General features: G+C 70.2%; 50 protein-coding genes and 1 tRNA gene (2 of these 51 cut by a window edge). 13 read left to right on the top strand and 38 right to left on the bottom strand.

Annotated features, from left to right (window positions below):
• Positions 1-783 carry the 5' portion of a tripartite tricarboxylate transporter substrate binding protein gene (locus tag ABD927_RS01920; protein ID WP_345245745.1) on the bottom strand. The gene continues 192 nt to the left of window position 1, outside the view, so 783 of the gene's 975 nt are visible here — the first part of the coding sequence; it begins with the start codon at positions 781-783; its stop codon lies beyond the left edge, outside the window.
• 243 nt (positions 784-1026) lie between these two features.
• Between ABD927_RS01920 and ABD927_RS01915 the strand changes: the two genes are divergently transcribed.
• Positions 1027-1950, top strand: coding sequence for a LysR family transcriptional regulator (locus ABD927_RS01915; protein ID WP_345245743.1), 924 nt, complete (start codon positions 1027-1029; stop codon positions 1948-1950).
• A gap of 179 nt (positions 1951-2129) precedes the next feature.
• Here ABD927_RS01915 and ABD927_RS01910 read toward each other — a convergent pair.
• Positions 2130-2219 (bottom strand) — tRNA-Ser (locus tag ABD927_RS01910).
• A 136-nt stretch (positions 2220-2355) separates the two neighbouring features.
• Here ABD927_RS01910 and ABD927_RS01905 point away from each other — a divergent pair.
• Complete coding sequence (locus ABD927_RS01905) at positions 2356-3648, top strand: dihydrodipicolinate synthase family protein (RefSeq protein WP_345245741.1); 1293 nt, start codon at positions 2356-2358, stop codon at positions 3646-3648.
• 1 nt (position 3649) lies between these two features.
• Here the strand turns inward: ABD927_RS01905 and ABD927_RS01900 are convergent, their stop codons facing one another.
• From ABD927_RS01900 to ABD927_RS01890, 3 genes are all read right to left on the bottom strand, one after another.
• Positions 3650-4660: a Bug family tripartite tricarboxylate transporter substrate binding protein gene (locus ABD927_RS01900; protein ID WP_345245739.1), complete on the bottom strand. Its 1011-nt coding sequence runs from the start codon at positions 4658-4660 to the stop codon at positions 3650-3652.
• Positions 4661-4732: 72 nt separating this feature from the next.
• Positions 4733-6712 (bottom strand): acetate--CoA ligase, encoded by a 1980-nt coding sequence (acs, locus tag ABD927_RS01895; RefSeq protein WP_345245737.1) that lies wholly within the window; start codon positions 6710-6712, stop codon positions 4733-4735.
• 454 nt (positions 6713-7166) lie between these two features.
• Complete coding sequence (locus ABD927_RS01890) at positions 7167-7775, bottom strand: OmpW/AlkL family protein (protein ID WP_345245735.1); 609 nt, start codon at positions 7773-7775, stop codon at positions 7167-7169.
• Between the two features lie 196 nt (positions 7776-7971).
• On the opposite strand from ABD927_RS01890, the gene ABD927_RS01885 reads away from it, so the two are divergent.
• From ABD927_RS01885 to ABD927_RS01865, 5 genes are all read left to right on the top strand, one after another.
• Positions 7972-8601, top strand: a complete 630-nt coding sequence (locus ABD927_RS01885) for a YqhA family protein (protein ID WP_345245734.1) — start codon at positions 7972-7974, stop codon at positions 8599-8601.
• Positions 8602-8679: 78 nt separating this feature from the next.
• Entirely contained in the window at positions 8680-10206 is a 1527-nt protein-coding gene (locus ABD927_RS01880) for a fumarate hydratase (RefSeq protein WP_345245732.1), read from the top strand.
• Between the two features lie 235 nt (positions 10207-10441).
• Positions 10442-11629 carry a CaiB/BaiF CoA transferase family protein gene (locus tag ABD927_RS01875; RefSeq protein WP_345245730.1) on the top strand — a complete coding sequence of 396 codons (1188 nt, stop codon included), beginning with the start codon at positions 10442-10444 and terminating at the stop codon, positions 11627-11629.
• A 40-nt stretch (positions 11630-11669) separates the two neighbouring features.
• Positions 11670-13055, top strand: coding sequence for an MmgE/PrpD family protein (locus ABD927_RS01870; RefSeq protein ID WP_345245728.1), 1386 nt, complete (start codon positions 11670-11672; stop codon positions 13053-13055).
• A 59-nt stretch (positions 13056-13114) separates the two neighbouring features.
• Entirely contained in the window at positions 13115-14074 is a 960-nt protein-coding gene (locus tag ABD927_RS01865) for a tripartite tricarboxylate transporter substrate binding protein (protein ID WP_345245726.1), read from the top strand.
• 6 nt (positions 14075-14080) lie between these two features.
• Here ABD927_RS01865 and ABD927_RS01860 read toward each other — a convergent pair whose 3' ends face one another.
• Both ABD927_RS01860 and ABD927_RS01855 read right to left on the bottom strand, forming a co-directional pair.
• The gene (locus ABD927_RS01860) at positions 14081-15370 is read right to left on the bottom strand and encodes an MFS transporter (protein ID WP_345245927.1); all 1290 of its coding nucleotides are present in this window, start codon (positions 15368-15370) and stop codon (positions 14081-14083) included.
• Between the two features lie 20 nt (positions 15371-15390).
• The gene (locus ABD927_RS01855; RefSeq protein WP_345245724.1) at positions 15391-15795 is read right to left on the bottom strand and encodes a heme-binding protein; all 405 of its coding nucleotides are present in this window, start codon (positions 15793-15795) and stop codon (positions 15391-15393) included.
• A 230-nt stretch (positions 15796-16025) separates the two neighbouring features.
• Here ABD927_RS01855 and ABD927_RS01850 point away from each other — a divergent pair, with 230 nt between their 5' ends.
• The gene (locus tag ABD927_RS01850; protein ID WP_345245722.1) at positions 16026-16727 is read left to right on the top strand and encodes a C40 family peptidase; all 702 of its coding nucleotides are present in this window, start codon (positions 16026-16028) and stop codon (positions 16725-16727) included.
• On the opposite strand, the gene ABD927_RS01845 is transcribed toward ABD927_RS01850, so the two are convergent.
• The 7 genes from ABD927_RS01845 to lptF form a co-directional block, all read right to left on the bottom strand.
• On the bottom strand, positions 16681-17070 hold the full coding sequence (locus tag ABD927_RS01845; RefSeq protein WP_345245720.1) for a DUF2325 domain-containing protein: 390 nt from the start codon (positions 17068-17070) through the stop codon (positions 16681-16683). The two genes, ABD927_RS01850 and ABD927_RS01845, sit on opposite strands and share 47 nt — an antisense overlap.
• Before the next feature lie 151 nt (positions 17071-17221).
• Positions 17222-18166, bottom strand: a complete 945-nt coding sequence (locus ABD927_RS01840; protein ID WP_345245718.1) for a CysB family HTH-type transcriptional regulator — start codon at positions 18164-18166, stop codon at positions 17222-17224.
• 471 nt (positions 18167-18637) lie between these two features.
• Positions 18638-19549, bottom strand: coding sequence for an HpcH/HpaI aldolase/citrate lyase family protein (locus tag ABD927_RS01835; RefSeq protein WP_345245716.1), 912 nt, complete (start codon positions 19547-19549; stop codon positions 18638-18640).
• A gap of 16 nt (positions 19550-19565) precedes the next feature.
• Positions 19566-20780: a CaiB/BaiF CoA transferase family protein gene (locus ABD927_RS01830; protein ID WP_345245714.1), complete on the bottom strand. Its 1215-nt coding sequence runs from the start codon at positions 20778-20780 to the stop codon at positions 19566-19568.
• A gap of 9 nt (positions 20781-20789) precedes the next feature.
• Complete coding sequence (locus ABD927_RS01825) at positions 20790-21761, bottom strand: Bug family tripartite tricarboxylate transporter substrate binding protein (protein ID WP_345245712.1); 972 nt, start codon at positions 21759-21761, stop codon at positions 20790-20792.
• Positions 21762-21934: 173 nt separating this feature from the next.
• Positions 21935-22066, bottom strand: a complete 132-nt coding sequence (locus ABD927_RS01820; RefSeq protein ID WP_345245710.1) for a hypothetical protein — start codon at positions 22064-22066, stop codon at positions 21935-21937.
• Between the two features lie 29 nt (positions 22067-22095).
• On the bottom strand, positions 22096-23178 hold the full coding sequence (gene lptF, locus ABD927_RS01815) for an LPS export ABC transporter permease LptF (protein WP_345245708.1): 1083 nt from the start codon (positions 23176-23178) through the stop codon (positions 22096-22098).
• A 77-nt stretch (positions 23179-23255) separates the two neighbouring features.
• On the opposite strand from lptF, the gene ABD927_RS01810 reads away from it, so the two are divergent.
• The 4 genes from ABD927_RS01810 to ABD927_RS01795 all read left to right on the top strand — a co-directional run bounded on the left by ABD927_RS01810 (position 23256) and on the right by ABD927_RS01795 (position 28844).
• Positions 23256-24791 (top strand): leucyl aminopeptidase, encoded by a 1536-nt coding sequence (locus tag ABD927_RS01810; protein WP_345245706.1) that lies wholly within the window; start codon positions 23256-23258, stop codon positions 24789-24791.
• 11 nt (positions 24792-24802) lie between these two features.
• The gene (locus tag ABD927_RS01805) at positions 24803-25234 is read left to right on the top strand and encodes a DNA polymerase III subunit chi (protein ID WP_345245705.1); all 432 of its coding nucleotides are present in this window, start codon (positions 24803-24805) and stop codon (positions 25232-25234) included.
• A gap of 3 nt (positions 25235-25237) precedes the next feature.
• Positions 25238-25819, top strand: coding sequence for a hypothetical protein (locus ABD927_RS01800; protein ID WP_345245703.1), 582 nt, complete (start codon positions 25238-25240; stop codon positions 25817-25819).
• Positions 25820-25997: 178 nt separating this feature from the next.
• Positions 25998-28844 carry a valine--tRNA ligase gene (locus ABD927_RS01795; protein ID WP_345245701.1) on the top strand — a complete coding sequence of 949 codons (2847 nt, stop codon included), beginning with the start codon at positions 25998-26000 and terminating at the stop codon, positions 28842-28844.
• 46 nt (positions 28845-28890) lie between these two features.
• On the opposite strand, the gene ABD927_RS01790 is transcribed toward ABD927_RS01795, so the two are convergent.
• From ABD927_RS01790 to ABD927_RS01780, 3 genes are all read right to left on the bottom strand, one after another.
• Positions 28891-29790 carry a LysR family transcriptional regulator gene (locus ABD927_RS01790; protein ID WP_345245925.1) on the bottom strand — a complete coding sequence of 300 codons (900 nt, stop codon included), beginning with the start codon at positions 29788-29790 and terminating at the stop codon, positions 28891-28893.
• Positions 29791-29890: 100 nt separating this feature from the next.
• Positions 29891-30814, bottom strand: coding sequence for a branched-chain amino acid transaminase (locus ABD927_RS01785; protein WP_345245699.1), 924 nt, complete (start codon positions 30812-30814; stop codon positions 29891-29893).
• Positions 30815-30926: 112 nt separating this feature from the next.
• Complete coding sequence (locus ABD927_RS01780; RefSeq protein ID WP_345245697.1) at positions 30927-31847, bottom strand: LysR substrate-binding domain-containing protein; 921 nt, start codon at positions 31845-31847, stop codon at positions 30927-30929.
• A gap of 21 nt (positions 31848-31868) precedes the next feature.
• Here ABD927_RS01780 and ABD927_RS01775 point away from each other — a divergent pair, with 21 nt between their 5' ends.
• Positions 31869-32762: a LysR substrate-binding domain-containing protein gene (locus ABD927_RS01775; protein WP_345245695.1), complete on the top strand. Its 894-nt coding sequence runs from the start codon at positions 31869-31871 to the stop codon at positions 32760-32762.
• A 33-nt stretch (positions 32763-32795) separates the two neighbouring features.
• Here the strand turns inward: ABD927_RS01775 and ABD927_RS01770 are convergent, their stop codons facing one another.
• The 21 genes from ABD927_RS01770 to ABD927_RS01670 all read right to left on the bottom strand — a co-directional run.
• The gene (locus ABD927_RS01770; protein WP_345245693.1) at positions 32796-33035 is read right to left on the bottom strand and encodes a sulfurtransferase TusA family protein; all 240 of its coding nucleotides are present in this window, start codon (positions 33033-33035) and stop codon (positions 32796-32798) included.
• Entirely contained in the window at positions 33032-35647 is a 2616-nt protein-coding gene (gene alaS / locus ABD927_RS01765; RefSeq protein ID WP_345245691.1) for an alanine--tRNA ligase, read from the bottom strand. Before alaS ends, ABD927_RS01770 begins: the two co-directional genes overlap by 4 nt.
• Positions 35648-35758: 111 nt before the next feature.
• Positions 35759-36289, bottom strand: a complete 531-nt coding sequence (locus ABD927_RS01760) for a hypothetical protein (RefSeq protein WP_345245689.1) — start codon at positions 36287-36289, stop codon at positions 35759-35761.
• A 222-nt stretch (positions 36290-36511) separates the two neighbouring features.
• Positions 36512-38044, bottom strand: coding sequence for a hypothetical protein (locus ABD927_RS01755; protein ID WP_345245687.1), 1533 nt, complete (start codon positions 38042-38044; stop codon positions 36512-36514).
• An 8-nt stretch (positions 38045-38052) separates the two neighbouring features.
• Positions 38053-38634, bottom strand: a complete 582-nt coding sequence (locus ABD927_RS01750) for a type 4 pilus major pilin (RefSeq protein ID WP_345245685.1) — start codon at positions 38632-38634, stop codon at positions 38053-38055.
• An 11-nt stretch (positions 38635-38645) separates the two neighbouring features.
• Positions 38646-39755: a hypothetical protein gene (locus ABD927_RS01745; protein ID WP_345245683.1), complete on the bottom strand. Its 1110-nt coding sequence runs from the start codon at positions 39753-39755 to the stop codon at positions 38646-38648.
• The gene (locus ABD927_RS01740) at positions 39752-41614 is read right to left on the bottom strand and encodes a GspE/PulE family protein (RefSeq protein WP_345245682.1); all 1863 of its coding nucleotides are present in this window, start codon (positions 41612-41614) and stop codon (positions 39752-39754) included. Before ABD927_RS01740 ends, ABD927_RS01745 begins: the two co-directional genes overlap by 4 nt.
• Positions 41615-41623: 9 nt before the next feature.
• A complete protein-coding gene (locus tag ABD927_RS01735; protein ID WP_345245680.1) occupies positions 41624-42304 on the bottom strand; it encodes a hypothetical protein in 681 nt (226 codons plus the stop codon).
• Positions 42291-43607 carry a hypothetical protein gene (locus tag ABD927_RS01730; protein ID WP_345245678.1) on the bottom strand — a complete coding sequence of 439 codons (1317 nt, stop codon included), beginning with the start codon at positions 43605-43607 and terminating at the stop codon, positions 42291-42293. The genes ABD927_RS01735 and ABD927_RS01730 overlap by 14 nt, the downstream gene beginning before the upstream one ends.
• Positions 43608-43616: 9 nt before the next feature.
• Entirely contained in the window at positions 43617-45197 is a 1581-nt protein-coding gene (locus ABD927_RS01725) for a hypothetical protein (protein WP_345245676.1), read from the bottom strand.
• A 10-nt stretch (positions 45198-45207) separates the two neighbouring features.
• Entirely contained in the window at positions 45208-45987 is a 780-nt protein-coding gene (locus ABD927_RS01720; protein WP_345245674.1) for a TrbG/VirB9 family P-type conjugative transfer protein, read from the bottom strand.
• Between the two features lie 95 nt (positions 45988-46082).
• Positions 46083-46736 (bottom strand): 2-phospho-L-lactate guanylyltransferase, encoded by a 654-nt coding sequence (gene cofC, locus ABD927_RS01715; RefSeq protein WP_345245672.1) that lies wholly within the window; start codon positions 46734-46736, stop codon positions 46083-46085.
• Between the two features lies 1 nt (position 46737).
• The gene (gene cofD, locus ABD927_RS01710; protein ID WP_345245670.1) at positions 46738-47694 is read right to left on the bottom strand and encodes a 2-phospho-L-lactate transferase; all 957 of its coding nucleotides are present in this window, start codon (positions 47692-47694) and stop codon (positions 46738-46740) included.
• Positions 47691-48452 carry a coenzyme F420-0:L-glutamate ligase gene (gene cofE, locus ABD927_RS01705; RefSeq protein ID WP_345245668.1) on the bottom strand — a complete coding sequence of 254 codons (762 nt, stop codon included), beginning with the start codon at positions 48450-48452 and terminating at the stop codon, positions 47691-47693. Before cofE ends, cofD begins: the two co-directional genes overlap by 4 nt.
• 9 nt (positions 48453-48461) lie before the next feature.
• Complete coding sequence (npdG, locus tag ABD927_RS01700) at positions 48462-49139, bottom strand: NADPH-dependent F420 reductase (RefSeq protein WP_345245667.1); 678 nt, start codon at positions 49137-49139, stop codon at positions 48462-48464.
• Entirely contained in the window at positions 49136-51571 is a 2436-nt protein-coding gene (locus ABD927_RS01695) for a bifunctional FO biosynthesis protein CofGH (protein WP_345245665.1), read from the bottom strand. Before ABD927_RS01695 ends, npdG begins: the two co-directional genes overlap by 4 nt.
• A 27-nt stretch (positions 51572-51598) precedes the next feature.
• On the bottom strand, positions 51599-52432 hold the full coding sequence (locus tag ABD927_RS01690; RefSeq protein ID WP_345245663.1) for an aspartate/glutamate racemase family protein: 834 nt from the start codon (positions 52430-52432) through the stop codon (positions 51599-51601).
• Positions 52433-52449: 17 nt separating this feature from the next.
• Positions 52450-54189: a class I adenylate-forming enzyme family protein gene (locus ABD927_RS01685; protein ID WP_345245661.1), complete on the bottom strand. Its 1740-nt coding sequence runs from the start codon at positions 54187-54189 to the stop codon at positions 52450-52452.
• The gene (locus tag ABD927_RS01680) at positions 54186-55334 is read right to left on the bottom strand and encodes an acyl-CoA dehydrogenase family protein (RefSeq protein WP_345245659.1); all 1149 of its coding nucleotides are present in this window, start codon (positions 55332-55334) and stop codon (positions 54186-54188) included. Before ABD927_RS01680 ends, ABD927_RS01685 begins: the two co-directional genes overlap by 4 nt.
• 1 nt (position 55335) lies before the next feature.
• Positions 55336-55740, bottom strand: coding sequence for a Zn-ribbon domain-containing OB-fold protein (locus ABD927_RS01675; protein ID WP_345245657.1), 405 nt, complete (start codon positions 55738-55740; stop codon positions 55336-55338).
• Positions 55737-56772: the 3' portion of a thiolase family protein gene (locus ABD927_RS01670; RefSeq protein WP_345245655.1), read on the bottom strand. 110 nt of this gene lie beyond the right edge of the window; only the last 1036 of its 1146 coding nucleotides appear in the window; its start codon lies beyond the right edge, outside the window — the gene reads right to left on this strand; the stop codon is at positions 55737-55739. Before ABD927_RS01670 ends, ABD927_RS01675 begins: the two co-directional genes overlap by 4 nt.

Below are 56772 nucleotides of genomic sequence, written 5' to 3'. Positions count from 1 at the left end.
GGCGGGCGCGTCCTTCGGCGCGAATACGCCGCCCCAGGCTGTGACGACGAAGTCGCCGACGCCGGATTCGATGATAGTCGGTATATTAGGGGCGAATGCGGACCGCTGGCGGCCGGTCATTGCAATTCTTCTCAGCTTGCCGCTGCGAACCAACGGTTCGGTTGCCGCGATCGTTTCGAACAGCATGTCCGCATTGCCTGCGGCGACGCCGACGGCGGCCGCGACGCTGGTATTGAAATTGACCGAGTAGAGGTCCGTCTGCGTACGTTGCTTGAAAAGCTCGAGCGCGGCTTGTGAAATATTCCCTGGAGCCGAGTAGGCGGCCGTCACCGAGCCCGGTTTTTCTTTCGCCTTCTTGACGATGTCTGCGACCGACTGGAACGGCCCGTCGGCACGAACCACCAGGCTCTGGTCGGTCTTGTACAACTGGCCGGCAGGCGAAAAATCGGTTATCGCCTTCGCCAGGGCCTTGTAGACGAACGGGCTCAGGGCCATGGTGCCCGACGGCGCCACGAGATACGAATATCCGTCATGAGGACTGTTCAGCACGTCGTTCATCGCGACAACGCCGTTCGCTCCGGGCCTGTTATCGACAATGATGCTTTGGCCGAGGTCCGCCGACATGAACTTGGCAGCGATGCGGGCTCCGATGTCCGGCGTCGAACCAACGGCGCTGGGGATCACGAATCTGATTGGTTTCGAAGGAAAGCCGCCAGAGGGCGATTGGGCCCACGTATTTACGGCGATCAAGCCTAGCAAAAGCGGAAGATGTGAAAAGCGCATTGCCGTCTCCTGTTCTTGGACTCTTCTTCGTTCAAACCGGGAACTACTCCTGCATCGGACTCAGATCAAAGGGACATCCCGCCATCGCGCCCGCCCATCCGGGGGGTGCTTATTGGTTGATGTGAGCCGGCTCCGCGCGGGCCGGCCTGTACGGGGGAATGTTGTCTCATCGGCGTGTTTCCCGCCAATACCGAAAAGGTCTCCCGTGATATGCTCCATGTATCGCCTGCCGTGAGCGAAAATATGAGAGACCTCGATCTTCGCGTCGTGAATCAGTTCCTGGCGATTTCCGCTGCGGGGAGTTTTCGTGGGGCTGCGGAGGCGCTTCACATGTCCCAGCCCCCCTTGAGCGTGGCCATGAAGCAGTTGGAAGAGAAACTCGGCTTTTCTCTTTTCACTCGCTCCAATACCGGCATTCGAATGACCGAGGCTGGCGCCGCCTTTGCTTGCGAAGCGCAGAGAATTCTTGAGCAGGCAGACAGGGCCATATCCGTGGCCAGCGCAGTGGCGGAAGGTCGCGCCGGCGCGTTGCGTATAGCCTTTAACAGCACCGCGATGATGGCCTTCCTTCCTGCCGCCATTCGTGCTTTCCGCAAGGCTTTTCCCGACGTCACGGTGACGCTGACGGAAGCGATATCTTCTGAAACGGCTCGTTTGGTCGGCAACGGACAGGTTGATCTGGGGTTTCTGGTTTCGCCAATGGAGTTGATGCCGAACGTTGGCAGCGAACCGATCTACGACGACATTTTCCTCGCCGCCCTTCCTACCGGACATCGGCTGACTGCAAAACCCCAGGTGTCGCTGCGCGATCTGGCCGACGATCCGATGGTCGGCTTCACCAATGAGAAAGCCCCGGTATTCAGGAGGCTGATCAATTTGGCGTGTTATGAGCAAGGATTCGAACCCAATATCGTCCAGACGGGCTCTCACATCCATACCCTGTTGTATCTCGTCGCCGGTGGCGTAGGCGTCGCCCTTCTTCCTTCCGTTATCTCGAAATTCGCCTACGACGGCGTCGTGTTCAAACCTTTGTCGCCTCGGTCGGCTCTGCTGAGCATCCGGATGGATGCGATTTATCCCAGCGGCAATGCCTCGCCGACAGTGGCCGGCTTTATGTCGATATTGAAGGCGAAGATGCCATCGTCCGGGCGCAGCACCGACGCTTGAACACGGCCTGAGGGCCATGATGCTGGAGGGTGCTGGTATCTGGCGATACCAGCAGAACTAGCCAACAAATCTGCCGGATCCGGCTGGACGGTCGTGGATCGCACCGGCATAAAAAAACCCCGCAGAGCTTGGTTCTACGGGGTTTTCCGGACTTCCCAGGACTTGCCTGGATCAATTCTTGGCGGACAGGGTGGGATTCGAACCCACGATACGCTTTCACATATACACGCGTTCCAGGCGTGCGCCTTCAACCACTCGGCCACCTGTCCTTGCGCTGATGCCGATGTAACCCGGCTCGACGGCAGCCTGCTAGTCTACCAGATTCTGGTGATCCCCGCCGTGCCTCAGGCATGTGCCACGCATGATGGTGCAATGCACCAAAATTGTCCACGCAGAACACACGACATGGCCGTGGCCCATTGGCGGACCGCACGGTACATGGGAAGGGAATTTTCGCCGATTTGGCGGAGGGAGGAAGCGTTTTGCAGCGAAGGAGCAAAACCGGGAAAAGCCAGCACTGATGCGAGTAAAATCGCCACGGCGGCCGGCGCATCCAGACGCCGGCCGCTCGGGCTCTTTGCTTTTCTACACACTGCAGGGGTTTTGTCTCCTCCACTGCATATCCATATTCTGCGCCTGGCTGATGTCGGGCACACTAGGTATTCACCCCTATTTGGTGCGCAGCGCACCATGCTTCCCGACTCGCAACTGCACCATTCCGGTGCGCGCACAGGCGATCCGAGGCAATTCAGGACAAGAGGAACCCGCATGAACGACCCCATCGAGGCCCGCGAAAGAATAAAGGGACTGTTCAACATCACCATGACGCCTTTCGACAAGGACGGGGCGTTGAACCTTTCGGGGCTTCAGCAGAATGTGGCGCGGGCGCTGCATTTCGGCTACGACGGGCTTCTGATCGGCGGAACCTACGGCGAGTTCGCGACGATGTCGCCGGAGGAACGCCTGCGGCTTTTCAAGGCGGCCGTGGACGTCGTGGGCGATCGCGCGCCGGTGCTCCTGTGCACGGCGCACTCGGACCAGCGGGTGATCGAGGAACTGACCGCCGCGGCCGGCGGCCTGGGCGGCGTGCCGATGGTCATGCCGCCATATGTTTCGGAAATCACCCAGGCGCAGATCGTCGATTTCTTCCGCTGGATCGCGCCCCGCAGCAAGACGGGCGTCATGATCTACAACGCGCCCGGCACGGGGGTGACCATGTCGCCCGAAAGCATCGAGGAAGTGTCGGACATACCGGGAATCGTCGCGCTGAAGCAAGGCGACCTGAGCCCGTCGGTGGTGGACAGGCTGGCGGCAACCGTGGTGGGCAAGATCCGCGTCCTGGCCGCCTCCGACCTGGCGCTGCCCGCCCCCGTCGCCATGGGTTTCGACGGGCTCAGCTCCACCAACAGCGGCGCCCTGCCCGAACTCATCCTGGCCTGCTACCAGGCTTTGAAGAATGGCGAGACCGCGCGGGCGGCCCGGCTCCACCGCAGTTGGTATGCCCTGCGGGCCAAGGCGCGAGCCTTCGGCCAGCCGCAGACGACCAAGTCCGCCATGCGCCTGCGGGGCTGGGAATCGGCGGGATATGTGCGCAGGCCGTTGCAGGATCCGAGCGGCGACCAGGAGCGGCAGATCCTGGAGGCGTTGCTGCAGGCCGAGGCCGCATCCGGCCTCGACCTGGGATTGCCGCGCGGCTAGCCTATTCGGGCTTGATGCCGGCCTTCTTGATGATGTCGCCCCACATCTTGGCCTCTTCCTTGATCCGCGTGTCGAACTCGGCAGGGGAACTGGCGACCACGATGGCACCCATCTGGACCAGTTTTTCGTGCACGGCCGGATCGTGCATCGCGCCGACGAAGGCCTTGGTGATCTGGTCCAGTATGGGCGCCGGCGTGGCGGCGGGCGCGACCAGCCCGTACCAGTTCGAATAGACGGCGTCCGGGTAGCCCGCCTCGACGATGGTCGGCACGTCGGGCAAAAGCGGCGAGCGGGCCGTGCTGGTGATGGCCAGCGCCTTGACCTTGCCGGCCTTGACCTGGGGCAGCAACACGGGCAGGTCGAACATGCCCATCTCGACCTGCCCGCCCATGATGTCGGCGATGGCCGGCGCGGCGCCCTTGTAAGGCACGTGCAGCATCTTGATCTTGGCCACGCTCATCAGCAGTTCCGCCGCCATGTGGGGCGGGCCGCCGAAGCCCGCCGACGCGAACGAAATCTTGCCGGGGTCTTTCTGCGCCATCTGGACGAAGGTCTTGAGGTCGTTCGCGGGGAAGGAGGGCGTGACCGCGATGATGGCCGGCACGCGGACAGCCTCGGTGATGGGGGCGAAGTCCTTCACCTCGTAGCCCGGGTTCTTGTACAGGAAGGGGTTCATCGACAGCACGCCGGCCGTGCTGAACAGCAGCGTATAGCCGTCCGGGGCCGACCTGGCGACGTAGGCGGCGCCGATGTTGGCCGAGGCGCCGGGGCGGTTCTCGATGATGACGGACTGCCCCAGGGTCTGGGCGGCCCGTTCGCCGATGATTCGCGCCACCGCGTCGGTCGGGCCGCCGGGCGGAAAGCCGACCACCAGCTTGATGGGCCGCTGCGGATAGGATTGCGCCGCGGCCGGCGCGCCCCACATGGCTGCCGCGGCCGACAGGACGCCCATGCCGAAGAGGGCGATGCGGGAAGGCCGGCCAGACGCCGCTCGCCCGGGTAGATGAAGCATGTCTATCTCCTGAGAACCTGATTCTTGTTGATGGTCGAAGAGACCGACGCGACGCCGGCCCCCCGGGGGGCGCTACAAGGACTTGCCCAGCTGCTCCAGGATCGCCGGATTTTCCAGCGTGGATACGTCCTGCGTGATTTCCTCGCCCTTGGCCACCACCCGCAGCAGCCGCCGCATGATCTTGCCGGAGCGGGTCTTGGGCAGGTTGTCGCCGAAGCGGATGTCTTTCGGCTTGGCGATCGGGCCGATCTCCTTGGCCACCCAATCGCGCAGTTCCCTGGCGATCCGGGCGCCTTCCTCGCCTTCGGGCCGGGCGCGCTTGAGCACGACGAAGGCCACCACGGCCTCGCCGGTCAGGTCGTCGGGGCGCCCCACCACCGCGGCCTCGGCCACCAGCGGGTGGGCCACCAGCGCCGATTCGACCTCCATCGTGCCGAGCCGGTGGCCGGATACGTTGAGCACGTCGTCGATGCGGCCCATGATCCAGAAATAGCCGTCGGCGTCGCGGTTGGCGCCGTCGCCGGCCAGGTAGTAGCGGCCGCCGAGGTCTTCGGGGTAGTAGCTCTTCTTGAAGCGCTCCGGGTCGCCCCAGATGGTGCGGATCATGGAAGGCCACGGGCGCTTGATGACCAGGAAGCCACCCTTGCCCAGTTCCACGTCGCCTCCGGCTTCGTCGACGATGGCGGCCATGATGCCGGGCAGCGGCAGGGTGCACGAGCCGGGCTTCAGGCCGGTCACGCCGGGCAGCGGCGTGATCATGTGGCCGCCGGTTTCCGTCTGCCACCAGGTGTCGACGACCGGGCAGCGGCCGCCGCCGACCTGGTTGTAGTACCAGATCCAGGCCTCGGGATTGATGGGCTCGCCCACCGTGCCGAGCACGCGCAGGCTGGACAGGTCGTAGTTGCGCGGATGGTGCGGGGGGCTGGCCTCGGCCGCCTTGACCAGCGAGCGGATGGCCGTGGGCGCCGTGTAGAACAGGTTGACCTTGTGCTTCTGGATCAGCTCCCAGAAGCGCCCGGCGTCGGGATAGGTGGGCACGCCTTCGAACACCACCTGGGTGGCGCCGGCGGCCAGCGGGCCGTAGGTGATGTAGGTGTGGCCGGTGATCCAGCCGACGTCGGCGGTGCACCAGTAGATGTCGTCGGGCTTGAGGTCGAACGTCCATTTGACGGTGAGCAGCGCCCACAGCAGGTAACCGGCCGAGGAGTGCTGCACGCCCTTGGGCTTGCCGGTGGAGCCGGAGGTGTACAGCACGAACAGCGGGTGCTCGGCATTGACCTGCACCGGTTCGCACAGCTCCGGCTGGCCCCGTTCGACGTCGTGCATCCAGACGTCGCGGCCGTCGTTCCAGGCCACGTCGCCGCCGGTGCGGCGGTAGACGATGACCTTGCGCACGGCTTCGCAGCCGCCCATCGCGAACGCTTCCTCGACCGCGGGCTTGAGCGGGATGCGCTTGCCGCCGCGCATCTGCTCGTCGGCGGTGATGACCAGCGAGGCGCCGACGTCGACGATGCGCTCCTGCAGGCTCTTGGCCGAGAAGCCGCCGAACACCACCGAGTGCGTGATGCCTAGCCGCGCGCAGGCCTGCATCGCCACCACCGCCTCGATCGACATCGGCAGGTAGATGATGGCGCGGTCGCCCGTCTTGTAGCCGAGCGCCTTGATGCCGTTGGCGAAGCGGCATACGCGCGCCAGCAGTTCGCGGTAGGAGACGCGGGTGGTACTGCCATCGTCGCTTTCGAAGATGATCGCGGTCTTGTCGGCGTTGCCGTTGGCCAGGTGGACGTCCAGGCAGTTGTACGAGACGTTCAGCTCGCCGTCGTCGAACCATTTGTAGAACGGCGGGTTGGTTTCGTCCAGCACGCGGGTGAAGGGCCTGCTCCACTGCAGGTTCTCGCGCGCCAGGCGCGCCCAGAAGCCGGTGAAGTCGCGCTCGGCCTCGTCGCATAGCGCCCGATAGCCGGCCATGCCGGAAATATTGGCCTGCGCGACGAAGTCTGCGCGGGGCTCGAACACCCGTGTTTCGGTCAGAACGGAATCGATGGTCGACATTGCCGCAGTCCTTCTGTTCGTGGAGGGGCGCCGGTGGGCAGCCGATATTCTGCGCGCGAGCGTTCCGGCGTCGCGCACCGGCGGGATCGATACGATAGCTTACCGAATCGATGCCGCACACATTGCCGCACCGCACCATCCCTCCCCCCCCCCCCCCCCACAACAGCAACTGCCCCATCCAGGATGCGGCGGATCCGGCTCCGCCGGTCCGCCCGCATCGCCCCCTTGAGGGGGAGCGGCCGCAGGCCGCGCGGAGGTGGGCTTCCCTTCCGGTCCGCCCGCATCGCCCCCTTGAGGGGGAGCGGCCGCAGGCCGCGCGGAGGTGGGCTTCCCTTCCGGTCCGCCCGCATCGCCCCCTTGAGGGGGAGCGGCCGCAGGCCGCGCGGGGGTGGGCTTCCCTTCCGGTCCGCCCGCATCGCCCCCTGGGGGGCGCGCGTAAGCGCGTAGGGGGGGGTCAAAAACGGCGGCCTACGCCGATGCCGACGATCCAGGGGTCGATGCGCAGCCGGCCGATGTCGGCGCCGCCCAGCGAAGCGTCGGTGCGGATCCAGATCTTCTTGACGTCGGCGTTGACGAACCAGTCCTTGTTGATCTGCACGTCCACGCCTGCCTGCAGCGCCGGCCCGAAGCTGGTGTGCTCGATGCCGATGTCCTGGCCGCCGGCCGCCAGGCCGTTGTCGTAGAAATAGGTGAAATTTAGGCCCGCGCCCGCGTACGGCCGCACCTTGCCGGCCGGGTTGAAGTGGTATTGCAGCGTGACCGTGGGCGGCAGCAGGCTGACCTTGCCGACGCCGCCGAAGGCCGAGGTGGTCACCTTGTTGCGGGTAGTGGCCAGGATCAGTTCGGCGCCGATGTTGTCGGTGAACATATAGGTGAAGTCGAGCTCGGGCACCACGTTGTTGTCGACGTCGGCATTGATCGCGTCCAGCGTGCCGCTGGCCGAGACGTCGGGCAGGACGCCGAGGGCGCGGGCGCGCACGATGATGTCGCCGGGGGCGGCCGCGGCCGCCCCCCCGCAGGCCAGCAGCGACAGGGCGACGGCGAGTTTTCCGATGCGTTTCATGATTCTTGCCTCTTGTTGGTTGAGCGCAGTCATGGTGGCACCCGGAACGCGCGCCCGATTTGAGCGAGGTCAAAGGCCGTCCGCGGCGGCGCTCCCGGGGGGCCGCGCCACGCGCCCGCCATCGGGCGCGACGGCGTTCGGGCTTACAATCCCGCGCGGCTGACTTCTTTTCGTGTTTCGAGCAAACCAGATACCCATGTCCCCAGACCGCAAGCCCGCCCCGCTCGCGCCGCCGCCTGCGCTGCGTCCCCTGCCCCAGCTCATCTTCATGAGCCGCTGGCTGCAATTGCCGCTGTACCTCGGCCTCATCCTGGCCCAGGGGCTGTACGTCTATCATTTCTGGGTCGAACTGGTGCACCTGATCGAGGCGGCCTTCGGCAACGGGAAGGCCATTGCCCTGCTGGCCGAATCGGTGCTGCCGTCGGTGCCCGAATCGGCGGCGCCGGACAAGCTGACGGAGACCACCATCATGCTGGTAGTGCTCGGCCTGATCGACGTGGTGATGATCTCGAACCTGCTGATCATGGTGATCGTGGGCGGCTACGAGACCTTCGTCTCGCGCATGGGGCTGGAAGGCCATCCCGACCAGCCCGAATGGCTGTCGCACGTGAACGCTTCGGTGCTGAAGGTCAAGCTGGCCACGGCCATCATCGGCATCTCGTCGATCCACCTGCTCAAGACCTTCATCAACGCCGCCCACCACGACGTCAAGACCATCGCCGCCCAGGCCGGCATCCACGTCGCCTTCCTGCTGTCGGCCATGGCCATCGCCTATTGCGACCGCCTGATGGCCTCGGCGGCGCGCGACGACGCGGCGCACCTCTGATGCGCCCCGCCATTCCCGTTTCCCCCCGCGGCGCGGCATCCTGCCGAGGCCGTTCTGCCTAGTCACACCGGAGTGCCCATGACCACCGTCATCAAGGAAGAAGACCTGATCCAGTCGATCGCCGACGCGATCCAGTTCATCAGCTACTACCATCCCGTCGACTACATCCGCCACCTGGCGCGCGCCTATGAACGCGAGCAGAACCCGGCGGCCAAGGACGCGATCGCGCAGATCCTGACCAACTCGCGCATGTGCGCCGAGGGCAAGCGGCCCATCTGCCAGGACACCGGCATCGTCAACGTCTTCCTGAAGGTCGGCATGGACGTGCGGTTCGATACCCGCCTGAGCCTGCAGGAGCTGTGCGACGAAGGGGTCCGGCGCGGCTACCTGAACCCCGACAACCCGCTGCGCGCGTCGGTGCTGGCCGATCCGCAGTTCGAGCGCAAGAACACCAAGGACAACACGCCCTGTGTGGTCAACGTCGAGCTGGTGCCGGGGAACACCGTCGACGTGCAGGTGGCGGCCAAGGGCGGCGGCTCCGAGAACAAATCCAAGTTCGTCATGCTCAATCCCAGCGATTCGCTGGTCGACTGGGTGCTGAAGACGGTGCCGACGATGGGCGCCGGCTGGTGTCCGCCCGGCATGCTGGGCATCGGCATCGGCGGCACCGCCGAGAAGGCCGTGCTGATGGCCAAGCAGTCGCTGATGGACGACATCGACATGTACGAGCTGCTGGAACGCGGCCCGCAGAACAAGCTCGAAGAGCTGCGCATCGAGCTTTACCACAAGGTCAACGCGCTCGGCATCGGCGCCCAGGGCCTGGGCGGGCTGACCACCGTGCTCGACGTCAAGATCAACATGTTCCCGACCCACGCGGCCTCCAAGCCGGTGGCGATGATCCCGAACTGTGCGGCCACGCGCCACGCGCACTTCACGCTGGACGGCTCCGGCCCGGCCCACCTGCAGGCGCCGTCGCTGGACGAATGGCCCGACGTGCAATGGGCGCCCGACTACAACAAGTCCACCAAGGTCGACCTCGACACGCTGACCGCCGAACAGGTGGCGTCGTGGCAGCCGGGCCAGACCCTGCTGCTGTCGGGCAAGATGCTGACCGGCCGCGATGCCGCCCACAAGCGCATCCAGGACATGCTGGCGCGCGGCGAGAAGCTGCCGGTGGACTTCACCAACCGCGTCATCTACTACGTGGGCCCGGTCGACCCGGTGCGCGACGAGGTGGTCGGCCCGGCCGGCCCCACCACCGCCACCCGGATGGACAAGTTCACCGAGACCATGCTGGCGCAGACCGGCCTGATCGCGATGATCGGCAAGGCCGAGCGCGGGCCGGTGGCGATCGAGGCGATCCGCAAGCACAAATCGGCCTATCTGATGGCGGTGGGCGGCTCGGCCTACCTGGTGTCGAAGGCGATCCGCAACGCCAAGGTGGTGGGCTTCGCCGACCTCGGCATGGAAGCGATCTACGAGTTCGACGTGCAGGACATGCCGGTGACGGTGGCGGTCGACGCCAACGGCACTTCGGTGCACGAGACCGGGCCGAAGACCTGGAAAGCGAAGATCGCCGACCTGCAGATCGTGCCGGTGGAGTAGACCCGCCCCTACGCGCTTCGGGCACGTAAACGATCGAACCGATGCGGGCCACCGCATCGGTGCCAGGCGCCCCTCTACCCGCCTGGCGTCCTTCCCTCCTTTTTTCTCCCCCATCGCTCCCGTCCTTGCGGCGTGCTTGACACCACTCGTTCGTTTTGTTTATAAAAATGAACGATATTCAATATATAAAACCGCGAGCCACGGCCCGCCGCGTTTCTTTCGGAGTCATCACCCCATGGCGGTCACCCCCTCCGCAACTGAGCCCGGCCTGCTTCCCGGCCCTCTGCACGGCATCCGGATCCTCGATTTCACCAACATGATGTCGGGCCCCTACTGCACCCGGCTGCTGGCCGACATGGGCGCGGAGGTGCTCAAGATCGAGCCGCCCAGCGGCGACCACAACCGCACGCGGCGCCCGGTGCGCCAGGGCTACAGCAGCTTCTTCGGCCAGATGAACTGCGGCAAGAAAAGCATCGTGCTGGACCTGAAGAGCCGGGACGGCCTCGACGCCGCGCTCGGCCTGGCCGCGCGCTGCGACGTGGTGGTCGAGAACTGGCGACCCGGCGTGGCCGACCGGCTGGGGGTGGGCTACGCGGCGCTGGCGGCGATCCGGCCCACGCTGGTGTACTGCTCGATCTCGGGCTTCGGCCAGAAAGGCCCCAAGGCCCTGCGTCCGGCCTATGCGGCCATCGTGCACGCGGCCAGCGGCTACGACCTGGCCCAGGTCGAATACCAGGGCGGCGGCCGGCCGGCCAATACCGGCACCTTCATCGGCGACGCCGTAGGCGGCATGGCGGCCTTCGCCGCGATCCAGGGCGCGCTGTTCCAACGCGAGCGCACCGGGCGCGGCCAATATATCGACGTCGCGATGCTCGACGGCATGCTCAATTTGATGGTGCACGAAGCGCAGGAAGCGCAGTCGCCGTCGGACGAGACCATGCGGGTCTACGAGCCGCTGGCCACCCGCGACGGCTTCATCATCGTCGCCCCCACCACGCACAAGAACTTCCTGGAACTGGCCGCCGCCGTGGGCCGCCCGGAATGGGCCGACGACCCGCGCTTTCGCCGCACCCGCGAACGCGAGGCCCACTGGCACGAGTTGATGCAGCTGATCGAGGAATGGACCTCGCAGCGTACCGGCGCCGAATGCGAAGCCGTGCTGCTGGCCGCCGGCGTGCCCTGCACGCGCTATCAGACCGTGGCCGAGACCCTGGCCGACCCGCAGTTGCAGGCGCGCGGCTCGTTGACCCGTATCGACGACCCGGCCGGCAGCTACCTGATCCCCAACGCGCCCTTCCAGATGCCGGGCGTGGACACCGCGCCGCGTAACCGGGTGGCCGCGCTGGGCGAGGACGGCGCCGCGGTGCTGGGCGAATTGCTGGGCTACGACGCCGACCGGGTCAGGCGCTGCGCCGGCGGCTGAGCCGGCGGCACGCGCCCGCCCCGATCTTGCGGAGACGACGATGGACGAGACGACTGCCCGACTGGTGGACTACGCGCTGGCGGCGCGCGCCGGCACGCCGCCGGCCGATGCGCGCGAGGCCTGCAAGCGCAGCCTGATCGATTCCTTTGCCTGCGCGCTGGGCGCCTTCGACACGCCGCTGGCCGGGTTGGCGCGCGGCACGGCGCGGCGTTATGCCGGCGCGCAGCCGGCGGCCTCGGTATGGGGCTGCGGCTGGACGACGAGCGCCGACATGGCGGCCTTCGCCAACGGCACGATGCTGCGCCTGCTGGATCTGTCCGATGCCTATCGCGTGCGCAGCGGCGGGCATCCGAGCGACGTGATCGCCGCGGTGATCGCGGCCGCCGATGCCGGGGGCGCGAGCGGCGCGGCCGCGATCGCGGCCGCCGTGGCGGCCTACGAGGTCTACTGTGGCTGTTGCGACTCCGTCGATCTGAACACCATGGGCTGGGACCAGCCCGTCTACGGCGTGGTGGGCAGCGCGATCGGCGCCGGCATGCTGTTCGGGCTGGATCGCGAGCAGCTGGGCCACGCGGTCGGCCTGGCCCTGGCGCCTAGTCTGGCGCTGCTGCAAACCCGGCGCGGCACGCTGTCGAACTGGAAGAACTGCGCCGGCGCCAACGCGGCGCGCAACGCGGTATTCGCGGCGTTGCTGGCGCGCGATGGCTTCACCGGCCCCGACGCCGTGTTCGAGGGCAAGAGCGGGCTGTTCGACATCACCGGCCGCTTCGACTGGGATCTGCCGGCCGCGCGCGGCCAGGCTCACCGCATCACGCGCGTCAACCTGAAGAACTTCCCGCTGTGCGCGCATGGCCAGGCCGGCGCCTGGGCCGCGCTGGAACTGTATCCGGCAGTGCGCGGCCGCGAGATCGTCTCGATCCAGGCCGACGTCTACGCGCAGACCCTGCACGAAATGGCCAGCGAGCCGTCGAAATGGGCGCCGGCCACCTCGGAAACGGCCGACCACAGCCTGCCCTATGTGCTGGCCGTGGGCCTGGCCGACGGCCGCATCGACGCCGCCAGTTTCCTGCCGTCGCGGCTGGCCGACCCGGCGCTGGCCGCGCTGATGCGCAAGACCGAAGTGACGGTCGATCCGGCGCTGTCCGGGCGTTTTCCGCAATCGTCGCCGTGCCGGCTGACGGTACGCACGGCCGACGGCGCCATCCATGTGGCCGAGATCGCGTCGGCCAAGGGGCATGCCGACCACCCGCTCGACGCCGCCGCCGTGGCGGCCAAGTTCCGGAGCCTGGCGCAGCCGCGCTGCGGCGGGCCGGCGGCAGCCGCCTTCCTCGACGCCATGCAGAGCCTGGAAGAGGCCCCCGACATACGCGCCGTGCTGGCCCTGCTGGCCGATACCGAGACGCGCTCGGCCGAGCCGCGGGCCTAGCGCGGACACCGCGCCGGCGGCGCGGCGGCCATGGGCCCGCATCAACGAGGAGAGGAGACGTGAACAAAACCATCGGACTGCTTGCGCTGCTGGGATGGCTGGGCGCCGCCCAGGCCGCCTACCCCGACAAGCCGCTCACGCTGATCCTGGGCTATACGCCGGGCGGCGCGGCCGACGCCGTGTCGCGCGTGATCGCGCAGGAACTGGGCAACGAACTGGGCCAGCAGGTGGTGGTCAGCAACCGGCCCGGCGGCGCCGGCGTGCTGGCCTCCGACCTGGTCGCCAAGGCGGCGCCAGACGGCTACACGCTGCTGCTGGTGTCGTCGGCCAATTCGGTGAACAACTCCATTTTCACCAAGCTGCCCTACGACCCGGCCACCGCCTTCGCGGCGGTCATGCAGGTCACGCACGAAGCCTCGTACGTGATGATCGTCAGCCCGCAATCGTCGATCCACACCGTGGCCGATCTCGTTTCCTACGCCAAGGCGCAGAGCGGGCCGATTTCGTATGCGTCGGCCGGCACCGGCGGCGGGCCGCACCTGGCCGGCGCGCTGCTGGCCAGCATGGCGGCGGTGCCGATGACCCACGTGCCGTACAAGGGCGGCTCGCCGGCGATGCTGGACGTGATGCGCGGCGAGGTGAGCTTCTATTTCTCCAGCGTGCCGACGGCGCTGGCGCAGATCCGCGGCGGCAAGGTGCGCGCCGTGGCGGTCAGCACCGCGCAGCGCTCGACCTTCCTGCCCGGTGTGCCGACGGTGGCCGAATCCGGCATGCCGGGCTTTTCGGTCTCGGCCTGGTACGGCATCGTGGTGCCGGCCAAGACCCCGCGCGCGGTGGTCGACAAACTGAACGCGGCGCTGTCGAAGGTGGTGGCTTCGCCGGCAGTGCGCAGTCAGCTGGCCGAACAGGGCGAACAGCCGGCCGCGGCGCAAACCCCGGAAGCGTTCCAGCGCTTCATGGATGCCGAGACGAAGAAGTACGCGAAAGTGGTGGAGATCGCCGGGGTCCAGCCGCAGTAGCGCGGCCTATGCGGTGGCCCGCCCCAGCGCCTCGCCGCGCCGCATGTCGATGCGCGCCAGCACCGCCAGCCCGGCCAGGAAGAACACGCCGGTGACCAGGATCGCGAGCCGGTGGTTGCCGGCCGTGATCCAGGTGACGGCGCCATAGGTGAGCGGCCCCACGATCGAGGCCAGCCGGGTCGCGAAGGTCCACAGCGCGAAGAACTCGGCCAGCCGCGCCGACGGCGCCAGCGCGCCGGTCATCGCGCGGCCCGCGCTCTGGCTGGAGCCCATGCATAGCCCCGCCAGCGTGGCGGCCACCCAGAAACCGGCGGCCGAGCGCGTGGCGTAGGCGATCAGCACCATCGCGATCCAGCCCGCCAGCGTGGCCCCCAGCGCGGCGCGGTGGCCGATGCGGTCCTGCACGAAGCCGAACGCGAAGGCGCCCGCCGCCGCGGCGATGTTGACCAGGAACACCAGCATCATGATCTGCGACTGCGAAAAGCGCATGACCTGCTCGGCATAGACCGCGGCCAGCGTGATGACCACCGCGATGCCGGCCTGGTAGAACACGCCGCACAGCAGCAGCATGCGGAAATCCGGGAAGGCGCGGGCCTCGCGCAAGGAAGCCGCCAGCCGCCGCAGCACCGCGCCGATGCCCTGCGGCCGGGCCGCGCCGGGCCGGGGCTGGGCCCGTTCGCGCAGCAGCGCGAACACCGGCAGCGAGGCCAGCGCGAACACGCCGGCCGTCAGCAGCATGGTGAGCGGCACGAACTCGGCCGCGCCCTGCCCGCGCGCCTGGGCCGAGATCACCACGGCCAGCGACAGGCCCAGCGTGAGCATGCCGCCGAAATAGCCGAAGCTCCAGCCCCAGCCCGACACCCGGCCCAGCGCCTCGGGCCGCGCCAGTTCGGGCAGGAAGGCGGCGACGACGGATTCGCCGATGCTGTAGCAGACGTTGGAGACGATGATCGCCGGCACCGCGATCCACAGGCCGCCCGGGCCGGCCCACGCCAGCGCCGCGGTGGCCGCCACGCAGCCGGCGGTGCTGAGCGCCAGCAGCCGCTTCTTGGCGGCGCGCGCGTCGGCCCAGGCGCCCAGGCCGGGCATGGCCACCATCACGATCAGGTAGGACAGCGACAGGGTCGCCGTCCAGGCCAGCGTGGCCCAGCTGGCGTTGCCCGCCACCACGCCGACGAAATAGGCGTTGAACACCGCCGTCAGCACGACGGTGGTGTAGCCCGAGTTGGCGAAGTCGTACAGCGACCACGCGAAAACCTCGCGCGGCCGCACGCCCTCGTTGAGCGCGCCGCGCATCCAGCGCACGGCGGGCCTGCTTACAGGCCGAGCGCGGCGATGCCGGCCTTGGCGATCTGCGCGTCTTCGTTGGACTTGACGCCCGACACGCCCACCGAACCGATGGTCACGCCGTCGACGATGATCGGCACGCCGCCTTCCAGCATGCCGTCGAACGGCGCCGACAGGAAGGAGGTGCGGCCGTTGTTGACGGTGTCTTCGTAGACCTTGGACTCGCGCTGGCCGAGCGCGGCGGCGCGGGCCTTGGCCGGGGCGATGTGGGCCGAAATGGGCGGCGCGCCGTCCAGGCGCTGCAGGCCCAGCAGATGGCCGCCATCGTCGGCGATGGCGATGGTCACCGCCCATTTGTTGGCCAGCGCCTCCGCCTCGGCGGCGGCGGCGATCTTCTTCACGTCTTCGGCGGTCAGCATTTGCCTGGTTTTCATCGTGCGCGTTCCGGGTGTGGATGAAGCCTGCGATTGTAGGGCCTGGCGGAGCCGGCCAGCTGCAACTCTGGGGCAAAAGACATTGACCCTGAAGGTTTCGAAAGGTATCTTACCGGGCAACCTGCAATCCCGAGTTTTAGGCCGACCCAGCGATGGCGCCCCCACCCCTCGACCCGAAACCCCGTGGAAGCCGGCCGTCCGGGCCGGCGGCAGGCACGCCTACATGCACGATGCTCGCAGCCGCCGTCCTCATCGCGGCGGGCCTGGCGGGCTGCGCATCGGTGCCGTCGCCGGGTTCCCCGCAGGGCCAGTCCGCACAGGAATTCTCATCGCCGCAGGCCGACGCATCGGCCCTGCAAGACACCCCGCTGCTGGGCAGCGATGCGCCCGCATGGCGCGGCCAGCGCCGCCCGGGCGCCGCGTACGGCCGCTCCTACCGGTTCGATCCCGGCGCCGCGGCCAGCCTCGACCCGGCCCGCATCCTGAACGGCGAGCTTCCCCCCGATACCCCGCACGACGCGTCGCCGGCCTCGTCCGAACTCAATGCCGAACTGGCCACGTATGCGCTGGGCTATCTGGGGGTACGCTACCGTTCGGGGGGCTCGTCGCCCGAATCGGGCTTCGACTGCAGCGGACTGGTGGGCTACGTGAGCCGGAAGGTGCTGGGCCTGAACCTGCCGCGCCGGGCCGAAGACATGAGCCATGTGGGCGAGCAGGTCGACATGGGAGATCTGCAGCCCGGCGACCTGGTGTTCTACAACACCCTGCGCCGGAAGTTCTCGCACGTCGGCATCTATCTGGGCGATGGCCGCTTCGTGCACTCGCCCGCCAGCGGCGGCCGGGTCCGCATCGAAAGCATGGACCTGGCCTACTGGAAGGCCCGCTTCAATGGCGCACGGCGGCTTGCCGCGGCCGAGGCGGCGCTACCCTGACCTCGGCCGGCTGCTCGGCACGCGCACACGCGGCACCGGCAGGCGCCCCGCATAGTCCACAGTTCTGCAGCGCCTGCTGCATCGAACACACCGACCGCCGGCACGCCACCACCTGGACCCCCGACCGCTGGGCCGCCTGACGGAACGCCTTCATGACGTTGTGGCCGAGGAAATCGGTCAGCAGGATCAACAGCTCGGTACCCGACGGCAGCTGCGGCGCCTTCTTCTGGTGCGACGGATCGCGGCCGCTGATGTGGTGGGTGATGGCGATGTTGTGTCCCTTGAGCAGATCCGGGATGTTGCCCAGTCGGTCCGCACCGACGATGACTGCACTGACGGCCATGAGGTTCTCCGGTTCTTGGCGGCAAGCGATATCAAATGATAATCATTCTCCTTGAAGAGTCAACATGAATGAGAATATTTCTCATTTGAATAAATGAATCGATCTGCCGGGAGGGATAGCGGCCGTGCATGCGTGGCGTGCCGGCCCATGGTCAGGCCTCGGCCGGCCTGATCGCTTCCTGCACGGTTTCGCGAGTCAGCGAGGGCGCCAACAGTTCGACGAAGGTATAGACGTAGTCGCGCAGGAAAATGCCCGACTTCATGCCGATGCGGCTGGTGTGCAGCCCGAACAGCCGGCCCACCGGCAGCCCTACCAGGCCGGTATCGCGCTTCGGGTCGTAGGCCACGCCGGCGATGATGCCGATGCCCATGTCGAGCTCGACATAGGTCTTGATCACGTCGGCGTCGATGGCTTCCAGCACGATGTCGGGGTGCAGTTCCTGCGTGCTGAAGGCCTGGTCGACGGCGCCGCGGCCGGCGAAGGCGCGGTCGTAGGTGATGATGGGATACTCGGCCAGCTCCTGCAGCGTGAGCTTCTTCACCTGGGCCGGCGTCAGCTGCGCCAGCGGATGGTCGGGCGGCACGACCACCACGTGCTCCCAGGTGTAGCACGGCAGCGTCACCAGCCCGGGGGTAAGCGCCAGCGCCTCCGTGGCCACGGCCAGGTCGGCCTGTTCATTGAGCACCATTTCGGCCAGCTGGCCCGGGCTGCCCTGGATCAGCGACAGGTGCACCTTGGGGAATTGCTTGCGGAACGCGGGGATGACCTGCGGCAGCGCGTAGCGCGCCTGGGTGTGGGTGCAGGCGATCGTCAGGCCGCCCTCGTCGCGGCGGGCGAACTCGTCGCTCACCTTCTTCAGGTTGTCGACCTCGCGCATGATGCGGTCGACGATCTGCGACACCGCCTGGCCGGGCTTGGTCAGCCCCTTGATGCGCTTGCCGTGGCGCTCGAAGATCTTGACGCCGAGTTCGTCCTCCAGCTCGATGATGGCCTTTGAGACCCCGGGCTGCGAGGTGTACAGCATGCGTGCGGCTTCGGTCAGGTTGAAGTCGCGGCGGACGGTCTCGCGGACGAATTTGAATTGCTGCAGATTCATGGATACACGCGCTTATGGATCATTGTTCTTGGAACGGCCGCAGCCATTCACGGCGACTTTGCCGGCCATTGTTCCAAATATGATATGGTAATAAGCGATGTTTTCTTAATTCTATATTGTAATTAGCATAGTCGGTTTTGGCGCAGTAGCAGGTGGCGTTGGCTGGTAGCGATGAAGCTTGGATTGGGCAATCAGGAGACGCCGCGCCATCGCGGCATCCATCGGCCGGCACGCAGCGTTCCGGCAGCTCTTCCGGCAACGCCGGCCAGGCCAAGCCCATGCCGCCGGGCGATACCGGCGGCTACCCTGGCATCACGCCGGAGAACAGCGCGCAGAATCATCCGGCCACGCCAGGGTCCAATAAAGCGGCGCGCGAGGGCCTCAAGGATGGCCATGGCCCGACGGGGAACGTGCCCAAGACGCCTCAGCCTACCGGCGGGGATGGCTCGGCGCCGCGGTGAACTGCGCCCGTCAGTGCGCGCCGCGGCTTTCCCTGGCCCGGATGCGGGCATCCACCTCTATCAGCCGCAGCGCCCGCTCGTAGATGGGATAGTCCACCATTTTTCCATCGACTTGCAGCGACGCCCGGCCGGCTTCGGTGGCCTGGACGAAGGCATCGACCACGCGCCGGGCCGCGGCCAGTTCGTCGTCGCCGGGCCTGAAGCCGGCGTTGAGCAGGGGCACCACCTTGGGATGGATGCAGGTGCTGCCGCGCAGGCCGAAGCTGCGCGAACGCGCGATCGCCGCGCGGTAGGCGTCGGCATCGTTGAAATCGGCCACGGAGCTGATCAGGCCCAGCGGCAGCAGGCCGGCGCAACTGGCGGCGATCACGCTGCGCTGGCGCGGATAGAGCATCGTTTCCGGCGTGGGAATGGAGCCGGTGGCGAGCGCGAAATCTTCCCCGCCGGCGATGATGGCCACGTTGCGCGAATGCGCCGCGGCGATGGCGCAGATCTGTTCCAGCGCGCCCGGCGACTCGACCGCAACGACGAAGCGGGTGTGGCCGACGCGCATTCCCTTCTTGCGCTCGATCCGGTCGGCCAGTTCGGCCAGCAGTTGCACATGCCCGGCGGACTCGGTTTTCGGCAGCACCAGCGCCCTGACCTCGGGCGCAATGGCGGCCTCGAAATCGCGCACGCACAGCTCCAGCGGCTGGTTGACGCGGACCAGCACGTCGGCGCCGCCGGCGCCCACCGCGCGCACGGTGCCGGCCACGCCGCCGCGCGCGACGTCCTTGGCGTCCAGGGGCACGCTGTCTTCGAGGTCGACGATGATGGCGTCGGCGCCGCAGGACGCCGCCTTCTCGACGAAGCGCGGCACGTTGGCCGGCACGAACAGCAGGGAACGCCAGACCGGCAGCTCGCTTTCTTCGTTCATTTTCATCACGGCTCCTGGCCGGCTAGATCACGCCTTCGGCCTTGAGGGCGGCGATCCGGTCCTGCGGATAGAAGCGCCCGTAGATTTCGTCGTTGTGCTGGCCGATGGCGGGCGCGGGCGTCCTCAGCCCGGCGGGCGTGCCGCTGAGCTTCGGCGCGGGCCCGTTCATCAGGATGGTGCCCAGTTCGTCGTCGGGCATCTCCACCACCATTTCGCGCGCCTGCACGTGGGGATCGGCCAGCAACTGTTCGATGTTGTAGACCGGCGCGGCAGTCACGCCCACCTTCTCGAAGAAAGCGATGTTTTCCGATAGCGTGCGCTGGCCGATCCAGCCGCCGACGATGGCGTCGACCTCGCCGCGGTGGGCGACCCGCTGCGCGGGCGTCTTGAAGTCGGGATGCTCGTTCAGGTCGGCGCGCCCGATGGCGGCGAACAGCCGCTCGGTCATGCGTTGCGTGGAAGCGGAGATCGCCACCCAGCCGCCGTCGCTGGTGGCATAGACGTTGCGGGGCGCGGACTGCTCCGAGGCCGAGCCGACGCGCTGCCGCTTCTTACCGGTGACGTTGAAGATGCCGGCCTCGGGGCCCAGCACCGTGAAGATGCTTTCGAACAGGCTCAGGTCGATCACCTGGCCCTTGCCGCCGTTGTGCTCGATCTCGCGCAGCGCGACCATGGTGGCCATCGCGCCGTACAGGCCGGCCATCATGTCGGCCAGCGCCAAGGGCGGCAGGACGGGCTCGCGGTCGGCGAAGCCATTGCGGTCGGCGAAGGTGGACATCGCCTCCACCAATGTGCCGAAGCCGGGCCGGGGCGCATAGGGACCGGTCTGGCCGAAGCCCGACACCCGCACCACGATCAGGTCCGGGTTGGCGGCCAGCAGCCGATCGGGGCCGATGCCCATCTGCTCCATGGCGCGATGGCGGAACGACTCGATCACGACGTCGAAGCCGCCGACGAGGTCGCGGATGATCCCCGGCGCCTGCGGCGATTTCAGGTCCAGCGAAATGCTCTTCTTGTTGCGGCCGTAGACCTTCCAGTACACGCTGTGGCCGTTCTCTTTCCAGTCGCGCAGCGTGTCGCCGCGGCCCGGCTGCTCGACCTTCACGACTTCGGCGCCGTGGTCGGCCAGCTGCAGGCTCAGCATGTTGCCCGCCACCAGGCGCGAAAAATCCAGGACCCGGATGCCGCGCAGCGGCCCTTGCAGCGACGGGTCGAAATCCTTCCTAGCGATTGCCATGACTGGCCGTCACTGCTTTTCCATGTGGATGTCCTGCATGACCTTGGCCCAGCGTTCGATGTCTTCCATCATATGCCCGCGCAAGACCTCGGGCCCGCCGTATTGGGCCACCGTGCCCAGCTCGATGAAGGCCTTCTGCACGTCTTCTTCCTTCAGGATGGCGGCGATTTCGCGGTCCAGCCGGTTGATCACCGGCTTGGGGGTGCCGGCGCGCGCGGCCAGGCCGTTCCAGGCCGCCACCACGTAGCCCGGCACCAGCGTCTTGGTGATCGCCGGCACGTCGGGCAGGCCGGGGAAGACGTCCGGTCCGGTGGTGGCCAGGGCGCGCATGGCGCCGCTGCGGATCTGGCCCATCAGCGGCGCGATGGTCTCGATCATGACGTCGGCGTCGCCGCTGCGCACCGCGGCGATCACGTCGCCCGAAGTGCGGTACGGCACCGTGAGGGCCTTGATCCCGACCATGGACTTGAACAGCTCGGCCGCGAAATACTGGCCGCTGCCGACCTGGATGGTGCCGATGTTCAGCTTGCCGGGATTGGCCTTGGCGTAGTCGATCAGATCCTGCAGCTTCTTGAAGCGCGAGTCGGCATTGACGGCGAATACGTAGGCGAACGAGGCCGCCTGGGCCACCATGTCGAAATCCTTGACCGGGTCGTAGGGCAGCGATTTGAACAGCACGGGCGCGATGCCGAAATTGCCGCCGGCCGCCAGCACCAGGGTGTAGCCGTCGGCCGGCGAGGACAGCGCCACCTGCGAGGCGGAGATGCCGCCGGCGCCGGGACGGTTTTCGATCACCACCGGCTGGCCCAGGCGCGCGGCGAGCTTGGGCCCGATGATGCGCATGACCAGATCGCCGGCGCCGCCGGCCGCGTATCCGATGATGATGCGGATGGGCTTGTTCGGGTAGCTGTCGGCGGCCCAGGCGGTGCGGCCGAGCAAAGGAACGGCCGGGAGGGCTTGCAAGAGCGTCCTGCGTTTCATGGATTGTCTCCCCATTGTTTTCCGGGCGGGCGGGCGGCATGGGCACGCTTTTTGCCTAATGCGGCCCGGCCTTTCTTCGCAGGCAGTATCGTTGGCGGCCTACCCCTAGTCCAATTGAATTGCTTGCGGCGGGTATAAGGTGCGTTTATGAACGCCGGGGTTTTTTTCGTGCGTCACTTGGCCGCAGCCGCTTTCGCCGGCGTAAACCGGCTTTCTTCTGCTGTTCGTTGCGGGCGCGGGCGTCGGGGGAAGGCCTTGTAGAACATTTCCAGCGCCTGGTCGGGGTGCTGCACCGTGTATTGCATGACGACAGCCATTTGCCGCGTGGCGGATCTCAACCCGCCGCCCGCGGCACCCTGACCTTCAGGCGCCGATACATCAGCACCGCCGTCAGCAGCGCCACCGCCCCATGCAGCACCAGCATCGCCACGGCCATCCCGACCCTGCCGTTGCCGACCCACGCCTTGGCCAGATTCACCATGTTCAGGTAGAGCAACGCCACCAGCAAGGCCATGACGATGGCGCCAGACCTCCCCAGGCGGGGATTGACCGCGCCCAGCGGCACCGCCAGCAGCGCGAGGTTGATCGCCAGCAGCGGCATGCTGAAGCGCCACAGCAGTTCGCCGGCGGAGCGGTTGTCGCGGTCGCGCAGCAATTGCAGCGTGGGCCGCGCCTTGGTGGCCGGGTCGTCGGCGGCCGCGGTGTCCTTGCGTTCCATGCGCACGCCGTATTTCTCGAACCGCATCAGCCGGAATTCGGGCGAGCCGGGCGCCAGTTCGTAGCGGTGGCCGCGCGACAGCACCATGAAGCGGTCGCCGTTGGGCTGGACTTCGACCTGGCCGGTGCCCGAGGCCAGGATGTTGAGCCGGCCGTTTTCCAGCCAGCGCACGAACACGTTGCCGACCGTGTCGCCCGCCTGGTTGGCCGACTCGACGAAGAACACGCGGTCGATGCCGCTGGATTCCAGGAACTGGCCGGGGGTGATCTTGGAAACGTCGGAGCGCTGCGCGTAGCGGTCGCGGTAGTCGTTGATCTGCCGGTACGCCCACGGCGCGGCGGCCATCGTGAACACGCCCACCAGCACCGCGCACGGCAGCACGAAGCGCAGCACCGGGCGGAACCAGTCGGCCAGGCTCAGGCCGCTGGCGAACCAGACCACCATTTCGGATTCGCGGTAGTTGCGGGTGACCGTGGTCAGCACGGCGATGAAGGCGGCCACCGAAATGATGGTGGGCACGGCGTTGATGGACGAGAACGTGGCGATGCCGAGCACGACGTCGGCGCCGATGCGACCGGCGGCGGCGTCGCCCAACAGGCGGATCAGCAGCACGCTGAGCCACACCACCAGCAGCGTGGAAAACACCACGCTGGCATGGCTGACCATTTCGTCTTTGACGGAGCGCTGGAACAGGGACACTGGGCTGGCCGTGCGGCATGGCCGCAACTGCGGGATAATTGAGACGATCTCGCGACTACAGACAGGAAGAATCGCGCATGGACTTTAGCATACAGACATCCTCGCCCGAGAAGATCAAGACGGGCGCCCTGATCGTCGGCGTGTTCGCCGACGGCGTATTGACCGCGGCGGCCGAGGCGGTCGACCGCGCGGCGCAGGGCGCCGTGCTGGCGGCCGCCAAGGCCGAGATGAAGGGGCGCGCGGGCGAGACCCTGGTGCTGCGCGGGCTGGCTGGCGTGGCGGCGCAGCGCGTGATCCTGGCCGGACTGGGCCCGCAGGCCTCGTGGTCGCCCAAGGCCCTGGCCGCAGCGCACCGGGCGGCGCTGGGCGCCGCGGCGGCCACCGGCACGGCCGAGGCGGTGTCGGCGCTGGCGGCCGTGCCGCTCGAACAGGCCGACGTGCGCACCCGCGCCCGGCTGGCCGCCATCGCGGCCGGCGACGTCACCTACCGGTTCGACGCCACCTTCAGCAAGCGCGACGCCGTGGCCCGGCCCAAGCTGGCGCGGCTGGCGCTGGCGCTGGACCGCGCCGACGCGAAACAGGCCGAGGCCGGCCTGGCCGAAGGCCGCGCGATCGCCAACGGCATGACGCTGGCGCGCGACCTCGGCAACCTGCCTGGCAACGTCTGCACTCCCACCTATCTGGGCGAAACCGCCAAGAAGCTGGGCCGCGCCCACAAATTCAAGGTCGAGGTGCTGGACCGCAAGCAGATCGAGGCGCTCGGCATGGGCTCCTTCCTGTCGGTGGCGCGCGGCTCCTATGAGCCGCCCAAGTTCATCGTCATGCGCTACGAAGGCGCGCCGGCGCGCAAGCCGGCGGCCGGCCGCGGCGCGCGCGGTGGCGGCGGCGCGGCCGCCAAGGCCTCCGCGCCGGTAGTGCTGGTCGGCAAGGGCATCACCTTCGATTCGGGCGGCATCTCGATCAAGCCGGCCGGCGCGATGGACGAAATGAAGTACGACATGTGCGGCGCGGCCAGCGTGCTGGGCACGCTCAGCGCGGTGGCCGAAATGCGGCTGCCGCTGGACGTGATCGGCGTGGTGCCGAGCTGCGAGAACCTGCCCAGCGGCCGCGCCAACAAGCCGGGCGACGTGGTCACCACGATGTCGGGCCAGACGGTGGAAATCCTCAACACCGACGCCGAGGGCCGCCTGATCCTGTGCGACGCCCTCACCTACGTGGAGCGCTTCAAGCCGGCGGCGGTGATCGACATCGCCACCCTGACCGGCGCCTGCATCACGGCGCTGGGGCACGTCAACAGCGGCCTGTTCACGCCCGACGACGCGCTGGCCGACGCGCTGACCGCGGCCGCGCGCCAGGCGCTGGACCCGGTCTGGCGCCTGCCGCTGGACGACGACTACCAGGAGCAGCTGAAGTCCAATTTCGCCGACTTCGCCAACATCGGCGGCGCGCCGGCCGGCGCCGTCACCGCGGCCTGCTTCCTGTCGCGCTTCACCAAGGCCTACCGCTGGGCGCACCTCGACATCGCCGGCACGGCCTGGCGCAGCGGCAAGGACAAGGGCGCCACCGGCCGCCCGGTGCCGCTGCTGGCGCAATACCTGCTGTCTCTGGCCTGAACGCGCCCGGCATGACCGAGATCACCTTCGCCTTCAGCGCGCCCGACCGCCTGCGCACGGCATGCCAGATCGCCATCCGCCGGCATCGGGCCGGGCAGCGGCTGGTGGTGTATTGCCGCGACCCGAACCGCCTGACCGCGTTCGACCGCATGCTGTGGGCGCTGGACGACATCTCCTTCGTGCCCCACGTATGGGCCGACGATCCGCTGGCCGCCCGCACGCCCGTCGTGCTCACGGCCAGCGACGGCGACACGCCGCACCACGAGTGGCTGCTGAACCTGGACGACGGCTGGCCGCCCATCTACACCCGTTTCGAACGCCTGATCGAAGTGGTGTCCCAGGACCCCGCCGACCGCGAGGCCGCCCGCGCCCGCTGGCGCTTCTACCAGGAGTGCGGCCACCCGATCGCGCGCCACGACCTGGCGCGCCAGGACCTTCCCTGAACCATGCCAGAACCTGTTTTCCGCTCCGACGATCCGGCCATCCCGGTATTGACCGACGTCATAGACATGCCGCCGTCTCCGCCGGCAGCCCCTGCCTCGGCGGCATCCCCGGCCGGGGCCGAGGCCGCCGAGCGGGCGGCGGCGGCCACGCGCGCGATCCAGATCGACATTCCGGAACCGCCGAGCGCCGCGGCGGATGACGCTGCCGGTGCGGAAGGCCCGTCCGCCGCCGTCCAGGTGGAACCGGACGCTCAGGCGCAGCCGCACGGCGAGGCCGACGAAACGCCCGACCCGGCCGGGACGGCCGCCGCTGCCGACCCGGACCTTGCCGACGACCCCGAATTCGCCGCGCTGCGCACCGCGGTGCTGAAAGACCTGCACCAGCGCCTGCAACCGGTCCTGCGCGACCGGATGCGCCACCACATCGACGCCGCGATCCGCCTGGCGCTGTCCGACGTGCGCGCCGGCCTGGAAGAGGAACTCGGCCGCCTGGTGGACGAAGCGCTGCACAAGGAACTGATCCGCGAGGCCGCCCGCCAGGAACCGCTGCGCGGCAAGCCGCCGGCGGATGACGGCGCGGTCTGATGGCACGGCGCGCCGCGGCCCTCCAGCCGCCGCAACTGGCGGGCATCCGGCCCGGCCGCCCCACCGTCCGCGCCCCGCCGCGCCGCCGGATCCGCCAAATCTTCTAGAATCGAGGGTTCGCCGGCCGCGCAGCGCCTGCCGCGCGGCCGCGCCCCTGATGCCCATTCCGGAATTCCCGATGACCCAAGCCACACCGACCCCATCCGCCGACGGCGAACTTCCGAAGAGCTTCGATCCCGCGCCGATCGAGGCGCGCTGGTATCCCGAGTGGGAACGGCGCGGCGACTTCGCGGCGGGCGTACACGTCGCCGGCGGCGCCGCCGGCGAGAGCTTTGCCGTCCAGCTGCCGCCGCCCAACGTGACCGGCACGCTGCACATGGGCCACGCGTTCAACCAGACCATCATGGACGGCCTGACGCGCTACCACCGGATGCGCGGCTACGACACGGTATGGATCCCCGGCACCGACCACGCCGGCATCGCCACCCAGATCGTGGTCGAGCGCCAGCTCGACGCGCAGAAGATCAGCCGCCACGACCTGGGCCGCGAGAAATTCGTCGAGAAGGTCTGGGAGTGGAAGCAGTACTCGGGCGGCACCATCACCCGCCAGATGCGGCGCCTGGGCACCTCGCCCGACTGGACGCGCGAATACTTCACGATGAGCGAAGACATGTCGCGCGGCGTGACGGAAGTCTTCGCCCGTCTGTACGAGCAGGGCCTGATCTACCGCGGCAAGCGGCTGGTCAACTGGGACCCGAAGCTGATGACCGCCGTCAGCGACCTCGAAGTGGTCAGCGAGGAGGAAGACGGCCACCTGTGGCACATCCGCTATCGGCTGGCCGACGATTCGGGCCAATCGGTGGTGGTGGCCACCACCCGCCCCGAGACCATGCTGGGCGACGTGGCGGTGATGGTGCACCCGCAAGACGAGCGCTACCGCGCGCTGATCGGCCGCCAGGTCAAACTGCCGCTGACCGACCGCCTGATCCCCGTCATCGCCGACGACTACGTCGACCGCGAATTCGGCACCGGCGCCGTGAAAGTGACGCCGGCGCACGACTTCAACGACTACGCGGTCGGCCAGCGCCACGGCCTGCCGATGATCTCGGTGCTGACGCTGGATGCGCGCATCAGCGACGCCGCGCCGGCCCGCTACCGGGGCCTGGACCGCTTCGACGCCCGCAAGCGCATCGTGGCAGACCTGGAGGCCGAGGGCCTGCTGGTGGAGGTCAAGGCGCACAAGCTGATGGTGCCGCGCGGCGACCGCACCCAGGCCGTGATCGAGCCGATGCTGACCGACCAGTGGTTCGTGGCGATGAGCAAGCCCGCGCCCGAAGGCACGATGCACCCGGGCAAGTCCATTACCGAGGTGGCGCTGGAAGTCGTGGCCGACGGCCGCGTCAGGTTCTACCCCGAGAACTGGACCACCACCTACAACCAGTGGCTCAACAACATCCAGGACTGGTGCATCTCTCGCCAGCTGTGGTGGGGCCACCAGATCCCGGCCTGGTACGCGCAGGACGGCCGCGTGTTCGTGGCGCGCAGCGAGGAAGAGGCCATCGCGCAGGCGCGCGCCGCCGGCGCCGAAGGGCCGCTCACGCGCGACCCGGACGTGCTCGATACCTGGTTCTCGTCGGCGCTGGTGCCGTTCACCACGCTCGGCTGGCCGGAACAGACCCCCGACCTGCAGCGCTACCTGCCCTCCACGGTGCTGGTGACCGGCTTCGACATCATCTTCTTCTGGATCGCGCGGATGGTCATGATGACCACCCATTTCACCGGCCAGGTGCCGTTCCGGCACGTGTACGTTCACGGCCTGATCCGCGACGCGGAGGGCCAGAAGATGAGCAAGTCCAAGGGCAACACGCTGGACCCGGTCGACCTGATCGACGGCATCGGGCTCGATGCGCTGCTGGCCAAGCGCACCTCCGGCCTGATGAACCCGCGCCAGGCCGAAAGCATCGCCAAGAAGACCCGCAAGGAATTCCCCGACGGCATCCCGGCCTTCGGCGCCGACGCGCTGCGCTTCACGATGGCGGCCTACGCCACGCTGGGCCGCAACATCAACTTCGACCTCAAGCGCTGTGAGGGCTACCGCAATTTCTGCAACAAGCTGTGGAACGCCACCCGCTTCGTGCTGATGAACGTGGAAGGCAAGGACTGCGGGCTGGACGACAACGCCGAGGTCGAGCTGACCGTGTTCGACCGCTGGATCACGAGCCTGCTGCAGCGGACCGAGGCCGAGGTGGCGCGCGGCTTCGCCGACTACCGCTTCGACAACATCGCCGCCGCGCTGTACCGCTTCGTGTGGGACGAATACTGCGACTGGTACCTGGAGCTGGCCAAGGTGCAGTTGCAGCAGGGCAGCCAGGCGCGGCAGCGCGGCACCCGCCGCACCCTGATCCGCGTGCTGGAGGCCGTGCTGCGGCTGGCCCATCCCGTCATTCCGTTCATTACCGAAGAACTGTGGCAGAAGGTATCGGTGGCGGCCGGCAAGCGGTCGCCCGATGAAGCCGCCAGCATCGGCGTGCAGCCCTATCCGGTGGCGCAGCCCGAACGGATCGACGAGGACGCCGAGGCGGCCATGGCCGACCTGAAGGCCCAGGTCGACGCGGTGCGCGCGCTGCGCGGCGAAATGAACGTGCCGCCGTCGCAGAAGGCCCCGCTCAACGCCACCGGCGACCGCGCCGCGCTGGAACGCAACGCGCCCTACCTGGCCGCGCTGGCGCGGCTGTCGGAAGTGCACGTGGTCGACGCCCTGCCCGAGCTGGGCGCGCCGGTGCAGGTAGTGGGCGGCACGCGGCTGATGCTGCACATCGAAGTCGACGTGGCGGCCGAGAAGGCGCGGCTCGACAAGGAGATCGCGCGGCTGCAGGGCGAGATCGGCAAGGCCAGCGGCAAGCTGTCCAACCCGAGCTTCGTCGAACGCGCGCCGGCGGCGGTGGTGGAGCAGGAGAAAGGCCGCGTGGCGCAGTTCCAGACCACGCTCGACAAGGTGCTCGAGCAGCGCAGGCGGCTGGGCTGAGGCCGCATCGCGCGCGGATGGCGGCGCCGCGGCCGGCCGCGCGCCGCTACCCCCGCCCTGCCCCGCGCGCCTGCTGCAGCATGAATTCGATGAAGGTCGAGATCGCGCGCGTATGGTGGCGGTTGGGCATGTACAGCATGTACATGTGGGCGCCGAAAATGCTCAGGCGCCAGGCGTCGAGCGCGGTGGCGGCCGCGCCGCCGGCCACGTCTTCCTGCACCACGTAGTCCGGCACCAGGCCCACGCCCAGCCCGGCCAGGATCGCCTGGCGCAGGAAGAAGAAGTTTTCCGAGATGAGGGTCGGCTCCAGCCGCAGCTCGCGCCGTTCCTCGCCCCGGTAGGCGGCCATGCGCAGTTGCCGGCCCGCCACTTCGGAGGTGATGACCGGCACCGCGCGCAGGTCTTCCGGCTCCTGCGGCATGCCGTGCGCGGCCGCGTATGCCGACGACGCGCAGGCCACGTAGCGCACCGCCCCCATGTCGCGCGCCACGAGATTGCCCGGCGGCTCCGACATCACGCGCACGGCGATGTCGACCTCGTCGCGCAGCAGGTCTTCCACGCGGTTCTCGAAGATCACGTCGAGCACGATGTCAGGGTACTGGCGCTTGAAGTCGATCAGCCAGGCCGACATCACCAGCTGGCCGTAGCCGCTCGGCACCGAAAGCCGGACCCGGCCGCGCAGTCCCTGGCCCAGGGTCGATACCGATTCGCGCGCCGCCAGCAGCGTGTCGTGGATGGTGCGGCCGTACTCGTAGAGCTTGAGCCCGATCTCGGTGGGTTCGACGCGCCGCGTGGTGCGCCGGACCAGTTGCACGCCGGCGGCTTTTTCCAGCTGCTGCAGGTGGTAGCTGACGTTGGCGCGGCTGGTCTTGAGCCGGCGCGCCGCTTCGCTGAGATTGCCCGCGTCGAGGATTTCCACCAGCAGGATCAGCGCCTTGACGTCCATGCCTTCATTCGGGCGCATCTCTGCGATCGCCATCTGTCAAGTTCATTCTGACACTGTGTCGGCTGCCTGCCCGATTGTCAATGTGCGGGTGCCCCCGGGCTCACCGCACGGGCGTCAGCCATTCCCTGTGCCCTGCCTCTTCCCCGTGCACGCAGGCGTGGTAGCGCTGTTGCAGGCGGCGGGTGAACGGGCCGGGCGTGCCGCTGCCGATGCGGCGGCGGTCGATTTCGACGATGGGGGTGACCTCGGCCGCGGTGCCGGTGAAGAAGGCCTCGTCGGCAATGTAGACCTCGTCGCGCGTGAGCCGCCTGGACGCCACCTGCCAGCCTTCCTCGCGCGCCAGTTCGATCACGGTGCGGCGCGTGATGCCGTCCAGCGCCGAGGTCACGTCCGGTTCGTACAGCACGCCCCGGCGGACGATGAACAGGTTCTCGCCGGCGCCTTCGGCGACGAAGCCTTCGGTGTCCAGCAGCAGGGCCTCGTCGTAGCCGTCGGCCCGCACCTCGCGGCTGGCGAGGATCGAATTGGCGTAGGTCGAGACCGACTTGGAGCGGCACATCTGCACGTTGACGTGATGGCGAGCCAGCGACGAGACCTTGACCCGGATGCCGCGTTCCATCGCGCCTTCTCCCAGGTAGGCGCCCCATGGCCAGCAGGCGATGGACACGTGCACGCGGGCGCCGGTGGGGTCGAGCCCGCGCTTTTCGTCGCCCAGAAAGACCAGCGGCCGCAGATAGCCGGCGCGCAGCCCGTTGCGCCGCACCAGCGCGGCCTGGGCGTCCATCAGCGCTTCGCGGGTGAACGGCAGTTCCAGGCCCAGGATATGGGCCGAATCGAACAGGCGGTCGGTATGGTCGCGCAGACGGAAGATGGCCGGGCCGAGCTCGCCGTCGTAGACGCGCAGGCCTTCGAACGCGCCCAGGCCGTAGTGCAGCGTGTGGGTCAGCACGTGCACGGCGGCGTCGCCGAAGGGCAGGAATTCGCCGTCCATCCAGATTTCGCCTGCCGGGGTGTCGCGTTGCATCGCAGTCTCCTTTGACCGTTGAAGCGGGGAAGGGAGATTCTGGCGGACGCGCGGACGGGCGCTGGCGAAAGCCGCGCAACGCGGCGCAAGCGGGTTGCGGCAGGGGTGCCGGTCAACGATTCCCGCCAAGCGCCGCGTCGGCGGCGGCTTCGCGCGCCAGCCAGTGCAGGAAGGCTGACACCGCCGGGCGCCCGAGATGGCGCGATGCGGTTACCGCGTGATAAGGCTTGCCGGGCGCCACGCTGGCGTGGGCCCGCCGCAGGCGGCCGGCTTTCAGGTAGGGCGCGGCCAGGCGCATCGGCGCCAGCGCCACGCCCTGCCCGGCCGCGGCGGCCTCCAGGACGAGAATCAGGTCGCGGCCGGCCAGTACCGGGGCAGCGGGCGCCAGGTCGTCGCGGCCGAGGCGGGCCAGCCAGTCGCGCCAGGCCCAGGCGCGATGTTCCAGCAACGGCACGCCATGCACCAGCCGGGCCAGATCGGACGCGGCGCAGTCGGCGGCCAGTGCGGGCGCGGCCACCGGCGCAACGGTTTCTTCCCACAGGCCGACGGACGTGGTGCCAGGCTCGGCCAAACCGCCGTAGCGGATCGCCACGTCGGTCTGGTGGCCCAGCACGTCGGCCACGCCTTCGGTCACCGTCAGCGACAGGTCGATGCGTGGATGGCGGGCGCGGAAGGCCGGCAGCCGGCCGCTCAGCCAAAGTCTGCTCATCCCCGGTGAAACGGAAAGCCGCAGCGGGATGCGGCTGCTTTCGGACAATTCGTACAGCCCTTCGGCGATGCCGCGCACGAACTGGTGCACGGCTTCGTAATAGGTACGGCCGGCGGACGATAGCTGCACCGCGGGCGAATAGCGCAGGATCAGCCCTGTTTGCAGGCGGTGTTCGAGCAGGCCGATAGAATGGCTCAGCGCCGAACGCGATACGCCCAGCTCGCGCGCGGCGCGGGCCACGGTGCCCAGCCGGGCGAGAGCCTCGAAAGCCGCCAGGCAGTGCATCGGCGGCAATGGTGCGGACGGGGCGCTGTCTTGTTTCATCGCGGAACCGGAGGAATGGACGTGGAGTTCGACAATGATGCCTCAGCGCCGGCGCAATTGCCGCTGCACGAGTTGGCGGCGTTCGAGGCCGCGGCGCGGCTGGGCAGCTTCGCCAGGGCGGCCGAGGAGCTTTGCGTGACGGGCTCGGCGATCGGACATCGCGTGCGGCAGCTGGAGGCGAGGCTGGGCACTGCCTTGTTCGAACGGCGCGGGCGCAGGCTGACGCTATTGCCCGACGGACGACGCTATCACGAGCGGGTGGCCGCCTCGCTCGCCGCGCTGACCGAGGCGCACCGCGTGCTGGCCGCCACCGAGCAGACCTGCCTGCGCATCGCCGCCGCGCCGGCGCTGGCCACGGCCTGGCTGCTGCCGCGCATCGAGCGGTTCCGCCGGCGGCGGCCGCAGGCGCGCTTCGACGTGGCGCCGGTGTCCGCGGCCGAGGACGCCGATGGCGGCGATTGCGACGTGCTGATCCACTATGGCGACAAGGGCGCCGATGACGCGGCCCGCGTGCGGATCTTCGGCGACGACGTCGGCGCCGTATGCGCGCCGGCGCTGCTGGCGCGGCTGGGGCCGATACGGGGCGCCGAGGACTTCCTGCGGGCGCCGTTGATCAGGCACACGCTATTGCCGTGGCCGGCCTGGCTGCAATCGGCCTTCGGCCATGGCGGCGAAGCGGCCGGAGGCTACGTATTCGACGATGCGGCGTCTTTGCTGGAAGCGGCCGCGGCCGGCTTGGGCATCGCGCTGTCGACGCGGGTGGCGTGCGAACGGTTCATCGCCGGCGGCCGGCTGGTGTATGCGCATCCGCACCTGGCGCGGCTGCACGATTACTATGCCAGGCTATCGGAGGCGGGAATGCGCAAGCCGCTGGCGCGGGAGTTCGTGGAATGGATCGCGCAGACGGACAGCTAGCTCCGTGGGAGAAAACCGGCGCGGCGGGAAAGACTAGCGCCGCTTCAAATAGTGCACGAACTCCACGCCGTCATCGCCCTGCTCGAGCAATTCGTTGCCGGTCTGCTTGGCGAAGGCCTGGAAGTCGCGCACCGAGCCCTTGTCGGTGGCGACCACGCGCAATACCTGGCCGCTGGTCAGGTTGGCCAGCGCCTTCTTGGCGCGCAGGATGGGCAGCGGGCATTTGAGCCCGCGGGCGTCGACTTCGAGGTCGAACGGCCGCTGCGCGTTCACAGCCGCGCCTCCACCCACTGCGCGACGCCGGCCAGCGCCTGCGGCAGGGCAGCCGGGTCGGAACCGCCGGCCATGGCCATGTCGGGCCGGCCGCCGCCCTTGCCGCCCACTTGCTGGGCGACGAAGTTGACCAGTTCGCCGGCCTTGACCTTGCCGGAGGCGTCGGCCGTGACGCCGGCCACCAGGCTGACCTTGCCGCCGTCGACCGCGGCCAGCACGATGGCGGCCGACTTGAGCTTGTCCTTGAGTTTGTCGACGGTTTCGCGCAGCGACTTGGGATCGACGCCGTCGAGCTTGGCGGCCAGCACCTTCACGCCCTTGATCTCGACCGCGCCGGCGGCCAGGTCGTTGCCGGCGCTGCTGGCCAGCTTGCTCTTGAGCTGGGCGATTTCCTTTTCCAGCGCGCGCAGCTGGTCCTGCACCTGGCCGATGCGGGCCGGCAGTTCGGCCGGCTGCACGCGCAGCGCGCCGGCGGCGGCGGCCAGCGTGGCGTTCAGGTTCTGCACGTAGGCCAGCGCGTTGTCGCCGGTGACGGCCTCGACCCGGCGCACGCCGGCGGCCACGCCGCTTTCGGCCACGATCTTGAACAGGCCGATGTCGCCGGTGCGCGCCACATGGGTGCCGCCGCACAGCTCGCGCGAGAAGCCGATGTCGAGCACGCGGACCTCGTCGCCGTATTTTTCGCCGAACAGCGCCACCGCGCCGCCCTTGACGGCGTCGTCGTAGCCCATCACCTGCGCCTGCACGGGGGTGTTGGCCAGCACTTCGGCGTTGACGATGGCCTCGACCTGGGCGATCTGGGCCGGGGTCATCGGCGCGTCGTGCGAGAAGTCGAAGCGGGTCTTGTCGGGGTCGACCAGAGAGCCGCGCTGCTGCACGTGGCCGCCCAGCACCTGGCGCAGCGCCTTGTGCATCAGGTGGGTGGACGAGTGATTGCGCATGGTGCGCGCGCGGCGGACGGCGTCGACCTCGGCCTGTACCGCGTCGCCCACCGCCAGCGTGCCGGACTCCAGCCGGCCATGGTGGCCGTAGACGTCGGACTGGATCTTCTGCGTGTCTTCGACCGCGAAGCGGGCGGCGCCGGACGACAGCACGCCGGCATCGCCCACCTGACCGCCGGATTCGGCATAGAAGGGGGTGCGGTCGAGCACCACCACGGCGGCCTGGCCGGCCTCGATCCTCGGCACCTGGGTGCCGTCGACGTACAGCGCGGTGACGCGGCCTTCGGCCTTCAGCGTGGCATAGCCCTCGAAGACGGTCTTGGCGCCCTCGTAGGCCAGGCCGGCGGCCATCTTGAACTTGCCGGCGGCGCGCGCCTGTTCGCGCTGGCGCGCCATCGCCGCCTCGAAGCCGTCCATGTCGACCTCGACCTGCCGCTCGCGGCAGATGTCGGCGGTCAGGTCGACCGGGAAGCCGTAGGTGTCGTACAGGTTGAACAGCGTCTCGCCGTCGAGCGGCTTGCCGGCCGGCAGCGCGGCCAGCGCGCCTTCCAGGATCTTCATGCCGTTTTCCAGGGTTTCGCCGAAGCGTTCCTCTTCCTGGCGCAGCACTTGTTCGACGCGGGCGGCGCCGGCCGCCAGCTCGGGATAGGCCTGGCCCATCTCGGCCACCAGGTCGGGCACCAGGCGATGGAAGAAGGGTTTGGTCTGGCCCAGCTTGTAGCCGTGGCGCAGCGCGCGGCGGATGATCCGGCGCAGCACGTAGCCGCGGCCTTCGTTGCCCGGGATCACGCCGTCGACGATGAGGAAGGAACAGGCGCGGATGTGGTCGGCGATGACCTTGAGGGAATTGTCGGCCAAGTCGGCGCAGCCAGTTTCGCGGGCGGCGGCGCGGATCAGGTTCTGGAACAGGTCGATTTCGTAGTTGGAGTGCACGTGCTGCAGCACGGCGGCGATGCGCTCCAGGCCCATGCCGGTGTCGACGCAGGGCTTGGGCAGCGGCGTCATATTGCCCGCGGCGTCGCGTTCGAACTGCATGAACACCAGGTTCCAGATCTCGATGTAGCGGTCGCCGTCTTCCTCCGGCGATCCGGGCGGGCCGCCCCACACTTCCGGGCCATGGTCGTAGAAGATTTCGGAGCACGGGCCGCAGGGGCCCGTGTCGGCCATCTGCCAGAAGTTGTCGGAGGCGTAGCGGGCGCCTTTGTTGTCGCCGATGCGCACGATGCGCTCGGCCGGCACGCCGATCTCGTCGCGCCAGATGCCGTAGGCCTCGTCATCCTCCTGGTAGACGGTGACCCAGAGCTTTTCCGGCGGCAGCTTGTAGACGGCGGTGAGCAGCTCCCAGGCGTAGCGGATGGCGTCGCGCTTGAAATAGTCGCCGAAGCTGAAGTTGCCCAGCATTTCGAAGAAGGTGTGGTGGCGCGCGGTGTAGCCGACGTTTTCCAGGTCGTTGTGCTTGCCGCCGGCGCGCACGCTGCGCTGCGACGAGGTGGCGCGCTTGTAGGGCCGGGTTTCCAGGCCGAGGAAGACGTCCTTGAACTGGACCATGCCGGAGTTCGTGAACAGCAGGGTCGGATCGTTGCCGGGCACGAGCGAGGACGACGGCACGATGGTGTGGCCGTTCTTCTCGAAGAACTGGAGGAATTTCTGGCGGATCTCGGCGGATTTCATCGCTGCACGCAGTAGTGGGGACGAATCGCCTGCGATAGCCCGTTTGCATCCCCGGTCAAGAATCGAACTTTCGATTATAGAGGGAGGCGGCTCGCGCAGGGGCCAGGCGGCCTAGCACGGGCGGTTTTCCAGCCAGGCATCCTGAAACATGTACCCGGACAGGCCGGAGCCCGCGTAGTCGGCGAACTGGCCGGCCCTGGACAGCCAGTGCTGGTAGGTATAGACGCCGCCGCCGCGGCCGTCCGGATTGGCGTCGCAGAGGTAATAGACCTGGCCGTCATAGCGCCACGCGAAACCGGCCGGCGTCACGGTGATGATGCCGAGGATCTTGTTTCCGCTGCACATGGGGTTCACCGCCGTCATCGCGCAGGCCGGGGCCCAGTACGTGCGGCCGCCGATGGCGTAATCGAAGGGATACTCCACCGTGGCCAGGCCTGTGTGGATCACCACCCTCATGAAGGAGGGCAGGTTATAGGGCCGGAAAGCGTCGATGTAGAGCACGGCGCCGTCCATCATCCGGAACAGTTCGTCCACCGAGACCGGCGCCGCCGGCGGTGGCGGATCCTGCGGGGACGCCTCGATGGAATCCTGGGGCAACGCGGGGGGAACCTGCGGCAGCACGCGCGGCGCCAGGCCGGTCACATGGGTGGAATCGGTCCATGCCGAGCGGGGCTGCGGCGCGCCGGCCTGGGGCGATGCGGACGGCGGTGCCAGCGCCGCTGCCAGGGCCGCGGCGCCGGCCCTCGCTCCGACCCCGAATGACCGGGCTCGTTTCCGGCCGGAAGCGGGCGACGGCGCTGCGCCGATGGGAGGCGCCGCCGGCGGCGACGGGCGATGGTGCGAAGCGGGAAACATCGGCTCTCCTCAATATTTGCAATACACCTGGGCCAGCGCCTGCGCCGGGCCGGCCAGCGGCTGGGCGTCGTGATCGAGCAGTTCGACGCGCCAGGCGGCGCCGTCGTCGCGGGCGCGCCGGGTGAAGGCGGCGCCGGTGGACGATTCGATCTGCGGGATGAGGTAGATCGCCGGCGCGCCGGCCGCCGCGCCGAGCTGGCCGCAGGCGGGCTTGGGAACGAGGTCGCCGTGGCCAGCCAGCGCGGTGGCCACCAGCACGTAGCTCGACAGCAGATCGTCGGCGCGCACCCACACGCCGAGCCGGCAGAACAGGCCGGCGCCGCTGTCGCGGTCGGTGGCGAAGGCGCCGTTGGGCGAGCAGGCGGCGGCGGGCACGGCCACGTCGGCCACCGCGCGCCAGTTGCCGGCCGCGCACACCAGCAGGCCGCCGTCCGCGCTGCGGGCGAAGTCGCTCTGCCCCGTGCCGCTTGCGCAGGGCGCGTTGCGCACGGCCGTCTCGCGCAGCCCGAGTCGGCCCGCCGACAGGCCGGCGTGCGCGACCACGCCCTGGCCGTCCAGGGTCAGGGCGGTGCCGGCGCCGGTGGCCAGCGCCATCTGGCCGGCGCCCACGCGGATGGTGGGCTGGGCCTCGGCCGCGTCGAACAGCGACGCCGTGCCGGTGGAAAATCCGGCCGCGGCGCGCACGCGCTGGCTGGTGGCCACGCCGGCGGCGGGATCGATCTGCACGGCGTCGGCGCCAGCGGCGAAGCGGGCGGCATGGGCATCGAGCAGGCCGGCGCAGCCGAGCGCGAGCACCCCGCTGGCCTGCAGCGTGGCGCATGGCGCGCCGCCGGCGGCGCCGACCGCCAGTTCGCCGGCCGCTACCCGGCCGCGGACCGACAGGTCGCCCTGGAGATCGGGGTCGCGCCGATCGCGCATGCGGACGAATTCGTTGAACAGCGTGGTGTCGAGCGTGGCCAGCGCGCCCACCACCCCCGCGGCCGCGCCAGCCGGGTTGTCGACCGCGAAGGTGGCGCCGCGCAGGCGCCGGGGCGCGTCGGGATAGGCGGCGCCGCCGAAGCCGCCGGCCGACGCCACCGCCTGCGCCACCAGGTCGAACGGCGGTTCGTCGGCACCCGCCAACCGCAGCGGCGCCAGCGTGTAGGCGAGCGCGTCGATGCGGCAACCGGAACCGGGGCAGGCGCCGCTGCGCAGCAGCCGCACCGCGACCTGCTGGCCGAACGGCGTGCGGTCGGGAAAGCCGGGATTGAGCAGGCCGCCCGCGCGCAGTTCGGCCAGCCGCGGCGCATCGGGCATCTGTACGCCGGGCACGGCGCGGCCATTGGCCAGGTCGTCGTAGTGCGCGACGAGATAGGTATCGAGCGCGCCCTTGACCGCCAGCAGATAGGTGCCGGTGGCCTGCGCCGCGGCGTCGTTGACCTGCTGCACCAGCCGCGCGGCGCCGAACACGGCGATCACGGTGGCGATGGCGGCGGCGATCGCCACCTCGACCAGCGCGAAGCCGCGCTGGCGGAAGGCGCCTCGGTGGCGATGATCGCGCATGGAGCGGCTCAACGGGCAGTGAATGTAAAGGCGTTGGCGTCGCCGGCCACGCAGGCGGAATCGGCGGCGACGGCGTCGTAGGCGCCCGTGGCGCCGCCGGCGGCCGGCTCCTTGACCGTATCGCCGTTTACGACGATGCGTTCGGATACGCGCTGCATGGCCGCCGCCAGCCCCGGGCAGGCCGCCTCGTTGACCTTGTCGAGCCCGATCGCGAAGGAATCGCCGGCCACGGTGATGGTGTCGGCCGCCAGCGTGATGCGGCCGTCGGACGCGCCCAGGCCGTGGCGGACCACCGCCGCGGCCCCGGTGCCGCTGACGGTGATCACGCCGCTGCCGCGCAGCGCGTTGCCCAGCAGCGCGGTGGTGGAGCCGGTATATGGCGCCTCGCCCAGCCCCTGGGTGGAGGCCTTCATGCGGACCACGAAGCGCTGCAGGTCCTGCGCGACGCTGGGCACCTTGTTCTCGATGACGTAGCCGTTGATGGCCGGCACGCCGACCACCGCGGCGATCAGCACGATGGCCGCGACGATGGCGACCTCGACCAGGGTGAAGCCGCGCTGGCGGGCGGCGGATGAAAGCGGACGGCGCATGGAAGGACTCCTCATCGGCTGGAATAGACGTTGATCATGGCGGCGCACATTTCGTCGATGGCGGCGAAATGCCAGAAGAACAGGCCGAGCAGCGCGCCGACCGCGGCCAGCAGCAGGCCCCAGCGCACGGCGGCGGCCTTGCGGGCGGCCTCGCGCAGCGAGCGCGACTCGATCCGGGCCCGCGTGCGGACCAGCGCCGCGTCCATTCCGCGCGCGGCGATCAGGTCGGCCAGGAACCACAGCGTTTCGCGATCGACGATGCCGGTGTCGAAGGTGTCGGCGCCGACCCGGCCATCGTCGATGCGCGCGATCATCCGCTCGACGTGCCAGCGCAGCCAGGGGCCGGCGCCGTCGGCGTGCACGTCGAGCGCATCGCGCAGCGCGGTGGTTACGTTGCCGCGCTTGCGGACCATGGTGGCCAGCGAGGCCAGGAAGCGGATGCCCTGGAAGTCGCGGTACAGGCGCCAGACGAAGCAGCGGTCGAGCGCCTGGCGCAGCCGGCCGGTCAGGGCCGGCAGCGACCATGCCACCGCGTACAGGACCAGCGCGGCGGCCAGCAGCGCCGGCGGCCCCCAGTCGCGCAGCAGGTCGGCCAGCGCGAACAGCCGGCCGGCCCGCGCCCCGACCCAGTCGGGCGGCACCATGGCGAAGGCCTGCCGGATGCGGGGCACGGTGAACAGCGGCACGGCCGCCAGCGTGATGCCCATCACCGCCAGCGCCACCAGCCCCACCGCGACGGTGGCGACGAAATTGCCGCGCGCCTGTTCGATGATGCGGGTCAGCGCGGCCACGTCGCGCAGCGTCTGTTCGAGCGCGCCCGCGCCGCCGCGCTGCGCCACGCGGATCAGCAGCAGGTCGTCGCGCGGCAGCGTGCCGCGCAGGGTTTCGAACAGGTCGCCGCCCAGTTCCTGGTAGCGATGGGCCCAGCGCTGCGACAGCGCGCCGCGCGGATGGCGCGCGCCGTAGCGGCGGGCGTCGTCCAGGAAGATGTCGCGCAGCGTCTTGCGGCCGGCCGTGCCTTCCATCACGTCGGCCAGGTATTCGTAGTAGTCGGCGCGGCGCGCGCGGAAGCGCAGCGCGGCCAGCCGGGACTGCACCGCGGAAAGGGCGGCGGCGTTCATGGCATGCGCTGCGCGGGCCTGCGCACGGATGGCCGGCGGCCGGCGCCAATGGACAAGCCTCTCGGCCGCCGTACGCCGCGCCGCAGCTCGACGGTTTCGAAGCTGACGAAGCGCGGTTCGATGTCGCGCGGGTCGATCGATCCCATGGCCGCCTTGTAGACGGCGCACTCCATTGCCGACTTGCCCTGCATGTCGGGATCGTCGAACGCCGCGCGGCGGGTGGCGGCCACGTGCCGGCGGGCGCCGAGCGTGTCGCCGCTGCGCACGAAGCGCAGGAAGGCGTCGTCGACCGCCGGGTCGATCAGCTCGGCGGCGACGGTGCGGCCGGCCAGGCCGTCGTGTTCGGGCAGCGCCTCGTTGCGGCAGTGGCGGCAGCCTTCGGGATTGCGCGTGCGCAGCGCGGCCGGATCGATGCCGTACAGGCGCGCGATGCGCTCGGCATAGCGGCGCCAGCAGGCGCCGTCGCGGCCTTGCGCGTCGAGGCCGCGGCCGGCTGCGGATCGCGGGCCCGCGTCGAACAGCGCCGCGAACGGCAGCGCGCAGTGCGGGCACAGGCGCGGCAGCAGGGCCTGGTAGACCAGCAGCTTCAGGATGCCCGGCGTGGCCAGCAGCCGGCGCGACACGCCGATGAAATCGGAGGCCAGCCGGTCGGGAATCAGCGCGGCCGAGCCGGCGTGGGTCGTGGTGTAGAGATTGCTGCCCGAGCTGGCCAGGTCCATGAAGGCCCGCCCGGTAGCCTGGTCGCGGATCTCGCCGATCAGCAGGTCGTTCATCGCCGAACGCTTGACCGTCTTGAGCTTGGCGTCGAACTCGCCGGCGGTCGAGCCGTCCAGCGGCCGGCTCACGCTGTTCTGCAGCGCGTTCGGTATCAGGTATTCGACCGGATCTTCAAGGGTGACGACCTTGCGGGTGGACGGGATGGAGGCCATCATCGACGCGATGGTGGTCGACTTGCCCGACCCGACCACGCCGGCCAGCACCACCGCGCCGCCCTCGCCCAGCAGCGCGCGGCGCATGGCGGCCACCTGCGACGGCAGGTAGCCCAGTTCCTCCAGCGTCGAGGGGCGGCGCGCGGGATCGAGCTGCAGGATCCGCATCGTCACCGACGGCCCGGCGTCGGTGGCCAGCGAGGCCCAGCGCAGCATCAGCGGCCGGCCGTCCACATCGTGGTGGATGCTGCCCTGCTGCTCGATGTTGGGGTCGAACACCGCGCCGTTGCCGCCCTGGATGTCCATGTAGGCGACCGCCAGTACGTCGGCCAGCGTCGCGGTGGGACTGTGCCGGAAGCGTTCGGGCGCCACATAGCGGCCGTCGACCGTGAACCGGACTTCGGACTCGGCTTCCAGCGTGCGCAGATTGATGTGGATGTCGCTGGCGCCGTGGCGCGCGCCCCAGGCGACGATGTCGTGGAAGGCGTCGGCCATCGAGCTCTTGGCCGGGTCGAGCAGTATCGTGCGTCGGTTGCGCAGCGTGTCGCCGGTGATCTGGCCGCGCGCGATGGACAGCAGCAGCGTGGCGGGCACCACGATGCGCGCCGGCTGCGCCAGTGCGCAGGCGCGGCGCGCCACCATGCGTTCGACCTCGGCGATGTGGCCGCCGTCGGCGTATTCTTCGACGGCGAAGACCGCGACCCGGCCGTCGTCGAGTTCGACCGGGCACAGCTTGCCCGACAACGCGCCGATGTCGAACTCGCCGGCCAGCGCGCGCCGGAACGCCGGCTGCATGCGGGCCAGTTCGTCGCGGCCGGCGATGCGCAGCACGGCCGGCGCGCCGGCGGCGGACGGTTCGGCCGGCGTGCCGCGGGCGGCGGGTCCGGCGACGACGAAATCGCGGGCGGCCTTGCTGATGAAGGGGAACATGCGGCGCTCCTAGCGGGACGGATCCGGTTGCGGCGGCCATGGCATGGCGCCCGCCTGCGGCGGCGAAACCGGCGGCAGCAAGGATTGCGGCGGTGACGAGGTCTGCGGCATGGACATCGGTGGCATGGACATCTGCGGCATGGACAGCGGCGGCATGGGCATCATCGGGGCGACGCGCGGCGGGGGTGCCGGCGATGCGCCGGGTCCTTGCCCGGGCGGCGGGATGAAGCAGGCCACCCGGTTGCGGCCCGCCTTGACCAGGTGCAGGCAGCGGTCGTCGATGCGGGCCAGGCGGTAGTCGGCTGCCGAGGCGCCGCCCAGCGGCGTTTCGGCGCCCTCGCGGTATTCCTTGCGCTCGCCGTTGATGTCGAGCACCGCCGTGCGGCGGCCGGCCATGCCGTACAGGGCCTGGACGCGGATGCGGTCGATGCGCGGCGCGCCATGGGCGGGCGCGGGGCGGGCGGCCGGACCGCGCTCCTGCGCCAGCGCGCGTTCGGCGTCCAGCCGCAGCATCTCGCGCACGGTATCGAGCTCCGGCGCGCCTTCGGACGCCGCCGCCGGCCAGCACGGGCCGGCGGCCAGCGCGGCGGCGATGGACGCCGCCGCCATGGAGGACGTGGCAATGGATGATGCGGTGCCGGGCGATGCGGCAGCACGCAATGCCGCCAGGCAGCGGTCAATTCTTCGCATACAGGACTCCGGTGGCGGCCGCCATCAGGCGGCTGCGGTTCAGGCTGGACGGCGCCGCGGCGTCGACGCGCAGCTCGACGCTCTTCCAGGCGACGTGGCCGGCAGTGGCTTCGGGGATCAGCCCGAACGAGCGCAGCGGCCCTTCCAGCGCGATGGATTGCTCGCTGATGCCGCCGCCAGCGGCGGCCGGCAGCGGCGTGCCGGCCGGATCGCGCGGCGGCGCGATCCTGACCGGCACCGCCTGGCCCACGGCGATGGCCGCGAAGGCCGGAAGCATCCGCTGCAGCGCCGACATCGTGCGCGCCTCGTGCCAGGCCAGCGTTTCGAGCGCGGCGGGGTCGAGCGCGGGCGCCTGCGCGTCGACCCGGAACGACGCCGTGGCGTCGTCGAGCGGCCGCCAGGAGGTCCGCCAGCCCTCGGGCGCGGCGGCCAGGAAGCCGGCGCTGGTGGCGCCGTGCCGCACACGCCGGTAGGCCGCCCCGCAAACCCAGCCGCCGCCGGCCGCGGGCTCGCAGGCCACCGACCGCAGCCCCCACCCCGCCACCGACGGCGGCAGCGCGGCCAGCGCCGCCAGCAGCCGTTCGAACGACGCCTGCGACTGCACCGTGGTCTGCGCGGCGAAACCGGCCCATGCCTGGCGCCACGCCAGTTCGGCATCCACGGACTCGGCCGCGGGTGGCGGCACGGCGGCCGGACGGCGCCAGTCCCAGCCGGCGCGCAAGCCGAAGGCCAGCAATGCCGCGGCGCCGGCCAATGCCAAGGGCCGTGGCGGCAGCGGCAGGCGCCATCCCGCCGGCCGTAGCGCCGAACCGGCGCCGAGGCCGGTGGCGAGCAGTTCAAGGTCGAACGGCGCGGCCGGTTCGCCGCAGGCGTCGCCGTACAGCGCCAGGCCGCCGCCGTGGCGCTCGAGCAATTCGCGCAGCGCGGCCCGCGCATCGCCGGCCGCCGCATGGATGCGGTCGGTATGGGCAAGGACCGCGCCGCCCTGCGCCGCGGCCAGCCAGACGCGGCCGTCGGGCAGCGTGGCGCACAGGGCGGCCGCGCCGTGCGGGTGCAGGCCGGCGAAAGCCAGCGCGGCGCCATGCAAGGGCGCGCCGGCCCGGCCGCGGTCGGCCCGCGCCAGCCGCACCGTGCCCATCGTATCGGCGCCCGGCGCCGCATGCGCGTAGTGCGAGGCCCTCGTCTCGCGCGCCCGCTGCCGCGCCCGCGCGGCCAGGTCGCGGCCGACCACCGTATGCCAGCGCATGCCGGCAATCAGCCGGACGCGCGCGCCGGAGGGCTGCAGGATGGCGTAGCTCATCATCGCGCGCCCCTACAGGCCTTCCTCGAGCTGCGCGGTGACGATGACCAGCGTGGTCGAACGACTGCTCGACGCCTTGCCGGAACCGCCGAACAGCAGCGGCAGGTTTTCGTCGATGCGCCGCTTGTCGTACTGATCCTGCGCGCGCTCGAAGCCGGAGATGACCACCGGCTGCCCCGGCCGCAGTTCGACCTGCTGCACCGTGCCCATGCCGTCGACGGTTTTCTGCTGCAGCTGGACCTGGTTGCCGCCGGTGCCGAACACCAGCGTCTTGAGCGGCTGGGCGACCGTGTTGTCGTAGGCGATCGACAGCAGGATCTGGCCATCCTCCTGGGCGTCGGGAATCACCGTCAGGAAGGTGCCTACGGTCTCCTCCTTCTGCGTGACCGACGGCGCGGTGGAGGTGCCCGCCGACGAGGCTACGGTGGTGACCTGCACCTGGTCGATGTAGGTGAAAGTGGTGCGCACCGCATGCGTGACCGGACGGCGGTTCAGCGTCTGCAGCGGCACGGATGTGCGCCGCACCACGGTGCCGATCTCGCTCAGCGCGTTGACGATCAGCGACGATCCTTCGAACGGCCCCGATCCCGGCGACAGCGCGACGGCGGTCGCGGCGTCGGACGCCAGCGTGGCCGGCGCGGCCAGCCGCGCGGCGGCCCGGCTGCGCGCATAGACCAGGTTCCAGTCGATGCCTTGCTCGTTGTTGTTCTTCGATACCAGCTCGATCTCTTCGAACAGCAGCCGGACGCGCCGCGTCAGCGCCCGGTTCTCGCGTTCCAGGAAGGCGCCGATGCGGTCCAGCGCGTCGGGCGTATCGGTGACCACCGCCAGGCCGGACGCGTCTGTGTTGATGGCCACCACTCCGGCGCGGGTCATGAAAGGTTCGAGCTTGGCCTTGACCGCCGCGACCGGGTCGCCGCCAGCCGCCTCGATGCGGGTGGCCGAGGTGCTTTCGAACGCGCCGCCGCTGGCGTTGCCGGTGCGCCCCAGGCTGGCGGCCGCCGACGACTTCAAGGCCAGCGCGCGCACGTTGAAGACGCGGGTGTCGGTGCGGAAAATCTGGATCGCGCCGTCTTCGTACTTCCAGTAGACGCCGAGCCGGTTGGCGACCAGGTCCAGCATGCGCGGCAGGGGATGCGAGCCGGCCGGCAGTTCGGTCAATGCGGCCGGCGCCGCCGGCGCCGTCTGCGCCAGCCGCGGCGCGAATTGCTCCAGCGGCATCAGCGCCTCGGGCCGCACCCGTACCTGGATGCCGGTGGCCAGCGTGATCCGCTCGGCCAGCGTAGGCAGGTCGACCCGGCCGCCGGGGAACATCAGCGCGGTCTCCATCGGCGCGCGCAGCGCCTCGGGCAGCGTGACCTCGCGCGCCAGCGGCTCGGGCGCGCCGGCCAGCCAGGGGCGGTCCACGTCCTGTTCGGCCGCGCGCCGGGCGGCATCGCCCAGCGCGCCGGCGAAGGCATCGCGGTGGCGGTCCACCTGCCTTGAAGTGGCCGCGGCGCCCAGGTCGATGCGCGACAGCAGGTCGACATGGGAGCATCCGGCCGGCGCCAGGCAGCAGGCCGCGGCGGCCAGCCTGAATATGCGTGTTCGCATGGGGCCTTCCTCAGCGCGGCGACGCGGCGGCGCGCACGCGGTCGCAGGCCTGCACCAGCGGCACGACGCGCAGCACCCGGTTCGAATAGAAGCAGGGCTGCAGCGGCCGCGGCGACAGTTCGGTGGACGCCAGCAGTTGCCGCACCGCGCCCTTGAAATCGCCGTCGAACGAGGCGCTTCCGGCCAGCGGGATATCGACGTCGACCGCCCAGTGCTCGGCATTGAAGGTCCAGCCCGCCTCGCGGGCCCAGCGCTGCAGCAGCGAACGCATATTGCGGTCGGCGGGCGCGGCGGTGAACGGCGCGCGCGGCGGGGCCGCGGCGAAGAGGGTGGAGGGACCGGACGATGGCATGCCTGACGAAGAGACGCCGAACGCAACGGCCGCGGTCTGGTCCGCCCGCCCGGCGGCGATCGGGCCGGCATGATCGGGAATCGCCAGCCCGGCCCGCGGCGATGAGCCCAGGTACTGCGCATCGGCCGCGACGTCGCCGATGCGAAGCACCAGCCGGGCCGCGGTACCCGCGACCGTCACATAGGCCCCGCTCATGGCGTGCGAAGCCAGCCGCTCGCCGCCAGGCCCGGCCTCGAATATGGCCGGCACGGTCTGCCCGGCGCGGAACTGCAGATAGGTATCGCGGCCGTCGTCGAACACCTGCACCGGCGCCACGCGACGGTCGCCGCTGACGCGATAGGCGAAGTCGTAGCCCGGCGCGGCGGCCGACTGGGCAGCGCCGCACAGCGCCAGCAACAGCGGCAGGATTCGGCGCGGCATGGCGAAATGCGCATTCATGACGGTTTCCTCGGCAGGGGCCGCGCGGCGGATCGCGCGGCCTCGGGAAACGCATCGTGACGCAGGCCCCCGGGGGCCGCCAGCGTGTGAACTACTTACGAATGGACGGTATTGTCCGGGACGGGGACGGCCGCGGGACGGGACGCATGCGGCCGGTTGCGCGCGAGGCCGGCCAGTTGCCCTGGCCGGTCCAGGTCGATGGACAGCGGCGTATCGCAATGCACGCGCGGCGCAATGCCGGAATGCAGCAGCGCGTCCACGTGGCGGCCGAAACTGCCCGGCCCGTAGCCGAACGGGAACGCCAGCCCGGCCGGAATCCGCAGCAGGTTGGTGCCGTCCAGCGCCCGGTCGGGCACGATGACGCTGTCGGCGGCATCGCCGCCGCCCAGCACGCCGGCCAGTTCCGCGGCATCCAGGTAGGGCAGGTCCACCGGCACGATGGTCAGCATGCGCGCGCCGCGCCGCCGCAAGGCCTCCCGGCCCTGTTCCAGCGCGCCGTTCAGGCCCGCCGCGCCCCGTTCGCGCAGGCCATCGACGCCGGATTGCGCCGCCGCGGCCAGGATTTCCGCGCAGGGCGACACCACCAGGCAGCCATGCGGGCCGAACACGGCCGACACCGCGGCCAGCGTGGCGTGCAGCTGCGACAGGTTCAACGCGTGCCGCGCCTGCGCAGACAGCCGCGCGGCCAGGCGCGACTTGCCGGCCCACGCGCCCTTGGCCGGCACCAGCGCGAAATCCCCGGGCGCCATCTCAGCCCGCCTCCCGTTCCCGCCGCAGCCGGCCGACCATCGCCAGCGCGGTGCGGGCCAGCGATTCGGCCACGCCGGTATCGGTCATCACGGTATCGGTAACCTCCACCGCCAGCCCCATGTCGCGCAGCCGCGCCACCTGCCCGGCATCCGCGTCGTCGACGACCATGCCGCCGAGCAGCCCGCGGTAACGTTCGGCCACGCCCGCCGGCGACACGTCCATGCCGAGCTCGGCCATCATTTTCGCCGCCGGCCCTTTCAGCGCTCGGCCGCCGACGATGGGACTGACCGCCACCACCGGCACGCCCCAGTGCGCGATGGCCTCGCGCACGCCGCGCAGCGCCAGGATGGGCTCGATGCTGACGAAAGGATTGGACGGGCATATCACGACGCCCGCGCAACAGCCCCCGGCCAGCGGCTCGTACCACTGCGGCAAAGGCAGCGCGGCATCGATGCCGGCATAACGGAAGCCGCCGGCGCGCGGTTCGCACCGGCGGCGCACGAAGTAGTCCTGGAACGGGATCTCGCCGTCGCCGGACAGCACCATGGTCGCCACCGGCTGGTCGCTCATCGGCACGACGCGGGCGTCCAGCCCCAGGCGCCGCGCCAGCATGCGGGCCACGCCGGCGTAGCTCTGCCCCGTGTGCAGCCAGTGCGTGCGCAGGATGTGCAGCGCCAGGTCCTTGTCGCCCAGGTTGAACCAGGTGGGCGCGCCCAGCGCCGCCATGGCGTCGCGGCAGTGCCAGGTTTCGTCGGCGCGGCCCCAGCCGCGCTCGCGGTCGTTCAGGCCCGCCAGCGCGTACAGCACGCTGTCGAGGTCCGGCATGATGCGCAGGCCGAGATGGTCGAAATCGTCGGCGGTGTTGACCACGACCGTGAGGTCGTCGGCCGGCAGCGCGCGGGCCAGCCCGGCGACCAGCTTGGCACCGCCCACGCCGCCGGTGAGCGCGATGATCATCGAAACAGGTCCTGCGCCAAGGGCCGCACCAGATCGGCCGCGCGGCCGTCGGCCCGAGCGTAGCGGGCGCCGCGCACCAGTACAGCGGGAATGCTCTCGTCGGCCTGGCCCATGACGATCGATGCCGCGGCCGCCAGTTCGTCGGCCGCGCCGACTTCGGTGGCCACCAGCGCGTAGCCGTGCCGGTCGGCGCGGCCACGCTGGTCCGACAGGCAGGCCATGCCGGCCGCGCCGATCGCGGTGCCGACCGTGCCGCGCCGCCACGCGCGGCCCAGGCTGTCGTTGATGACGACCGGCAGATGGCAGCCGAAACGGGCGCTGGCCTGGCGATGCAGCCGCAGCGCCGAGGCATCCGGGTCGGCGGGCCACAGCAGCACGGTTTCGCCGCCGTCCTGGCGCACGTTGGAACGGTCGATGCCGGCGTTGGCCAGCACCGCGCCCGTGCGATGGCGCGCCACCACCACCTGCGGCGTGGCGCGCACGATCTCGCTCGATTCGCGCAGGATCAGCTCGGCCAGCCGCGCATCCTTGCCGGAGACCTCGGCCAGCCGCAGCGCCGGCGGCGACGGTTCAACCTGCGCCAGCGCGACGCGGCGCCCTTCGCTCTTGGAGACGATCTTCTGGGCCAGCACCAGCACGTCGCCTTCGCCGAACGCCACGCCCTGCGCGGCGCACAGGCCGGCGATCCAGTCGATCAGGTCGTCGCCGGGTCCGATTTCGCGCTCGCCGCGCAGGCCGATCAGCCGCAGTTCCAGCATCGCTGCGCCCTACCCGCCGCGCCGCGCCGGCAGGCCGGTGATGCGGATGCCGCTGGCGCGTGCCTTGTAGGTCCGGTTCAGGTGGATCAGCACCGAGGTCAAGGCCTCGGCCACCACCGAATTGGCCAGCGGGCCGGCGTCGATCGCGGTTAGCCCCATGCCGGCGATCAGGTCGACGCAGGCGGCGCGGACGTCGGGATCGTCGGCGCAGACCAGCACGTCGCAATCCACCGGCGCGGCCAGGTCCATCAGGGCGTGCGCCGATACGTTCTGGAAGGCCGAGGCCACGCGCACTTCCGGGCCGAGCAGCGCCTGCAGCGCGCATACGCAGGAATCTTCGGGCGGCAATTGCACGGTCGATACCCGCGGCGGCTTGAGCGGCACCGTCACGTCGATCAGGATCTTGCCTTGCAGCGCGGACCGGACCTGCCGCGCGGTGGCGGCTTGCGCGGCATAGGGCACGGCCAGCACCACGATGTCTGCGGCGCGCGCGGCTTCTTCCAGCCCGGCGCCCGCGATGCGCGTGCAGCCCGCGAGTTCGTTCAATTCCTGCGCCCGCGCCTGCGCGCGCCCGGGGTCGCGCGAGCCGATCCACACCTGGTGGCCGGCGCGCGCGGCGCGGCAGGCGATGCCGGCGCCCTCGTGGCCGGTGCCGCCCAATACGGCGATGCGAACAGGAGCCATCATGAACAATTCTCCATCACGACCGGGATCGGGAAGCGGCCATGCGGCGCAGGATCGACCGGCCGGTACAGGGTCGTCCGCTGTTGCGCGCAGCGCCCGATCTCTGTCGCCAGCCCGCGGATCTGTTCCGCCGTCACGCCCTGGCCCCATTCGGCGCCCGCCGCGCGCGAGATGCTTTCATTCATCAGCACGCCGCCGAAATCGTTCACGCCCGCCCGCAGGGTCAGTTGCGCCGCGCGCGGGCCGAGCTTGACCCAGGAGGTCTGGATGTTCGGAATCAGCGTCCCGAAGGCCAGCCGCGACACGGCGTACATCAGCAGCGTCTCGCGCCAGGTGGGTCCGCGGCGCGCCTGGCCGCGCTTGTAGATGGGGCTGTTGAACGGCACGAAGGGCAACGGCACGAACTCGGTGATGCCGCCGGTGTCGGCCTGCAGGTCGCGCAGGGCCACCAGATGACGCGCCCAGTGGGCGGGCGACTCGACGTGGCCGAACATGATGGTGGAGGTGGTGCGCAGCCCGGCGCGGTGCGCGGCGCGCACGACGTCGAGCCACTGCGAGGCCGTGAGCTTGTCGGGGCAGATGACGCGGCGCACGTCGTCGCACAGGATCTCGGCGGCGGTGCCGGGCAGCGAGCCCAGGCCCTGGCGCTTGAGCTCCTGCAGGAACTCGCCGGTGGAAACGCCGAGCGTGGATGCGCCGTGCTGCACTTCGAGCGGCGAGAAGGCGTGCACGTGCAGCGCGGGCACCGCTTCCTTCACCGCGCGCAGCAGGGCCAGGTAGGTATTGCCGTCGTAGGCCGGATGGATGCCGCCCTGCATGCATACCTCGGTGGCGCCGCGCTGCCACGCCTCGCGCGCCCGGGCGGCGACTTCGGCCAGGTCGAGGTCGTAGGGGCCTTCGCTCGGCCGCGCGCCGCCGGTGCGCTTGGAGAACGCGCAGAAGCCGCAGCGGTAGCTGCAGATGTTGGTGTAGTTGATGTTGCGGTTGACGACGTAGGTGACCGTATCGCCCGCGATCCGCCGCCGCATGCGGTCGGCGGCGGCCAGCACCGCCGCCACGTCGTCGCCGCGCGCGGCGAACAGCGCCTCGATGCCGCGCGCGTCGGGCAGCCGCCCCGCTTCGGCGTCGTCCAGGATGGTCCGCAGCGCGCCGTCGTCCGCCCGGCCGGCGACGGCAGCCGAGACCGCGGCCGCATCGATCGTGGCGGCATTCGCGGCGGCGGCATTGCCCGCGGCGGTATCGGCGCCGACGACGGCGTCAGCGGCAACGATGACTGCCCCCGGCAAACGCGGCGGCGCGCCATCGGCGCTGCCGGCCGTCCAGCGGTCGTCGCGCGCCAGCCAGGCGGCGTCGGCGTGCGCGAGCAGCGGCCGGTGCAAGGCCGGCGCGATCCAGCGGCCGCGGTCCTGCGCATAGGCGGGATAGACCGGCAGGCGCGGCGCCAGCGCCAGGCCTTCGCGCGCCAGCCCGGCCCGCAGCGCGTCGATCTGCGGCCACGGCGCTTCGGGATTGACGTGGTCGGCGGTCACCGGCGAGATGCCGCCCAGGTCGTTGATGCCGGCCGCGGCCAGCCGGCCCGCTTCGCCCGGCCGCAGGTTGGGCGGCGACTGCAGCGAGACGCCGGCCGGCAGGATGAGCCGCGCGGCGGCGATGGTCCACAGCTGTTCGTCCAGCGTCGCCGCCGGCGCGCCCTGCATCGGCGTGCCGGGCTTGGGGCAGAAGTTCTGGACGATCACTTCCTGGATGTGGCCGTGCGCCTCGTGCAGCCGCCGGATCTCGCGCAGCGTCTCCAGGCGCTCCTGCCGGGTCTCGCCGATGCCGATCAGCAGGCCGGTGGTCATCGGGATGGCCAGCTCGCCCGCCTCGCGCAGCATCTGCAGCCGCAGCGCCGGGTGCTTGTCGGGCGAGCGATAGTGCGGCTGCCCCTTTTGCAGCAGGCGTTCGGCGCAGGCCTCCAGCATCAGGCCCTGCGACACGCTCACCTCGCGCAGCGCGGCCAATTCCTCGCGGCCGAGCACGCCGGCGTTGACGTGCGGCAGCAGGCCGGTTTCGCGCACCACCGCGCGGCAGGCCTCGGCCAGGTAGTGCGCGGTGCTGGCATAGCCCTGCGCGGCCAGCCAGGCCGCCGCGCGCGGGTAGCGCAGTTCCGGCTTGTCGCCCAGCGTGAACAGGGCCTCGCTGCAGGCGCGCGCGGCGCCGGCGGCGGCGATGGCCAGCACCTCGTCGATGGAAAGATAGGGGCTGCGCCCGCGCTCGTGGTCGCGCGAGAAGGTGCAATAGCCACAGAAGTCGCGGCACAGTCTGGTGAGCGGGATGAAGACCTTGGGCGAATAGGTGAGCCGGTTGCCGTAGGCCGCGCGCGCGGCGGCGCCGGCGCGCGCGGCCAGCTCGCCGGCCGGCGTCTCGAGTAGTTCGCGGTCGCTGGATGGGATCATGGCCTGTCCTGCTGCGGCGCGGCCCCGTCAGGGCATCGACGGAATGCGGTCGCCCAGCGCGCCGACTCCGTAGAAATCGAGCACCTGCGCCACCCGCCCGCGGTCGGGCGAGGCGTGGAAATAGCCGTGCCGGCTGGGCCGCATGCCGCCCACCTTGCGCAGGTCCACCAGCAGCTCGGCCATCTTGAACGATACGGCGATGCCGTCGATCACGGCCGCGCCGGCGATCTCGTGCACGCCGGCCTTGGACAGCAGCAGGTTCATCGGCATCTCGCCGGGCACGATCACGTCGGCGCCGGTTTCGCGCACCAGCTTCTCGCCCTGCTCGACGATGCGGCCCACCACGCCGTCCAGGCGCGCCGGGTCGAGGTAGGCGTCGAGCACGTCGCGGAAGCTCACGCCGGCCTGTTCGATGCCGGCGAAGCGCTCTTCCAGCCCCCAGGCGCGCAATTGCTCGGGCCAGAAGTCCAGGCGGTCCTTGATGAAGAACAGCATGCCGGCGCGCCGGCCGTACAGGCCGGCCAGGTTGAAGGCGGCCTCGCCGTAGCCCACCACCGGGATGTCGACCACGGTGCGGATCTCGCGCGCCATCGGGCTGCCGATGCTGGCCAGCACCATCGCGTCGAAGCCCTGTTTCTCGGCCTCGCGCGCGGCGGCGATCCATTGCAGGCCGTGCACCCAGTACAGCACGCCGTAGGCCAGATCGGTGCCGGGGTAGTCGCTCGAATAGGTGCCCGGGATCTGGCCGTGCAGCACGACTTCGCTGCCGGGCCGCACCACCTGGTCGATGCGGGCGCGCAGCGCGTCGGCATAGGCCGGCAGGTCCTGCAGCACGGTGAAACTCTGGTGCCAGATACGCATGTCGTCTCCTGGAGGTCTCAGGGCGCGGGCGCGGCGCGCTCGGCCGCCCATTGTTTGAGGATGTGGCGCTGCAGCTTGGAGCCGTTGGCCGCGGTGTGATAGGGCAATGCGTCCACCAGGTAGACCGCGCGCGGCACCTTGAAGTTGGCGATGCGGTCGCGGCTCCAGGCGATCAGCGCATCGGGGTCGACGGCCGCGCCCGGCGCCGGCACCACGAAGGCCACCGGCACCTCGCCCAGCCGCGCGTCGGGCGAGGCGGCCACCGCCACGTCGGCCACCGCGCCGTGCGCGCGCAGCGTCTCTTCCACTTCCTGCGGCGCGACGTTGAAGCCGCCGACCTTGAGCATGTCCTTCAGCCGGCCGACGTAGAACACCAGGCCGTCGGCCGTGGCCACGCCCAGGTCGCCGCTGTGGAACCAGCCGTCGCGGAAGGCCGCCGCGGTGGCCTGCGGATCGCGGTAGTAGCCCTGGGCCACGGTGGGGCCGCGCACCACGATCTCGCCCTCTTCCCCTGGCTTGCGCGGCACGCCGGTGTCCGGGTCCACCACCCGCACTTCGACGCCGGGCGCGATCCGGCCGCCGGCCTTCAGGCAGACGTCGAACGGGTCGTCCAGTTCGTTGCGCAGGATCATCGGATTGGTTTCGGTCATGCCGTAGGAATGGATGAAGCGGCGGATGCCCAGGACCTCGCCCATGGCGCGCGCCAGGCCTTCGTCGATGCCGGCGGTGAAGGCGATGGTGGCGCGCCGTTCGGGCGGCGGGCCGCCGCCGCGCCGCCGCTGCTCGGCGGCCAGTTCGCGGATCTGCACGTCCACGCCGTGCACCACGGTGCAGCCCTCGGCCCACATCAGGTCGCAGGCCTCGGCCGCGCGGTAGGCATCCTGGAACACCAGGCAGGCGCCCGAGCCGAAGGTCGACAGCACCTTGTTGGCGCCGCCCGAGATGCCGAAGAAGGGATAGAGGGTCAGCACTTTTTCGCCGGGCCGCAGGCGCGCCAGGCCGCCGGCGCGCACCGAATGCGGCAGCAGGTTGGCGTGGGTCAGCGGCACGCCTTTCGGGAACGAGGTGGTGCCCGAGGTGTAGAACAGGATGGCGATGGCGGAAGGGTCGTCTTCGCGCGGCGGCGCGCCGCGTTCGGCCAGCAGCGCGCGGCCGCGGCGCAGCAGGTCGGCGGTGTCGAGGGCGCCGGGGCCGGGCGCGGGGCCCACGCCGATCAGCGTTCGCAGCGCCGGCAGCCCGGCATGGCGGCCGCCGGCGCCGCGTTCGCCGGCCGCCTCGGCGATGGTGGCGGTGTAGTCGTGGCCGAGATAGCTGCCGGTGGCCACCAGCGCGCTGCTGCCCGAGTGCGACAGCACGTGGTGCAGCTCGCGGCTGCGGAAGCGGGTGTTGATCGGCATGAAGGCGGCGCCCAGCCGGGCGATCGCGAACAGGTACAGCACCCATTCGGGCACGCTCGACAGCATCACGCCCACGCGGTCGCCAGGCGCCACGCCGGTTTCCATCAGGCCCCATTGCAGCGCCAGCACGTCCTGGCCCATTTCCTCGTACGACCAGCGGCGCAGGCCGTCCGTGCCGCTGCTGCGGTCGCTGGCGGCCATCGCCGGCAGCGGCCCGAAGCGGGCGGCGATCTCGTCGACGAAACGGCCGAAGGTCCAGCCGTCGACCTCCAGCGGCACGGGGCCGTACGGGGCGGCGTCCGAGGCGGCCGCGCCTTCCAGGCTGCGCGCGGAGGCGCTTTCGTCTGCGCTACTGCTCATGCTGCCGCCTCCCTGCCCAGCACCGCGCGGGCGATCTGGTTCTTCTGGATTTCGCTGGTGCCTTCGCCGATGCGGAAGGCGCGCGCGTCGCGGAACAGGCGCTCCATCGGCGATTCGGCCATGTAGCCGCTGCCGCCCATCAGCTGCACCGCGCGGTCGGTCACGCGGCCGGCCATCTCGGTGGCCGACAGCTTGGCCATCGACACCGCCTGCCGCGCGTCGCGGCCGCTGTCCATCGCGCGCGCCGCGGCGATCAGCAGCGCGCGCGACTGTTCCAGCTCGACCGCCATCTCGGCCACCATCCACTGCAGGCCCTGGAAGCGGGCCAGCGGCTGGCCGAACTGCTGCCGCACCGAAATGTGCTCCACGGCCAGGTCGAGCGCGCGCTGGGCCAGGCCCACGCAATGCGCGGCGACGCCGATGCGGGCCTCGGCGATGTTGGACATGGCCAGCCGCATGCCCTCCCCGGGCGCGCCCAGCACGGCGTCGTCCGGCATGAAGGCGTCGTCGAACACCAGCTCGGCCACCGGGTAGCCGCGCCAGCCCATCTTCGGGTGCACGCGGCCGACGCCGAAGCCCGGCGTGCCGCGCTCCACCAGGAAGGCGGTAGGCAGTTCGCGCCCGTCGTCGTGCGCCTTGGCGAACACGATGACGAAATCGGCCACATCGCCGTGAGAGATGAAATGCTTGCTGCCGTTCAGCCGCCAGCCGCCGGCGCAGCGCTCGGCGCGGGTGCGCATGGCGCCGGCGTCGGAGCCGGAGCCGGGCTCGGTCAGCGCGAAGGCCCAGGTCTTTTCGCCGCGCACCGCGGGCAGCAGGAAGCGATCGCGCTGATCGCCGCGGCAGGCCAGCAGCGCGCGCGGCGGGCGGCCCGCCATGTCGGCCAGCGCCACGCTGGCGTGGCCCAGCTGTTCGCGGATCAGCACCTGCGCCAGGTAGGGCAGGCCCGGGCCGCCGGCTTCTTCGGGCATGTTGAACGCGAACAGGCCCAGCTCGACGGCCTTGGCGCGCAGGCTGCGGCGCAGTTCGTCCGGCACGCGGTCGTCGCGCTCGACCTGCTCTTCGTGCGGATGCAGTTCGCGCCGGACGAACTGCCGCGCCAGGTCCGCCAATTGTCCGAACTCGGAAGGGATCTGGTAATCCATGCTAGGAGCCCTCGACGATGAATACGGGAACATGGATGGCGGGGTCCAGCGTGGCGCGCATCTCGCAGCGCAGCCGCATGCCGGCCCGCAGCGCGCCGGGGTCGGCGGCGGCCACGTGGGTGAACAGCCGCACGCCTTCGTCCAGTTCGACCAAGCCGACGGCATAGGGGGCCTCGTCGCGCAGCGCGGGATGCACCGGGCGCCGCACCACCGACCATGCCGCCAGCCGGCCCTCGCCGCCGGCATCGCGCCAGCCGGGCCGGCCGCCGCAACGCGGGCAGGCAGCGCGAGGCGGCCAGTGGAAGGCGGCGCATGCCATGCAATACGGCAGCGCCAGCCGGCCTTCGGCGGCGGCGCGCCAGTGTTCGGCGGCGATGCCGTGCGGATCGGGGGCGAGGTATTTCATCGGCCCTCCAGCAGCAGGACGCCGTGCGACGCGAAGGCGCCGCCCATGCCGTGCACCAGCGCCAGCCGCGCGTCGGCCACCTGCCTGGCGCCGGCCTCGCCGCGAAGCTGCGCCACGGCCTCGATCAATTGCCCCATGCCGCCGGCGCGCGCCGGGTGGCCGTGCGACAGCAGCCCGCCGTGCGGATTGACCGGCAGCGCGCCGTCCGGGCCGAAGCGGCCGGCGGCGAAATCGGGTCCGGCCCGGCCGGGCGCCGCCAGGCCCAGGTCTTCCAGGTTGACCAGCATCGCGATGGTGAAGCAGTCGTAGACCAGCGCGACGTCGATGTCTTCGCGGCGGCAGCGGCCGCGCGCCAGCGCGCGGTCGAGCGCGGCGCCAGCGCCGAATGCGGTCAGTGCGGGCGCGGCCGACAGGTGCAGCTGGCTGGTGGCGAAGCCCGCCGCGCGCAGCGCGATGCCGCGCGGGCCGGCGCGGCCGGCGGCCGTCACCACCACGGCGCCGCCGCCGTCGGACACCGGCGCGCAGTCGAGCAGCCGCAGCGGATCGGCGATCGGCCGGCTGGCGTGGTGGTCGGCCACGGTGATCGGGTCGCGGTAATGGGCGTTCGGATGACGGGCGGCCGACTGCCGGCCCTGCACCGCGACTGCGGCCAGGTGGTCTTCGTTGGTGCCGTGGCGCTCCATGTGGGCTCGCGCCACGGTGCCGAACATGGACGGCACGCTGGGGCCGTAGGGCCGTTCCAGTTCGGGGTGAATGGGACCGGCCTCGGCCAGCGCGCCCACGTAGGCGTCGCGCGTGACCGCGCCCAGCGGCATGTCGGCCGCCACGATCAGCACCGTTTCGGCGCGGCCGGATTCGATCATGCCGGCGGCCATGTCCACCATAGCCGCCGGCGCCGCGCCGCCGGCCTCCAGCGTCCATGCCACGGCCGGCTCGATGCCGAAGTATTCGGCCAGCGCCGCGGCGTGGATCAGGTAGGGATCGGAACGCGGCGATACGGTCAGCACGGCATCGATCGCGGCCGGTTCGCAG

This window comes from Pigmentiphaga soli (assembly GCF_039541095.1).
Taxonomy (GTDB): Bacteria; Pseudomonadota; Gammaproteobacteria; order Burkholderiales; family Burkholderiaceae_B; genus Pigmentiphaga; species Pigmentiphaga soli.
This window is presented reverse-complemented; position numbering and strand designations above follow the sequence as displayed.

Bases quoted from the DNA above. Each gene is read 5' to 3' on its own strand.
- ABD927_RS01855 (WP_345245724.1), bottom strand. From the start codon at position 15,795: ATGAAAACCAGGCAAATGCTGACCGCCGAAGACGTGAAGAAGATCGCC.
- ABD927_RS01885 (WP_345245734.1), top strand. From the start codon at position 7,972: ATGTCCCCAGACCGCAAGCCCGCCCCGCTCGCGCCGCCGCCTGCGCTG.
- ABD927_RS01850 (WP_345245722.1), top strand. From the start codon at position 16,026: ATGCTCGCAGCCGCCGTCCTCATCGCGGCGGGCCTGGCGGGCTGCGCA.
- ABD927_RS01725 (WP_345245676.1), bottom strand. From the start codon at position 45,197: ATGCGAACACGCATATTCAGGCTGGCCGCCGCGGCCTGCTGCCTGGCG.
- npdG (WP_345245667.1), bottom strand. From the start codon at position 49,139: ATGATGGCTCCTGTTCGCATCGCCGTATTGGGCGGCACCGGCCACGAG.
- ABD927_RS01810 (WP_345245706.1), top strand. From the start codon at position 23,256: ATGGACTTTAGCATACAGACATCCTCGCCCGAGAAGATCAAGACGGGC.
- ABD927_RS01730 (WP_345245678.1), bottom strand. From the start codon at position 43,607: ATGATGAGCTACGCCATCCTGCAGCCCTCCGGCGCGCGCGTCCGGCTG.
- ABD927_RS01675 (WP_345245657.1), bottom strand. From the start codon at position 55,740: ATGAAATACCTCGCCCCCGATCCGCACGGCATCGCCGCCGAACACTGG.
- ABD927_RS01795 (WP_345245701.1), top strand. From the start codon at position 25,998: ATGACCCAAGCCACACCGACCCCATCCGCCGACGGCGAACTTCCGAAG.
- ABD927_RS01880 (WP_345245732.1), top strand. From the start codon at position 8,680: ATGACCACCGTCATCAAGGAAGAAGACCTGATCCAGTCGATCGCCGAC.
- ABD927_RS01740 (WP_345245682.1), bottom strand. From the start codon at position 41,614: ATGTTCCCCTTCATCAGCAAGGCCGCCCGCGATTTCGTCGTCGCCGGA.
- ABD927_RS01755 (WP_345245687.1), bottom strand. From the start codon at position 38,044: ATGCGCGATCATCGCCACCGAGGCGCCTTCCGCCAGCGCGGCTTCGCG.
- ABD927_RS01695 (WP_345245665.1), bottom strand. From the start codon at position 51,571: ATGATCCCATCCAGCGACCGCGAACTACTCGAGACGCCGGCCGGCGAG.
- ABD927_RS01785 (WP_345245699.1), bottom strand. From the start codon at position 30,814: ATGCAACGCGACACCCCGGCAGGCGAAATCTGGATGGACGGCGAATTC.
- ABD927_RS01875 (WP_345245730.1), top strand. From the start codon at position 10,442: ATGGCGGTCACCCCCTCCGCAACTGAGCCCGGCCTGCTTCCCGGCCCT.
- ABD927_RS01750 (WP_345245685.1), bottom strand. From the start codon at position 38,634: ATGCGCCGTCCGCTTTCATCCGCCGCCCGCCAGCGCGGCTTCACCCTG.
- ABD927_RS01900 (WP_345245739.1), bottom strand. From the start codon at position 4,660: ATGCTTCATCTACCCGGGCGAGCGGCGTCTGGCCGGCCTTCCCGCATC.
- ABD927_RS01690 (WP_345245663.1), bottom strand. From the start codon at position 52,432: ATGCGTATCTGGCACCAGAGTTTCACCGTGCTGCAGGACCTGCCGGCC.
- ABD927_RS01800 (WP_345245703.1), top strand. From the start codon at position 25,238: ATGCCAGAACCTGTTTTCCGCTCCGACGATCCGGCCATCCCGGTATTG.
- cofD (WP_345245670.1), bottom strand. From the start codon at position 47,694: ATGATCATCGCGCTCACCGGCGGCGTGGGCGGTGCCAAGCTGGTCGCC.
- cofC (WP_345245672.1), bottom strand. From the start codon at position 46,736: ATGGCGCCCGGGGATTTCGCGCTGGTGCCGGCCAAGGGCGCGTGGGCC.
- alaS (WP_345245691.1), bottom strand. From the start codon at position 35,647: ATGAAATCCGCCGAGATCCGCCAGAAATTCCTCCAGTTCTTCGAGAAG.
- cofE (WP_345245668.1), bottom strand. From the start codon at position 48,452: ATGCTGGAACTGCGGCTGATCGGCCTGCGCGGCGAGCGCGAAATCGGA.
- ABD927_RS01825 (WP_345245712.1), bottom strand. From the start codon at position 21,761: ATGAAACGCAGGACGCTCTTGCAAGCCCTCCCGGCCGTTCCTTTGCTC.
- ABD927_RS01870 (WP_345245728.1), top strand. From the start codon at position 11,670: ATGGACGAGACGACTGCCCGACTGGTGGACTACGCGCTGGCGGCGCGC.
- ABD927_RS01790 (WP_345245925.1), bottom strand. From the start codon at position 29,790: ATGGACGTCAAGGCGCTGATCCTGCTGGTGGAAATCCTCGACGCGGGC.
- ABD927_RS01890 (WP_345245735.1), bottom strand. From the start codon at position 7,775: ATGAAACGCATCGGAAAACTCGCCGTCGCCCTGTCGCTGCTGGCCTGC.
- ABD927_RS01830 (WP_345245714.1), bottom strand. From the start codon at position 20,780: ATGGCAATCGCTAGGAAGGATTTCGACCCGTCGCTGCAAGGGCCGCTG.
- ABD927_RS01745 (WP_345245683.1), bottom strand. From the start codon at position 39,755: ATGAACGCCGCCGCCCTTTCCGCGGTGCAGTCCCGGCTGGCCGCGCTG.
- ABD927_RS01905 (WP_345245741.1), top strand. From the start codon at position 2,356: ATGGCCGTGGCCCATTGGCGGACCGCACGGTACATGGGAAGGGAATTT.
- ABD927_RS01835 (WP_345245716.1), bottom strand. From the start codon at position 19,549: ATGAAAATGAACGAAGAAAGCGAGCTGCCGGTCTGGCGTTCCCTGCTG.
- acs (WP_345245737.1), bottom strand. From the start codon at position 6,712: ATGTCGACCATCGATTCCGTTCTGACCGAAACACGGGTGTTCGAGCCC.
- ABD927_RS01735 (WP_345245680.1), bottom strand. From the start codon at position 42,304: ATGCGAAGAATTGACCGCTGCCTGGCGGCATTGCGTGCTGCCGCATCG.
- ABD927_RS01820 (WP_345245710.1), bottom strand. From the start codon at position 22,066: ATGCAATACACGGTGCAGCACCCCGACCAGGCGCTGGAAATGTTCTAC.
- ABD927_RS01720 (WP_345245674.1), bottom strand. From the start codon at position 45,987: ATGAATGCGCATTTCGCCATGCCGCGCCGAATCCTGCCGCTGTTGCTG.
- ABD927_RS01685 (WP_345245661.1), bottom strand. From the start codon at position 54,189: ATGAGCAGTAGCGCAGACGAAAGCGCCTCCGCGCGCAGCCTGGAAGGC.
- ABD927_RS01860 (WP_345245927.1), bottom strand. From the start codon at position 15,370: ATGCGCGGCGCGCTCAACGAGGGCGTGCGGCCGCGCGAGGTTTTCGCG.
- ABD927_RS01805 (WP_345245705.1), top strand. From the start codon at position 24,803: ATGACCGAGATCACCTTCGCCTTCAGCGCGCCCGACCGCCTGCGCACG.
- ABD927_RS01845 (WP_345245720.1), bottom strand. From the start codon at position 17,070: ATGGCCGTCAGTGCAGTCATCGTCGGTGCGGACCGACTGGGCAACATC.
- ABD927_RS01780 (WP_345245697.1), bottom strand. From the start codon at position 31,847: ATGAAACAAGACAGCGCCCCGTCCGCACCATTGCCGCCGATGCACTGC.
- ABD927_RS01915 (WP_345245743.1), top strand. From the start codon at position 1,027: ATGAGAGACCTCGATCTTCGCGTCGTGAATCAGTTCCTGGCGATTTCC.
- ABD927_RS01840 (WP_345245718.1), bottom strand. From the start codon at position 18,166: ATGAATCTGCAGCAATTCAAATTCGTCCGCGAGACCGTCCGCCGCGAC.
- ABD927_RS01680 (WP_345245659.1), bottom strand. From the start codon at position 55,334: ATGGATTACCAGATCCCTTCCGAGTTCGGACAATTGGCGGACCTGGCG.